The 51,361-nt window shown below is 47.1% G+C and carries 46 protein-coding genes, 2 tRNA genes, 1 riboswitch and 1 other annotated feature (1 of these 50 running past the window's edge); of the genes, 37 read left to right on the top strand and 11 right to left on the bottom strand.

The features are described from left to right. On the bottom strand, positions 1-642 hold the beginning of the coding sequence (locus GH808_RS09385; RefSeq protein WP_186842527.1) for an ABC transporter ATP-binding protein. It extends 1,098 nt beyond the left edge of the window; 642 of the gene's 1,740 nt are visible here — the first part of the coding sequence; its start codon is at positions 640-642; the stop codon falls past the left edge of the window. 354 nt (positions 643-996) lie between these two features. On the opposite strand from GH808_RS09385, the gene GH808_RS09390 reads away from it, so the two are divergent. The 9 genes from GH808_RS09390 (at position 997) to GH808_RS09430 (ending at position 8,466) form a co-directional block, all read left to right on the top strand. Continuing rightward, positions 997-1,072, top strand: a tRNA-Val gene (locus GH808_RS09390). Between the two features lie 156 nt (positions 1,073-1,228). Beyond that, positions 1,229-1,483 (top strand): TfoX/Sxy family protein, encoded by a 255-nt coding sequence (locus GH808_RS09395; protein WP_186842528.1) that lies wholly within the window; start codon positions 1,229-1,231, stop codon positions 1,481-1,483. Between the two features lie 80 nt (positions 1,484-1,563). Beyond that, positions 1,564-2,391, top strand: coding sequence for a deoxyribonuclease IV (locus GH808_RS09400; protein WP_186842529.1), 828 nt, complete (start codon positions 1,564-1,566; stop codon positions 2,389-2,391). 49 nt (positions 2,392-2,440) lie between these two features. Next, positions 2,441-2,570: riboswitch (molybdenum cofactor riboswitch) on the top strand. Positions 2,571-2,694: 124 nt separating this feature from the next. Continuing rightward, a complete protein-coding gene (locus GH808_RS09405) occupies positions 2,695-3,903 on the top strand; it encodes a molybdopterin molybdotransferase MoeA (RefSeq protein WP_186842530.1) in 1,209 nt (402 codons plus the stop codon). A 14-nt stretch (positions 3,904-3,917) separates the two neighbouring features. Further along, positions 3,918-4,361, top strand: a complete 444-nt coding sequence (locus GH808_RS09410; protein WP_243166172.1) for an MOSC domain-containing protein — start codon at positions 3,918-3,920, stop codon at positions 4,359-4,361. Between the two features lie 51 nt (positions 4,362-4,412). Further along, positions 4,413-5,807 carry an L-seryl-tRNA(Sec) selenium transferase gene (gene selA / locus GH808_RS09415; RefSeq protein ID WP_186842531.1) on the top strand — a complete coding sequence of 465 codons (1,395 nt, stop codon included), beginning with the start codon at positions 4,413-4,415 and terminating at the stop codon, positions 5,805-5,807. A 14-nt stretch (positions 5,808-5,821) separates the two neighbouring features. Continuing rightward, entirely contained in the window at positions 5,822-7,711 is a 1,890-nt protein-coding gene (gene selB / locus GH808_RS09420) for a selenocysteine-specific translation elongation factor (protein ID WP_186842532.1), read from the top strand. Between the two features lie 12 nt (positions 7,712-7,723). Continuing rightward, the gene (locus GH808_RS09425) at positions 7,724-8,278 is read left to right on the top strand and encodes a P-loop NTPase family protein (RefSeq protein WP_186842533.1); all 555 of its coding nucleotides are present in this window, start codon (positions 7,724-7,726) and stop codon (positions 8,276-8,278) included. 91 nt (positions 8,279-8,369) lie between these two features. Next, a tRNA-Sec gene (locus GH808_RS09430) sits at positions 8,370-8,466 on the top strand. Positions 8,467-8,502: 36 nt separating this feature from the next. Here GH808_RS09430 and mobA read toward each other — a convergent pair. After that, positions 8,503-9,075, bottom strand: coding sequence for a molybdenum cofactor guanylyltransferase (gene mobA / locus GH808_RS09435; protein ID WP_186842534.1), 573 nt, complete (start codon positions 9,073-9,075; stop codon positions 8,503-8,505). 338 nt (positions 9,076-9,413) lie between these two features. Here mobA and fdhF point away from each other — a divergent pair, with 338 nt between their 5' ends. The 8 genes from fdhF to GH808_RS09475 all read left to right on the top strand — a co-directional run bounded on the left by fdhF (position 9,414) and on the right by GH808_RS09475 (position 18,491). After that, positions 9,414-11,582, top strand: a complete 2,169-nt coding sequence (gene fdhF / locus GH808_RS09440; protein WP_186842535.1) for a formate dehydrogenase subunit alpha — start codon at positions 9,414-9,416, stop codon at positions 11,580-11,582. 3 nt (positions 11,583-11,585) lie between these two features. After that, positions 11,586-12,119 (top strand): 4Fe-4S dicluster domain-containing protein, encoded by a 534-nt coding sequence (locus GH808_RS09445; RefSeq protein WP_186842536.1) that lies wholly within the window; start codon positions 11,586-11,588, stop codon positions 12,117-12,119. Between the two features lie 130 nt (positions 12,120-12,249). Next, on the top strand, positions 12,250-13,032 hold the full coding sequence (fdhD, locus tag GH808_RS09450; RefSeq protein WP_186842537.1) for a formate dehydrogenase accessory sulfurtransferase FdhD: 783 nt from the start codon (positions 12,250-12,252) through the stop codon (positions 13,030-13,032). A gap of 16 nt (positions 13,033-13,048) precedes the next feature. After that, positions 13,049-13,609 carry a 4Fe-4S dicluster domain-containing protein gene (locus GH808_RS09455; RefSeq protein WP_186842538.1) on the top strand — a complete coding sequence of 187 codons (561 nt, stop codon included), beginning with the start codon at positions 13,049-13,051 and terminating at the stop codon, positions 13,607-13,609. Between the two features lie 17 nt (positions 13,610-13,626). After that, positions 13,627-15,003: a [FeFe] hydrogenase, group A gene (locus GH808_RS09460; RefSeq protein WP_186842539.1), complete on the top strand. Its 1,377-nt coding sequence runs from the start codon at positions 13,627-13,629 to the stop codon at positions 15,001-15,003. Between the two features lie 397 nt (positions 15,004-15,400). Further along, positions 15,401-16,552: a double-cubane-cluster-containing anaerobic reductase gene (locus tag GH808_RS09465; protein WP_186842540.1), complete on the top strand. Its 1,152-nt coding sequence runs from the start codon at positions 15,401-15,403 to the stop codon at positions 16,550-16,552. A gap of 8 nt (positions 16,553-16,560) precedes the next feature. Next, the gene (locus GH808_RS09470) at positions 16,561-17,322 is read left to right on the top strand and encodes an acyl-CoA dehydratase activase (RefSeq protein WP_186842541.1); all 762 of its coding nucleotides are present in this window, start codon (positions 16,561-16,563) and stop codon (positions 17,320-17,322) included. Then, entirely contained in the window at positions 17,319-18,491 is a 1,173-nt protein-coding gene (locus GH808_RS09475; protein WP_186842542.1) for an aminotransferase class V-fold PLP-dependent enzyme, read from the top strand. The genes GH808_RS09470 and GH808_RS09475 overlap by 4 nt, the downstream gene beginning before the upstream one ends. A 53-nt stretch (positions 18,492-18,544) precedes the next feature. Here GH808_RS09475 and GH808_RS09480 read toward each other — a convergent pair whose 3' ends face one another. Beyond that, positions 18,545-18,820 carry a putative Se/S carrier protein gene (locus GH808_RS09480; protein ID WP_186842543.1) on the bottom strand — a complete coding sequence of 92 codons (276 nt, stop codon included), beginning with the start codon at positions 18,818-18,820 and terminating at the stop codon, positions 18,545-18,547. Further along, on the bottom strand, positions 18,817-19,428 hold the full coding sequence (yedF, locus tag GH808_RS09485; protein ID WP_186842544.1) for a sulfurtransferase-like selenium metabolism protein YedF: 612 nt from the start codon (positions 19,426-19,428) through the stop codon (positions 18,817-18,819). Before yedF ends, GH808_RS09480 begins: the two co-directional genes overlap by 4 nt. 235 nt (positions 19,429-19,663) lie before the next feature. On the opposite strand from yedF, the gene GH808_RS09490 reads away from it, so the two are divergent. The 7 genes from GH808_RS09490 (at position 19,664) to GH808_RS09520 (ending at position 26,935) form a co-directional block, all read left to right on the top strand. After that, positions 19,664-20,293, top strand: coding sequence for a cobalamin B12-binding domain-containing protein (locus tag GH808_RS09490; RefSeq protein WP_186842545.1), 630 nt, complete (start codon positions 19,664-19,666; stop codon positions 20,291-20,293). A 260-nt stretch (positions 20,294-20,553) separates the two neighbouring features. After that, entirely contained in the window at positions 20,554-21,717 is a 1,164-nt protein-coding gene (locus GH808_RS09495; RefSeq protein WP_207722297.1) for an iron-containing alcohol dehydrogenase, read from the top strand. Between the two features lie 595 nt (positions 21,718-22,312). Next, entirely contained in the window at positions 22,313-22,972 is a 660-nt protein-coding gene (locus GH808_RS09500) for a cobalamin B12-binding domain-containing protein (RefSeq protein ID WP_186842546.1), read from the top strand. Positions 22,973-22,989: 17 nt separating this feature from the next. After that, the gene (locus GH808_RS09505) at positions 22,990-23,694 is read left to right on the top strand and encodes a GntR family transcriptional regulator (RefSeq protein WP_186842547.1); all 705 of its coding nucleotides are present in this window, start codon (positions 22,990-22,992) and stop codon (positions 23,692-23,694) included. A gap of 22 nt (positions 23,695-23,716) precedes the next feature. After that, positions 23,717-24,406, top strand: coding sequence for a DUF1638 domain-containing protein (locus tag GH808_RS09510; RefSeq protein ID WP_186842548.1), 690 nt, complete (start codon positions 23,717-23,719; stop codon positions 24,404-24,406). A gap of 141 nt (positions 24,407-24,547) precedes the next feature. Then, on the top strand, positions 24,548-26,020 hold the full coding sequence (locus tag GH808_RS09515) for a UDP-N-acetylmuramoyl-L-alanyl-D-glutamate--2,6-diaminopimelate ligase (RefSeq protein ID WP_186842549.1): 1,473 nt from the start codon (positions 24,548-24,550) through the stop codon (positions 26,018-26,020). Positions 26,021-26,056: 36 nt separating this feature from the next. After that, positions 26,057-26,935, top strand: a complete 879-nt coding sequence (locus tag GH808_RS09520; protein ID WP_186842550.1) for a LysR family transcriptional regulator — start codon at positions 26,057-26,059, stop codon at positions 26,933-26,935. Between the two features lie 210 nt (positions 26,936-27,145). On the opposite strand, the gene GH808_RS09525 is transcribed toward GH808_RS09520, so the two are convergent. Beyond that, a complete protein-coding gene (locus tag GH808_RS09525; RefSeq protein WP_186842551.1) occupies positions 27,146-27,907 on the bottom strand; it encodes an exodeoxyribonuclease III in 762 nt (253 codons plus the stop codon). Positions 27,908-28,095: 188 nt separating this feature from the next. Then, positions 28,096-29,985, bottom strand: a complete 1,890-nt coding sequence (locus tag GH808_RS09530; RefSeq protein ID WP_186842552.1) for an ABC-F family ATP-binding cassette domain-containing protein — start codon at positions 29,983-29,985, stop codon at positions 28,096-28,098. Positions 29,986-30,113: 128 nt separating this feature from the next. On the opposite strand from GH808_RS09530, the gene GH808_RS09535 reads away from it, so the two are divergent. Next, positions 30,114-30,587: a gamma carbonic anhydrase family protein gene (locus GH808_RS09535; protein ID WP_207722298.1), complete on the top strand. Its 474-nt coding sequence runs from the start codon at positions 30,114-30,116 to the stop codon at positions 30,585-30,587. A gap of 110 nt (positions 30,588-30,697) precedes the next feature. Here GH808_RS09535 and GH808_RS09540 read toward each other — a convergent pair whose 3' ends face one another. After that, positions 30,698-31,195: an ECF transporter S component gene (locus tag GH808_RS09540; RefSeq protein WP_186842554.1), complete on the bottom strand. Its 498-nt coding sequence runs from the start codon at positions 31,193-31,195 to the stop codon at positions 30,698-30,700. A 103-nt stretch (positions 31,196-31,298) separates the two neighbouring features. Further along, on the bottom strand, positions 31,299-31,910 hold the full coding sequence (locus tag GH808_RS09545; RefSeq protein WP_186842555.1) for a hypothetical protein: 612 nt from the start codon (positions 31,908-31,910) through the stop codon (positions 31,299-31,301). Between the two features lie 150 nt (positions 31,911-32,060). Beyond that, positions 32,061-32,267, top strand: a binding site (T-box leader). 54 nt (positions 32,268-32,321) lie between these two features. Here GH808_RS09545 and ileS point away from each other — a divergent pair. Beyond that, positions 32,322-35,420 carry an isoleucine--tRNA ligase gene (gene ileS / locus GH808_RS09550; RefSeq protein ID WP_186842556.1) on the top strand — a complete coding sequence of 1,033 codons (3,099 nt, stop codon included), beginning with the start codon at positions 32,322-32,324 and terminating at the stop codon, positions 35,418-35,420. A 233-nt stretch (positions 35,421-35,653) separates the two neighbouring features. Here ileS and pheA read toward each other — a convergent pair whose 3' ends face one another. Together pheA and GH808_RS09560 are read right to left on the bottom strand one after the other, a co-directional pair. Beyond that, positions 35,654-36,562, bottom strand: a complete 909-nt coding sequence (gene pheA / locus GH808_RS09555; protein WP_186842557.1) for a prephenate dehydratase — start codon at positions 36,560-36,562, stop codon at positions 35,654-35,656. After that, positions 36,563-37,198 (bottom strand): lactate utilization protein, encoded by a 636-nt coding sequence (locus GH808_RS09560; RefSeq protein WP_186842558.1) that lies wholly within the window; start codon positions 37,196-37,198, stop codon positions 36,563-36,565. It lies immediately after the preceding gene. Between the two features lie 123 nt (positions 37,199-37,321). Between GH808_RS09560 and GH808_RS09565 the strand changes: the two genes are divergently transcribed. From GH808_RS09565 to GH808_RS09585, 5 genes are all read left to right on the top strand, one after another. Next, positions 37,322-38,017, top strand: coding sequence for an HAD family hydrolase (locus GH808_RS09565; RefSeq protein ID WP_186842559.1), 696 nt, complete (start codon positions 37,322-37,324; stop codon positions 38,015-38,017). A gap of 241 nt (positions 38,018-38,258) precedes the next feature. Then, the gene (locus GH808_RS09570) at positions 38,259-38,531 is read left to right on the top strand and encodes a Veg family protein (protein ID WP_186842560.1); all 273 of its coding nucleotides are present in this window, start codon (positions 38,259-38,261) and stop codon (positions 38,529-38,531) included. A 130-nt stretch (positions 38,532-38,661) separates the two neighbouring features. Continuing rightward, complete coding sequence (locus GH808_RS09575) at positions 38,662-39,894, top strand: arginine deiminase (RefSeq protein ID WP_186842561.1); 1,233 nt, start codon at positions 38,662-38,664, stop codon at positions 39,892-39,894. A 147-nt stretch (positions 39,895-40,041) separates the two neighbouring features. Further along, the gene (gene argF, locus GH808_RS09580; protein ID WP_186842562.1) at positions 40,042-41,025 is read left to right on the top strand and encodes an ornithine carbamoyltransferase; all 984 of its coding nucleotides are present in this window, start codon (positions 40,042-40,044) and stop codon (positions 41,023-41,025) included. Positions 41,026-41,328: 303 nt separating this feature from the next. Next, the gene (locus GH808_RS09585) at positions 41,329-42,819 is read left to right on the top strand and encodes a phosphohexomutase domain-containing protein (RefSeq protein WP_186842563.1); all 1,491 of its coding nucleotides are present in this window, start codon (positions 41,329-41,331) and stop codon (positions 42,817-42,819) included. A gap of 153 nt (positions 42,820-42,972) precedes the next feature. Here GH808_RS09585 and GH808_RS09590 read toward each other — a convergent pair whose 3' ends face one another. Continuing rightward, positions 42,973-43,680 carry a FadR/GntR family transcriptional regulator gene (locus GH808_RS09590; RefSeq protein ID WP_186842564.1) on the bottom strand — a complete coding sequence of 236 codons (708 nt, stop codon included), beginning with the start codon at positions 43,678-43,680 and terminating at the stop codon, positions 42,973-42,975. Positions 43,681-44,141: 461 nt separating this feature from the next. Here GH808_RS09590 and lctB point away from each other — a divergent pair, with 461 nt between their 5' ends. From lctB to GH808_RS09620, 6 genes are all read left to right on the top strand, one after another. Then, a complete protein-coding gene (lctB, locus tag GH808_RS09595) occupies positions 44,142-44,936 on the top strand; it encodes a lactate dehydrogenase subunit LctB (protein WP_186842565.1) in 795 nt (264 codons plus the stop codon). A gap of 13 nt (positions 44,937-44,949) precedes the next feature. Next, the gene (lctC, locus tag GH808_RS09600) at positions 44,950-46,152 is read left to right on the top strand and encodes a lactate dehydrogenase subunit LctC (protein ID WP_186842566.1); all 1,203 of its coding nucleotides are present in this window, start codon (positions 44,950-44,952) and stop codon (positions 46,150-46,152) included. 1 nt (position 46,153) lies between these two features. Further along, entirely contained in the window at positions 46,154-47,554 is a 1,401-nt protein-coding gene (gene lctD, locus GH808_RS09605) for a lactate dehydrogenase subunit LctD (protein WP_186842567.1), read from the top strand. Between the two features lie 8 nt (positions 47,555-47,562). Next, on the top strand, positions 47,563-49,104 hold the full coding sequence (locus GH808_RS09610; protein ID WP_186842568.1) for an L-lactate permease: 1,542 nt from the start codon (positions 47,563-47,565) through the stop codon (positions 49,102-49,104). 85 nt (positions 49,105-49,189) lie between these two features. Beyond that, a complete protein-coding gene (gene larA, locus GH808_RS09615; protein ID WP_186842569.1) occupies positions 49,190-50,464 on the top strand; it encodes a nickel-dependent lactate racemase in 1,275 nt (424 codons plus the stop codon). Positions 50,465-50,805: 341 nt separating this feature from the next. Next, positions 50,806-51,361 (top strand): transposase (locus GH808_RS09620; RefSeq protein WP_186842570.1); only part of this gene is annotated, 556 nt, incomplete at its 3' end.

Consider the following 51,361-nt stretch of genomic DNA (forward strand, 5'->3'; position numbering starts at 1 on the left):
TTCATATTCCGAATTGTCAAAGGCCCGAATCACCCGGACACCGGTAATGGATTCACCCATAATGCGATTGATGGTGTCCAGCCGTTTTTGAATGGTTTGGGATATCGGACTCGCTTTTCTGAAGATAAAATAAAGGGCAATCATAAAAATGGCCATGGCAATAACGGGAATCGCGACGAGTGACGGACTCACGGCAATGGTCATAATAATGGCGGTCACAGCAATAATGGGGGCGGGCAACACCATTTGGGTAAACATAATAACGGTCTGCTGGATCACTGTAATATCGCTGGTTGCCCGGGTAATCATCGAAGCGGTGCTGAAGCGGTTAAAATCACGAATCGACAATATCTGGGTTTTATCAAAAATCCGATCCCTCAGGTATTTTCCTGAGAGTGCGGCCAAGTCGGCACACAGATAGCTGGCCCATAAGGAGATAAGGGCTGAAACGCCCACCGCGGCCAACATCTGCAAACCCAATGCCACTATCGCCAGCAGATCTTTTTTGATGATGCCATCGTCAATGATTTTTGCCGCAAAGTAGGGTACGGCCAACATACTGAACGACTGGATCACCGTTGCCAGGATAATTAAAAACAACATTCCTTTCTTTTCTTTTAAAAATTGGATCAGGTACTTCATTTATGATTCCTCCGGACTTGCTGTGAATTTGCGAATTGTTATATTTATCATAAACGATACACTACCTGTTTCGTCAAGTGTTTTATGACAGGTTGGCGGAGAAAAGCAAAAAACGGAAAATGAATCTTGAGTCTTTCTTAAGATTCATGAAAATTCAGACTAATTCAAGGATTTATACGTATCATTCTAGATAAGGAAAGTCCTGGACAGCTTTTCTCACTTTACTATTTCTTGGCAGCGGCTCCGAGCGGGTCGCTGCTTTGCATTTGACCTGAGACCGTATCGCGGCGGGAACAGTTTTCAAAATCCTTTACTTTTTGAAGGAAATGATATAAAATTAAAAGCAATAAAAGTGATCTCGTAGCTCAGCTGGGAGAGCATTACCTTCACACGGTAGGGGTCGATGGTTCAAGTCCATTCGGGATCACCATTTTTTATATTTAATATTATCCGGCGATAGGTGCCGGCTTTTTTATGCCCAAAAACATCAGCTGAAAAAGCGCAAGTTGTCATTTTTACATATTGCAAATGCGAACCGATCAGTTTAAGATTAACAGTAAATACTAAAGAATATGCAGGTGTGAAAATGGGAGAATTATCAAAGCTGCCAAATATCGGCAAAGAAATCGAGCGACAGCTCAATCAGGTGGGAATCGAAACAGCGGAGCAGCTGAGAGAAACCGGAAGCCGGGCGGCGTGGCTGAAAATCCACGCGATTGATCTTTCGGCTTGCATTAACCGCCTCTACGGTCTGGAAGGCGCCATCCGGGGTATTAAAAAGAGCGAACTGCCGGCGGCAGTAAAGGCGGAGTTGAAGGAATTCTATAATTCAAATAAGTAGGAAATAAATAATCGTTAAATGTGCCGGTAAGAGCATTACCCCCGTTTGAGATTATGAAAATCTGGTCAGGAGAAATAATCATGTTGACAATTGGACCACACCTTTCGATCGCAGGTGGATATAAAAAAGCCGGTAAGGAGGCCGTCAGTCTCGGCGCCAATACCTTTCAGTTTTTTACGCGCAACCCGCGAGGCGGAAAGGCCAAAGCCCTTGATCCGGCTGATGTGGAGGGGCTCACCGCAATCATGCAGGCCAACGGTTTTGGCGAATTGCTGGCGCATGCGCCCTACACGCTGAATATGTGCTCGGCCACACCGGCCACCCGGGATTTCGCCAGGATGGCGTTCAAGGAAGACCTGCTGCGTCTGGAGCAGCTGCCTTGCCGGCTCTATAATTTTCATCCGGGCAGCCACACCGGTCAGGGCGTTGCTGCCGGTATTCGATGGATCGTGGATATGCTCAACGATGAGTTGTGGCCCCAGCAGAAAACGACGGTGCTGCTGGAAACCATGTCGGGAAAGGGAACCGAGATCGGCCGTAACTTTGAGGAACTCAGAGCCATCATCGATGGGGTCGAATTGCAGGATAAAATTGCGGTCTGTCTGGATACCTGCCACGTTTATTCTGCCGGTTATGATCTCGTTGGAAACCTTGAAGCGGTTCTGACGGAATTCGACCGGATCATTGGGCTTTCCCGCCTCAGATGTGTGCACCTGAATGACAGCATGATGCCATTCGGCAGCAACAAGGACCGGCATGAAAAAATCGGCTTCGGAACGCTGGGAATCGATACCTTCGAAAGAATTGTCACCCATCCGCAGCTCAGGGAGCTGCCCTTTTTTCTGGAAACGCCCCAGGAAAATACGCTTGACTATAAAAAGGAAATCGATCTGCTGCGGTTATTTTAGTGAGAATATCCCGTTGACACCGCATCAGCGTATTGTTATAATTTAGACAATTAAAAATAAACTCCGAGCAAAAGTGTCTAAGAATTATTTTATGATACTGCGCCAAAGCGTGTGAGCTTTCGGGTTATGCTGGAAACGGGATGGCCTTCTGTCTGAAAAGGAGCAAGATTTCACAAGCGTGTGACTTGTGTTGATAAGCGTGCTTCTTTGCTGCGCCTTGCCTTCTTTTCTGCGAAATCCAGGCAGGTTTTTTTTTATAATTTTACAGCAAAAAAGTCAAGGAAAGAAAAGAGGAGTATGCTTATGTTAAAAGGCATTGAATTAACGGAAGCGGTGAAAATCATCACTGAAAACGTTCCCCAAATAGAGGAAAAGGAAACGATCGGCATTCTGGATTCACTGTCCGGAGTGGCGGCTGAGGATGTGTTTGCCCCCATCGACAACCCGCCGTTTGACCGGTCACCGCTGGATGGGTACGCCCTGATAGCGGAGGACACCACCGGGGCGAGCCGGGAAAACCCGGTCAAGCTGACGGTCGTCGGAAAGCTCTACGCGGGGGATGCCAGTGCTTTTGAGTTAAAACCGAACCAGGCCGTTCGGATTATGACCGGAGCCATGATTCCCCAAGGTGCCAACTGCGTGATCCGCCAGGAGGCAACCGATTACGGTACGGAGACCGTTGCCATTTACCAGTCGTTGAAAGCCTATGAAAACTACTGTTACAGCGGTGAGGATTTCAAAAAAGGCACTAAACTGATCTCAAAGGGTGAAAAACTCAATTTTGTTCATATCGGTCTACTGGCCAGCATGGGTTTCACGACGGTGAGCGTCTACCGCAAGCCCCGGATTGCATTGCTTGTTACGGGGGAAGAACTGTTTGTGCCGGGGCTGTTGCTGGAGCAGGGAAAAATCTACAACAGCAATCTGTTTCTGCTGGCAGCCCGACTCAAAGAGCTTTCAATCACTCCGGTTTATCTCCAGCAGACCGGTGACGATGTCGATGTGGTTGCCGAGAAGGTCAGACAGGCATTGGCTGTCTCCGATGCGGTCATCACAACCGGCGGGGTTTCCGTCGGAGAAAAGGATATTTTTCACGAGGTGCTGCCAAAGCTTGGCGTCGACCGGAAATTCTGGAAGGTTAATTTGAAACCCGGAACCCCGGCGATGTTTTCAACCCTGGAAAACAAACCGATCCTGAATCTGTCGGGCAATCCGTTTGCGGCGCTGGCGACCTTTGAACTGCTGGCCAGACCGATGCTCGGCAAAATATCGCGGGACACTTCGATGTTCACAAGCGAAACAACCGGCATCATGGACAGCGATTTTCCGAAAAAGAGCAAGGGAAAACGCTTCATCCGGGCGATTTATGACGAGGGCAGAGTGAAACTGCCGGCGGGCGGGCATGCCTCGGGAATGGTCGCATCGCTGAAGGGCTGCAACTGCATGGTCGAAATTGAAGCGGGAAACCCGGGAATGAAAAAAGGGGATCAGGCAAAGGTTATTTTATTATAAAAGATGGAGGAAAAATGATGGAAGTCAGAGGAAAAATAACGGGAATCTGCACGAGTGTTGATACGGGAACACCGAAGCGCAATATTCATCAGGCGAATCTGATCAGAAATTTCGGCGTTGAAGGCGATGGCCATGGCGGCCCTCACACGGACAGACAGGTCAGTCTGTTGTCCTATGAAACGATTCAGGCATTCATCGGAAAGGACGCCGAAGTACAGGAAGGCGCCTTCGGGGAGAATCTGGTGGTGCAGGGAATTGATTTTTCGAATTATCCGGTCGGCACCCAGTTCCGATCCGGGGATGTGATTCTGAGGATCACCCATAAAGGGAAGGAATGCGAAGTCTGCGAAATGGACAAAACCGCGGGCGACTGCCTGATGCAGAAGGCAGGCATTTTCTGCCGAGTGGTGATGGGCGGCATTCTGACCGAAGGGGATTATCTTCATCTGGAAGACTGACAAGCGGCGATTTGCCTTTGGGATTGAGAATGCGGGAGAGCGTGGAAGAAGATGACAGTGGACAGAGATATTTTAAGATCCATACCGAAGATTGATGAACTGCTGAAAGAACCCCAGTTGGTGAAAGTGGCCGGTCGGTATGGCACGGCAGTGGTGGTGGCGTGCGCCAGGATGGTCGTCGAGGAAAAAAGGCAGCAGATCGTGGCGGGAAATCACAGCGATCTGGTTGACAAAAGTCAATTAGTCCGGGAAATTGAAGCCCGCCTCCAGCGGGAAACCCGCATGCATTTGCGCCCGGTGATCAATGGCACCGGGATCGTTCTGCATACGAATTTGGGCCGGGCGGTGCTTTGCGAAGCGGCTGCCCAGGCGGCTTATCAAGCAGCCAGAAATTACAGCACCCTGGAATACGATGTCAGAACCGGCGAGCGGGGCAGCCGCTACAGCCACGTCGACTTTCTGCTTGAAAAAATCTGCGGCTGCGAAAGTGCGATTGTCGTCAATAACAACGCGGCCGCGGTGCTGCTGATTTTGAGCACCCTGGCAAAGGGCAAAGAGGTCATCGTTTCACGGGGCGAGCTGGTGGAGATCGGCGGGTCTTTCCGGGTGCCGGAAGTGATGCAGCAGAGCGGTGCCACTCTGGTTGAGGTCGGCAGTACCAATAAAACCAAGCCGGCGGACTACGAAAAGGCCATCTGTTGTGAAAACACGGGGGCGCTTTTGAAGGTGCACACCAGCAACTTCAAAATTATGGGATTTACGCAGGAGGTGTCGCTTCAGGAACTGACGGAAATCGGCCACAAGCACGATCTGCCGGTGTTGTACGATATGGGCAGCGGCGGCTTTTTTAAAGCGGAAGACTACCAGTTGGGGGATGAACCCAACGTTTTGGAAAGTATGAAATCCGGCGCGGACATCATCTGCTTCAGCGGGGACAAGCTGCTGGGCGGACCTCAGGCCGGCATCATTCTGGGCCGGAAAAAGTACATCGATGAGATGAAAAAAAATCCGCTGACCCGGGCTCTGCGCGTGGACAAAATGACACTGGCAGCGCTGGAAGCGACTCTCAGGCTTTATCTGGACAAAGATAAAGCGCAAAAGGAAATTCCGGTTCTGGCCTTACTTTCGGCCACGCAGGAGTCTCTGCTGGAAAAAGCAGAATGTTTTACCGCTCTGCTGGGAAAAAATCCGCTGATTGCATCCGCGGTCGTTGAGGATTTTGGACAGGTCGGCGGGGGCTCGATGCCCAACCAGATGATCCCCAGCGTCTGCGTGGCGGTGGAAGTCGGAGGGGTTTCCGCAAATGCGCTGGACCGGAAACTGAACGAGGCGGATATACCCATCATTGGCAGAATACATAAGGATCGTTATCTGCTGGATATGCGGACCATTGAAAGCCGCGATTTTGAAACCATTGCGATGACGCTGAAAAATATGACAGAATAACGCAGGAGGCTTGAATGAATCTCATTTTAGGAACAGCAGGACATATCGATCATGGAAAAACAAGCCTGGTCAAGGCGTTGACGGGCATCGACACCGACCGGCTGAAGGAAGAAAAAAAACGCGGCATCACCATCGAACTGGGCTTTGCCTTTCTTGATCTTCCCTGCGGCAACCGGATCGGTATTGTAGATGTCCCCGGACATGAAAAATTTATCAACAACATGCTGGCCGGCGCCGGCGGGATCGACCTGGCGATGCTGGTCATTGCGGCTGATGACGGCATCATGCCCCAGACCATCGAGCATTTCGAAATTCTGTCGCTGCTGGAAATCAAACACGGGCTGATTGTGATCACGAAAACGGATCTGGTCGATGACGACTGGATCGAAATGGTTGAAGGCGAAATCCGCGAAAAATTCCAGGGCAGCTTCCTCGAAGACGCGCCGATTATACCGGTATCGGCCCACACCGGAGCCGGGCTGGAGGAGCTGAAGACGGCGCTTTCGGTGATTGTGTCACAGGTTAAGGAGAAAAAACTTTCAACACCTTGCCGGCTGCCGATTGACCGCGTTTTTTCAGTCGACGGTTTCGGGACGGTGGCAACCGGAACGCTGATTGAGGGGCGCATCAAGGTCGGCGAGAACGTCATGCTCTATCCGAGTCTGGAGGCGGCCAAAGTCCGGAGCCTGCAGGTTCATGGCAACCCGGTGGAGAAAGCCGTTGCCGGACAGCGGGTGGCGGTGAATCTGACCGGAATTAAGAAACAGGAAGTCATGCGCGGGGATGCCATCGCGCATGAAAACAGCATCGAAAACACGATGATGGTGGATGTCAAGCTCAACATCCTGAAAAGCACCGCCCGAACCGTTAAAAATGCAAGCCGGGTCCATTTCTACCATGGTACGAAGGAAATTCTGGCCAAAGTGATTCTGCTCGATCGGGATGAGCTGGCAGCCGGAGAATCGGCCTATGTCCAGTTCCGGTTTGAAGAGAAACTGGCGCTGAAAGTGGGCGATCACTTTGTCATCCGCTTCTATTCGCCGCTGGAGACCATCGGCGGCGGTACGGTTCTGGATGCCAACCCCATCAAGCACCGCCGGAATCAGCCGGCTGTCATCAGCGCCATGGAGATCCGGGAGAACGGGACCCGGAAGGAAAAGGTGCTGCTGGAAATCCGCGAACAGAGCAAAAACCTCCGGGACATCGACTACATCAGAGACCATATCGGAAAAGAGCCGATTGCAAAAGAGCTCGAAAAACTGGTGGGAGAAAAGGCTATTGTTCCGATGAACGATCGTCTCTATCTGTCAAAGGAATACCTGGCGTTTCTGAAAAACAGGCTGATCAAACTGCTGCGGGAATTCCATAAAGCTTATCCGCTGAAGGAAGGGATGAACCGCGAGGAAGTCAGAGGCAAACTGATACCGCAGGCGCCGGTTGCGGCGATCGACAGCATCATCGGATACTTCATCGATAAAAAAACGGTCAAATGGGAATCTGAATTCGTCAGTCTGCCGGACTTCAAGGTCGTCTATAAGGAAGCCGACACGGAACTGCTCAACGAGGTCGAGCAGCGCTATCAAAATGCCGGCTTCGCGCCGCCGTCGCTGGACGATCTGGCCAGACACTACGGAAAAAACAAGCAGTATACCGGTGCCATCACGATGCTGAAGAAATCCGGCACCATCATCCCGCTTGATCTGAAATTCTGCATCCACCGTGATTATTATCAGCAGGCGCTGGATTTACTCAACGACTACCTTGAAAAGAATCAGGAGATCGCGCTGGGAACCTACCGGGATATGCTGGGCGTTTCACGAAAATACGCGGTCGCGCTGCTTGAGGAATTCGACAAGAAACGGATTACGAAAAAAGTCGGCGAGGGCAGGCAGCTTCAGAAATAGAGGAGAAGAAAAATGGCAATTGATATTCCGAACATGATATTAATCGGGGCAACGGCGAGAAACAGTGGCAAAACGACGCTGGCCGTTGCCATCATTGAAAAATACAAAGAGAAAATGCCGGTATACGGCATCAAGGTCACGACGATTGACTCAAATCACCGGCAATGCGTTCACGGCGGGGAAGGCTGCGGGGCCTGTTCGAATCTGGCCGGTGATTTTGAAATAACCGAAGAAGTGCTGCGCGATGAAAAAAAAGATACCGTTTTACTCCTGGCCGGCGGCGCCAAAAAAGTATACTGGCTGAAAACCATCAATACCTGCATGGCCAAAGGCATCGAAACCGTGATTTCCAGAATACCCAAAGAGGCCCTGATCATTTGTGAATCGAACACGTTGAGAAAAGTTGTGAATCCGGGTATCTTTGTCATGGTCAGAAACACCAGAGACAGTCAGATGAAAAACACCGCGGCAGCCGTCATCGATCAGGCGGATATCGTATTTGAAAATCGCTTTGACGGGAAAATTGAAACAGTTCTGGATGAAATTGCTCAGAAGATGAACTTGTGAAAAAAAACAGCCGGTCAGTTTTATCGAAATGGGCGCAAAGAGCTTGCGGACAAAAAAAATATATGATACCATATTGACTGTATTAAAGTTTGGGGGTAGATGGGCGCTGGTGTGTCCTCTGGTCTTCAAAACCAGTATGAGTAGTGAAGAACTGCTTGGGTGGGTTCGATTCCCACATATTCCCGCCAATTTTGAATCGTTAAGCCCTGAGATGCGAATGCATCTCAGGGCTTTTTCATTATTTGCTGATAATCCTCCGGCGTATTGATGTTGGCCATCGTTTTGCTTTCATCATTGACGGAGAAGATTTTATAGTCGTACTGATCGATCAGCCGGAACACCTTTGCGGAATGGTCCCGGATAATCGGCAGTATTTTTTTATAGCTGCTGGTGGGAAAAACGCCGATCAGCGGTTCAACTTTTCCGTTTTGAGACAGCAGGGTGATCTCGTTTTTTTCTTTCATATGAAAGTCGATCAGTGAAAAAATGGTGTCTTCGACAAGCTGCGGCACATCCACGCAGACAATGAAACAGTATTTGTTTTTGGCCTTTTTAAAGCAGGAATACATCCCGCCCAAAGGACCCCGACCGGCCAGTTCATCGGCTACCGGTGTAATGCCTGAAATTTCATGGGGATAGCCGGAGATGATAATGTCGGTGAAGCCCATTTTCCGTGCTTTTTCAATCAGGGTTTCAAGAAACGTGTGACCGTGATAATCAAGATCAGCCTTGTCCGTTCCCATGCGGCGGCTTTTTCCACCGGCCAGAATAAGAAATGAAAGATCGCTGTAATTCATTTGAGCCTCCTCTTAAAGGTTGAGTGCGTTTGATATGATGATACGCAATACTTAATTATAAGGAATTCAAAGAGATAAAGTCAAGCGCGGGAAAATACGGCTAAACAAAAGGCTGATAATTATCGCAATCCTTTAATTGTGTCGCGCGTTTTGAGCGATTGATAAAAAATAGCAAAAAAAGTTGAACTTTTACGGGATTTGAATGTGTGAGGGCAATGATTTTATTACTCAAATAAAGGTGAGGTAAATATTTGTCATTGTCTGATATTTGTTTGACAATCGACCGGAGGATATGACATAATTAAAGCAAACGATATCACTGAGAAGGAGGATGTATTATGGGAAAACAAGTATTAACGACTTGCCCCTATTGCGGAGCAGGTTGTCAATTATACCTCAACGTCGAAGATGGTCAGATTGTTAGCGCGACACCGGCGGATGGTAGAACCAACCAGGGAAACTTATGTCTCAAAGGCCATTACGGCTGGGATTATTTAAATGATCCCCAGATTCTGACGAAACGGCTCACCAAGCCAATGATCAGAAAGAATGGGGTACTGGAAGAGGTTGAATGGGATGAAGCCATCAGCTACACTGCAGAACGTCTGTCAGAGATCAAGGCGAAATACGGTCCGGATTCAATTATGGGAACAGGTTCTGCCCGTGGCCCGGGAAATGAAGCAAACTTTGTCATGCAGAAATTTATGCGTGCCGCCATCGGTACGAATAATGTGGATCACTGCGCCAGGGTTTGACATGCTCCATCTGTAGCGGGTCTACAGTACTCATTAGGAAGCGGCGCTATGTCAATGGGCGTCCCAGAAATCGAAGACGCAAAATTATTATTCATTTTTGGATATAATGGTGCGGATTCACATCCAATCGTGGCCAGAAGAATTGTAAAAGCAAAGCAAAAAGGTGCGAAGCTGATCGTTGTTGATCCACGGATCACCGAATCGGCGCGAATCGCCGACATGCATCTCCAATTAAAAGGCGGTTCCAACATGGCGCTGGTACAGGCCATGGCAAATGTTATCATAGCAGAAGGCCTGGCTGATCAGAAGTTTATCGAAGATCACACCAACGGCTATGAAGAATACAAGGAATTTGTTAAAAAATATACCCCGGAATATGCCGAACCAATTTGTCATGTACCGGCGGAACAAATCCGCGAAGCAGCCAGAGCTTATGCCAAAGCGGAATCATCGATGATTCTTTATGGAATGGGTGTCTGTCAGTTTGCCCAGGCCGTTGATGTTGTCAAAGGACTGGCCAGTCTGGCACTCTTAACCGGAAACTTCGGCGGACCAAACATGGGTATCGGTCCGGTCCGTGGTCAGAACAATGTTCAGGGAGCCTGTGATATGGGCGCGCTGCCAAACTGCTACTCCGGATATCAGAGCGTGACCGATGATGCGGTACGTGAAAAATTCGAAAAAGCCTGGGGCGTCAAACTTTCAAACAAGGTTGGTATTCCACTGACCCATGTTCCCCATCGCGTCCTCGAAGAAAAAGATGAGAAAAAGAAAATCCATGCCTACTATATTTTCGGAGAGGATCCAGCTCAATCCGATCCGGATCTTAACGAAATCAGAGAGACACTGGAAAAACTCGATTTTGTCGTCATGCAGGATATTTTCATGAATAAAACCGGCCTTCAGGCAGATGTTATTTTACCATCGACCGCCTGGGGTGAACATGACGGCATTTATTCCGCCTGTGACCGTGGCTTCGCCAGAATCAGAAAAGCGATTGAACCGAAAGGCGATGTCAAGACCGACTGGGAGATTATCAGCCTGATCTCAACCGCCATGGGTTATCCGATGCACTACAACAATACCAAGGAAATCTGGGATGAAATGAGAAGTCTGACCCCAAGTTTCTTCGGTGCGACATATGAAAAACTGGAAGCGCTTGGCAGCATTCAATGGCCATGCCGTGACGAGTCCATGGAAGATAAGGGAACGCCATACCTGTTCACGGGTGGAAAATTCTCCCATCCGGATGGAAGAGGCAAGTTCTTTGCAACCGAATGGCGACCACCCTGTGAAGTTGAAAGTCCGGAATATCCCTATTCACTCTCAACCGTCCGTGAAGTCGGCCACTATTCCGTTCGAACCATGACCGGTAACTGCCGTGCTCTGGCCAACCTGGAAGACGAACCGGGCTGGATTCAGATGAGTCCGGAAGACTGTGAAAAACTTAATGTCAAAGAAGGCGATCTGATCAAAGTATACTCCAAACGGGGCAGCCTGATCACTAGGGTTCTGCCGACAGAGCGGGTCAGACCAGGAGCCACCTACATGACTTATCAGTGGTGGATCGGTGCCTGCAACGAATTGACGACGCCGTATCTTGATCCCGTCAGCAATACACCGGAATCCAAGTACTGTGCCATCAATCTGGAAAAGATCGACGACCAGGCCTGGGCGGAACAGTATGTTAAAGATTCGTATGAAAGTATCCGAAAAAATATGGGCATCGATACTGCCAAAAAAGAGGTGTAGAATATGAATTATTTTGTAAAAGGTAATCCAGACTTATGCATCGGCTGTCGAACCTGTATGATCGGTTGCGTGGTTGCGCACGAAGGAACAAAAATCTTTCAGATGAAGCCAGGCGAATACGTGTTCAATCCGAAGCTTGATGTAGTAAAAACAGCGACCATCACGATACCGGTGCAATGCAAGCACTGTGAAAATCCGGCCTGCATGAATGCCTGCCCAGTGAAAGCCATCGAAGTAGTCGACAATACCGTGATTATTGCCCAGGACAAATGCATCGGCTGCAAGACCTGCATGATCGCCTGTCCCTATGGCGCCATCGATATGGTCAAAGCCAGCGATGGAGGCAAACAGCAAGACGGCAGCGATCGAATCATTGCCAACAAATGCGATCTCTGTAACGGAATTGAAGGGGGACCTGCCTGTGTTCGCGTTTGCCCAACGGCATCGTTGAAACTCATCACCGAAGAAGCAGTGGAAACCTCAGCATCAAACAAACGGACAGCAGCGGCAATTTCGCTGTCTCAGGTAAAAGAATAACTAAAGCTTAAAAGACGACGATGACTGTATCGTAGTAAAGCGGAGTCTGATGATAAACTAAACTCGTGCAAACTTCGATACAGTCTATTTTTAAACTTAAAACGATTGATATAAGGAGGGGTGGCAAACTTTGGATACTTTTTTAAAGCGGGCAGTGGTTAAGGTCAACGGCCAACAGTCCGATCTTGTGGATGAGACTATTATCACCGAATATCCTTTTAAATTATATGTAAACGACAAAGAATTTTGTACGTTTTATTGTACACCCGAAAATCTGGAAGAGCTGATCGTTGGCCATTTGACCAGCCGCGGCATGCTGAGCTCCAGGCAGGATATCAGAAGCATCGAAATCGATGTGAAGAAGAATATTGCAAAAGTGCAGCTGGCAGAAAACGCACCGGGCCTGAAACAAATGCCGCTGGTGGAACCAATCGTTGTAAAAATCCAAACGATCTATGAAATCATGGAAAAAAACATTGCGCCGACATCGCTGTTTAAAGAAACGGGCGGATTTCACCGGGTTGCAATCTATGATCAGGAAACAGAAATTGTCACGCTCATGGACGTAGCCCGACATAACGCAGTGGACAAGGTGATTGGGCATTGCATACTGAATGGCATTGACTGCAGAGACAAGATTCTTGTCGTCAGTGGGAGAATTTCTTCGGATATGATCGAAAAAGCGGATAAAGGAAGTATCCCGATTGTTCTGTCAAAATCGGCTTCAACAACCTTGAGCATTGAGAAGGCGGAACAGGCGGGTATCACCCTGGTTGGATTTGTCCGCGGCGAGCGGATGAATGTTTATACCCATCCCAACCGGATTGATTTGGGTGATGAACTGTTTGGAAAAATTGCAAAAAAAAAAAGAATCGATTGCTTGAAAAGTTCATTGGAATATTTAATATCTTAAAAAAATGGAGGGTAAAATGAATAATAATTTAAGTTCATTTGTTGTCGCTTGCAATGATCAGTGTACAGGATGCAGAGCCTGTGAAGTGGCCTGTTTTACGGTACACAATCAGAAGGATAACAAAGTCGCGCACACGGTTGGTACCGTAGAAATACCGGTTACACCAAGACTGTATTTAACCAGACTTGACGAATCCTGTCTGCCGGTTCAATGCAAACAGTGTGAAGATGCACCTTGTCTGAATTCCTGTTCGGCCAAAGCAATTGCCAGAGTGGACGGCGTTGTCTATGTTAATGAAGATCTCTGCATCGGCTGTAAAAACTGCATGATGGCCTGTCCGTTTGGTGCGATGGAAATGCTTCCGATTGCCAAAAAAGGCCAAGCCGTCAAACAGATCGGCAGTGACGAAATCAGAAAATCAGCTTACAAGTGCGATCTCTGTATCGGTCTTGAAGGCGGACCGGCCTGTGTCAGTACCTGTCCACATGATGTTTTAAAACTTGTCAATCTTGAAGAAGATGGAAAAGAAAAGAAAATCAAAGCAGCGGTTGCATTAACATTAACCGGAAATCTATAAGAAGGGGGGACAAACAAGTGATTATTAATATTGATAAAGATATATGTACGGGTTGTAGAGAATGTGCAGAAGTATGTCCAGCGTCTGCAATCGAAGGAGAAAAGGGCAAACCGCAGGAAATCAATTACGATAAATGCGTTATGTGCGGTCAATGCATCCAGAAATGCAAATCCTATGTTTCATTGATTGATCATGGCGTCGGCGTTTATGAGGCAAAACGGGCAGAACGTAATCTTCCTGCCAGCGTCAAAGAACCGCTTTTTGCAGCGTACAGCAACTGCAATCTGGACAAAGTCAAAGCAGCGTTGGCTGATAAAGACACGATCACGGTCGTTCAATGTGCTCCGGCTGTTCGTGTCGGCATCGCTGAAGATTTCGGCGGCGAACTGGGAACCGTTGCCGCCAGAAAAATGGCAGCGGCCCTGCGAAAAATCGGTTTTGACCGGGTTTACGACACCAATTTCGAGGCGGATCTGACCATCATGGAAGAGGGAACAGAACTGATCAAGCGCGTCACCGAAGGCGGAACATTGCCGATGTTCACCTCCTGCTGCCCAGCCTGGGTTTCCTATCTTGAAAGAAATTATCCGGAACTGAAAGAACATTTATCAACCTGTAAATCACCACAGCAGATGGGCTCAATCTTCAAAACCTACGGTGCTGAAATTGATCAATTCGATCCGGCAAAAATGTTTGTCGTTTCCGTGATGCCCTGCACCTGTAAAGAATTTGAGTGCAACCGTGAAGAAATGAACAGCAGCGGCTATCAGGATGTCGATGTTGCCATCACCACCAGAGAACTGGCTTATCTGATCAAGGACATGGATATCGACTTCAACGCCTTGCCGGATGAAGACTTCGATCAGCCGCTGGGATTGTACTCAGGTGCCGGCACCATCTTCGGGGTTACCGGTGGTGTTATGGAAGCTGCCATCCGAACAGGCTATGAACTGATCACCGGAAAACCAATTCCGGCTGTGGATGTCAGCGCGGTACGAGGCAGTGATATCTTCCGTACGGCAACTCTGCAGGTTGGCGATATTGAATTGAAAGTCGGGATTGTAACGGGCCTCAAAAATGTAGCACCAGTTCTTGAAGCACTTAAAGCCGGCAAACTGGATCTTCATTTTATCGAAGTGATGACCTGTCCGGTTGGCTGCGTCAGCGGCGGCGGACAACCGAAGCTGCTGCTTGACAGCGAAAGAGATGCGGCCTATCAAGCGCGAACCAAGGGAACTTACGCCCATGATGCTGAGCTGCCGATTCGAAAATCCCACGAGAATCCGGCCATCAAAAAAATCTACGATGAATATCTGCTCGAACCAAACGGCGAAAAATCGCATCATCTGTTGCATACCAAGTATTGTACGGGTGAAAACAACTTTAAAAAATAACCAATCGATTGAGTCGTCATCAGGATGACCCGCAGGTTGTCGACAAACCCGTACCGACCAATTGTTAATCAGTTGTTTGCTTGCAATTCGTACAGGCTATCGCCTGTTCGCCTTGATGCAAACAACACGATGTAACAATTGTCGGTACTGCTTTGGTACTTTGTCTACAGTCTCTGGTGTCATCATCAGGATGACCCGTTTGTAATCTCGGCAAACGTTTCAGGGAACGCGATGTTTCCTGAAGCGTTTGTTTTTTTGTGGGGTTTTGCATCCCAATATAACAAAAGTTATAATGACAAGCAAAGTATTCCAGTTGCTTATAACACTCAAATATCGTTAAACGTTTCATTGCTTATATGGTAACATTTGAATAGTTATAATGAAAGAGAGTGTGACAATGAAATTACAAACTGAATTACCAGCTATTTTTGAAGAATTTGCAGAAGCCAGAAGAAACGGATTCCTGGCGGTCAAGAAGATCAAGGATCAGGAAAAGCCAGTCATTGGCGTGTTCTGCACCTATTTTCCCCAGGAGATGGCCCTGGCAATGGGTGCCGCCACGGTTTCTCTGTGCGCATCTTCGGACGAAACGATTTCCGAAGCGGAGAAAGACCTGCCGCGTAATCTTTGTCCCCTGATCAAATCCAGTTACGGATTTGGCAAAACGGATAAATGTCCGTACTTTTATTTTTCGGATCTGGTCGTTGGCGAAACAACCTGTGATGGAAAGAAAAAAATGTATGAATACCTCAGAGAATTCAAACCGGTTCACGTGATGGAGCTGCCAAATTCGCAAAGTGAAGCGGGCTATCAACTCTGGAAAAATGAAATCATCCGTTTACAGGAGACGCTGGAAGAACAGTTCGGTGTCACCATTACGGAAGCAGATATCAAAGCCGCCATCGTGATAAAAAACAAAGAACGTAAAGCGTTGAAGGAATTTTATGAATTGTCCAAGCTTGATCCGGTTCCGATGCTGGGACAGGATGTGTTCAAGGTGATCTCCGGCACCACCTTTGAATTTGACCGGGAGAGTATTCCACAAAAACTGGAAGCGGTTAAGGAAAAAGTCCTGGCAGCATACAGTGAAGAAAAGAAATATCCGAAAAAGCCGCGGATTCTGATCACCGGATGTCCGATCGGCGGTGCAACCGAAAAAGTCATTAAAGCCATTGAAGACAACGGGGCGGTTGTGGTCGCTTTTGAAAACTGCAGTGGGGCGAAATCGGTTGAAGAACTGGTCGACGAAAGCAATCCCGATGTTTATGCAGCCCTGGCTGAAAAATACCTGAATATTGGCTGTTCCTGCATGACGCCGAATCCCAACCGCATCAAAATGCTGGACCGCATGATCGACGAGTATCAGGTCGATGGCGTTGTCGATATGATCCTGACCGCCTGTCATACCTACAATGTGGAAACGCTGAGCATTAAACGTTTTGTAAATGACAAGAAAGAAAAAGCCTACATGACCGTGGAAACTGATTTTTCGCAGTCGGATGTGGGCCAACTGAACACCAGAATGGCGGCTTTTGTTGAAATGTTGTAGGAGCAGAAATGGTTACACTGGGAATTGATTCAGGTTCAAAAACTACCAAAGCAGTCCTGTTTGATAAAACCGGTATTGTGAAAACCATGCTGGTGCCGACTTCGGCTAATCCTAAAAAAAGCCTGAACAGGCTCTATCATGAGCTTTACAGTCCGCAGGTGAACTATACGGTGGTGACGGGTTACGGCCGGGAACTGTTGGCAGCAGCGGATCAACAGGTGACCGAGATCACCTGCCACGCCAAAGGCAGTCTTTTTCTGAACCCGGACATTCAGGGCATTGTGGACATCGGCGGGCAGGACAGCAAGGTCATTGTATTAAATCAGCAGGGTCGGGTTAAAGATTTTCTGATGAACGATAAGTGTGCCGCGGGAACCGGGCGCTTTATTGAAAACACCATGGGCATTCTGGAAATTGAAATGGATGATTTGGACAGAACCATTGCGTCCTGCAAGCCGGTTCATATTTCAAGTATGTGTACGGTGTTTGCCGAAAGCGAAGTCATCAGTCTGCTGGCAAAGGATATTGTTCCTGGTGATATTGCGTTGGGGGTGATTCATTCCATTGCTGAGCGGACGGCGCAGTTTGCAAAAAGGCTGGCCCTTGGAGAAAATATTTTTTTCAGCGGGGGCTTGTCCAATTCAAAAATCATGACCGAGATACTGGCCAGCTATCTGGAAATACCGACAAAAACCCATCCATACGGCCAGTATGCAGGCGCCATTGGGGCAGCCGTCATCGGTTGGGAGAAATGCGGGGAGAGATTATGAAAACAGCAGCAAAAGAGATTTATTTTGACAGCGCCAGTACGTCTTTCCCGAAGGCGCCGGGAATCGGACAGGCCATGGCGGCGTACCTGGATACCAGAGGCTGCAATGTCGGCAGAGGTAACTACCGCTGGGGGTATGAGGTGGCGGAAGCGGTTTATCAGACCCGCAGGAAACTGTGCCAGCTGTTTCAGTTCAATCCGGGTTCAGATCCGACTAAAAATGTCATTTTCACTGCGAACGTCACGGAAGCGCTGAATCTGGTGATCAAAGGCCTGCTGAAGCCGGGCGATCATGTCCTGGTCAGCGGCATGGAGCATAATGCGGTCATGCGGCCGCTCTGTTTTCTAAAAAGCCAAGGGGTCAGTTGGAGTGCCATGCCCTGTGATGATCAGGGAAATCTGCAGCTGGATCGAATCGAGCCGCTGATTCAAAAAAACACCAGAGCGGTCATCATGACCCATGGTTCCAATGTCTGTGGAACCGTTCTGCCGATCACGCCGGTTGCTGAAATCTGCCGGAGCCATCATCTGAAATTTGTGGTGGACTGCGCTCAGACGGCCGGGATCTTTCCGATTGCGATGGATGAAACGGCAATCGATGCGCTTTGCTTCACCGGACACAAGGGACTGCTGGGCCCTCAGGGAATCGGCGGTGTGATCATGAAGGATGATCTGGCACAACAGCTAACCAGTCTGGTACAGGGGGGGACAGGAAGTCGGTCGGAAAGCTTTGAAATGCCCGATTTTTTGCCGGATAAATTCGAAGCCGGAACGCTCAACATTCCGGGGATTTACGGCCTTTCAAAAGCCCTGGATTATCTGCAGGAAACGGGACTGGAGACGATTCATAAAAAGGAAATGGACTTGACCGAACGACTGCTTTTCGGCATCCAGGAGATCGGAAAGTTGCAGCTGATCGGTATTCCGGGCCTCAAAAACCGCACCGCGACGGTATCCATCCTCAGCCGCGAGAAAGACAATGCCGTGGTGGCTTTTGAACTGGACCAGACTTATGGGATCATGACGCGGGTCGGCCTGCACTGCGCCCCGCTGGCCCACCAGACCCTGGGCACCTACCCGCATGGCACCATCCGTCTGTCGCTGGGCCACTTCAACACGCTGGAAGAAGTGGATTATTGCCTGAACGCTCTGGCGGAAATCACCGGATAATGGCGCTGCTTAACAAGGTTTGTCGCTAAACCCGTACCGACCAATTGTCGGTACTACGTTAGTGCTTTGTCACTTAACTGAGACGGGAAAATTTTCCCGTCTTTTTCAGTTATTTCATAAAGCTGATACATTTCAGCGGCCAGATTCCAGGTTTTTAGACCGGCCAGCACATGATCCAGTTCTTCCGGTGCAAACCGGATTGAGATGCCGCAGCCGGCGGAAATCTCCCGCAGCGTGGGCATGATTGTAATTTTCGCACAGGTTTCCAGATGGGACTGGGTTGAAATCGCAGAATGGGTGTTTGCAAAAGTGATGACGTAATAAATCATAAGGTGACAACCTTCGCAGCGCCGTTGATTTTTTCGGTAATGTCATACATGTTGCTGATGGTTCCGATTTGAAGTTGTTCAGTCAGTTTGTAGAAATCCAGACAGGTCCCGCAGACAAGAATATCGCAGCCTCTTTCAGCCAGAACTTTAAGATGCGCCACGACCTGGTCGTTTACAGAAGGAAGTTTGACGCCGTCGTTCATGAAGAGAATCGCCTCCGGCAGACAGTCCCCCTGGGAAAGCGTATAGAAGTACATTTTGATCAGGTTGCCTCCGAGAACCGGATCACCGGCACCGATGACATCTTTTCCCATAAACAAAACCCAGTTTCCGGTGTGAACAGCGGCAGCGGCAGTGCCGACAATTTCAGAATCTCCGGTACTGCTGCCGTGGACTGAATTTTCATCGCCAATAAAACTCACGGAAAAATCCGCACCGATTTCTTTGGTTTCCACCTTGTAGCCTTTGCTCTGAGCCAGCCGATTCAAATTTTCCACCGCAATGGCGTTATCCACCAGTACGGTAAAAGTTAACGTGTCTTTTTCAATTTCCTTGTTCGCCATAATAACAGGAATTGGGCAATTCTGCCCCCGGGCATCAATCTTCATAACAAGCCTCCTCGTAAGATAAGTGTTGGTGCCTTAATTATAACAATAGACTACCGCTTAAACAAGAGTTGAATTGAATTGCAAAATCGGCGGATAATAATTTGCGGAAAAAAAGTAAAAATTGGAAGCGTTTACTTGACAAAATGGATGTAAAGGTGTATCATTCCATCATAAACATGTACACACATGTTACACAGGTATTTTTCTTAAAATTAGTAAAGGGACGGGTATTAAAATGTTGGATTTGAAAGTATTAACTCAGGCGCTTGGAGATTTAGAAGAAGACGATGTAATGGACCTGTTAAATGAATATGTCGCAACAAACCCATCGGAAGAAGATGCGTTGCAGGCAGTCGGTGCATGTCAGGCGGGCATGGGCATCGTTGGCGATCTTTTTGAAAAAGGTGAATATTTTGTTGGGGACTTAATTTTCGCCGGAGAATTGTTAACGGAAGCGATCAACGTCTTAAAACCGGCTTTAGGCGGTGGCGGATCGACGGTTGCAGGAACCATTGTTTTAGGTACGGTGCATGGCGATTTGCATGATATCGGAAAAAATATTTTCAAGAGCATGTCGGAAGCGGCCGGATTTGAAGTCGTTGATCTGGGGATTGATGTTGCTCCGGAAATTTTTGTGGAAAAAGCCAAAGAAATCAAACCAATGATCGTTGGTATGAGTGGCGTGCTGACACTGGCAATTGACTCCATGAAGGAAACGGTTGATGCACTTAAAGCAGCCGGCATCGATTCAAAAATCATCATTGGCGGAAATCCTGTTACCAAGGAAGCCTGCGAATTCGTCGGAGCAGATGCGTACACAACCAATGCTGCCGAAGGCGTTAAAATGTGTCAGGCCTGGCTATAGACAGCAATAAAAAATTGCAATAAATATTGAAAATCGAGCTATGCTACCCTTACAGGGTAGCTTTTTATTTTTTGATATTCCGATCAGTATTTAGTGATTATAAGTTTGCTCATGTTTTAAGAGGGTATATAGCAACAAGTAAACGGTTACATGAATTGTTCATTTAGAAAAAGGAAGGGATGCTGGTTAAAAATGTCGTTTTTGGCGAAAGAAAGGTTTCTGGTTACAAATAAACGAATAAATTCAGGAGGTACTTAATGATGGCTATTGCAGATCAAGTATTTGGGTTTTTTATGCCCGTAGTGAATTTGATGGGACCGGGTTCTGTAAAAGAAGTGGGAGTGCAAGCAAAGACTCTCGGGTGTAAAAAGGCTTTGATAGTAACCGACACGGGAATGGAAAAAATGGGAATCGCAGACCAGATTAAAGAAATCATTGAAGCTGCGGGTCTGAAAGTGTTCATTTTTGCCGGCGCGCAGCCAAACCCTACCGACATTAATGTTCATGATGGACTGAAAATATTTCAGGAAAACAAATGCGACTTAATTGTATCCTTGGGCGGCGGATCTTCTCATGACTGCGCCAAAGGGATTGGTCTTGTGGCAGGGAATGGCGGACATATCAGAGATTTTGAAGGCGTCAACAAGAGTAAAAAAGCAATGAAACATCTGATTGCAATTAACACAACGGCGGGTACAGCCAGCGAAATGACGCGTTTTTGCATCATCACAAACTCAGAGACCCATGTTAAAATGGCAATTGTTGATTGGCGATGTACACCAACCGTGTCCATCAATGATCCCGTTTTAATGATGGGGATGCCGCCAGGTTTGACGGCGGCGACCGGGATGGATGCTTTAACACATGCAGTGGAAGCCTATATGTCAACGATCGCAACCCCGGTTACGGATTGTGCAGCCCTGATGGCAATCAGACTGATTGGAGAAAATTTGCGTCAGGCGGTAGCCAACGGTGATAATTTTGAGGCAAGAAATAACATGGCTTACGCACAGTTTTTGGGTGGCATGGCATTCAATAATGCAAGCTTGGGTTATGTCCATGGAATGGCTCACCAGTTAGGTGGCTTCTATGATCTTCCGCATGGGATATGCAATGCTATTCTGCTGCCACATGTACAGAGATTTAACTTAAACAGTAATCCGAAGCGGCTGGCAAACATTGCTTTTGCTTTAGGCGAAAACATTAACGGCCTGTCTACCAGAGATGCGGCAGAAAAAGGACTGGATGCGATTATTCAGCTTTCCAGCGATGTTGGAATTCCGGCCGGTTTAACCGAACTGGGTGTAAAAGAAAAAGATTTTCAGGTGATGGCAGAAAATGCGATGAAAGATGCCTGCAGTGCGACCAACCCAAGAAAGGCAAAGCTGGAAGACGTTATTCAGATATTCAAGAATGCAATGTAATAATTGCAAATAAGATCGCGCTCACCAGGCAATTGTTTGGTGGGCTTATTCTGGATGGCTGTAAAAATACCGAATTTGGATGAAAAATTACTCCCAATTTCACTGTAAAAAAACAAGATTTGTAGATATTTGTATATACAGGTCGATATAAGTATGGTATAATTTCGACAAACGATTGCAAGGTATACCAAGGCTTTGCATGAATCGGGATTGTAAAATCTTTTTCTGTTTTAAGAGAAAAAAACGAAAAAGAGTAAATATTGGTAAAAATTTGACCGGTGCCACGCAGACGGTCAGGCGCGATGCTGGCGCATGCTTTGCTGGTGTAATCATGGTGCGACATCGTCGTGACAGAATAGTTTGGCGACTTTTGCTCTTTTTTTAATGGAGTGCGAAAGTCGCTGAATTTGAATGGAAACAACAAATTTGTTGTGAAAAAAAAACAAATTGGGTTATAATAAAGAAGAATAAATTAACAAATAATTATAGAAAGAGATAAGGATTCCAGGTGTAATCGGGCACAGAAAACCATTGCCGCTTGATAAAAAAGGCATCAGGTCGTCATTTTGCATCTTTAAGGAGTTGGAGCTTAAATATGAAACAGAGCATTGTGAGATCCATTGAAGGATTATACGAAGATCGAACATTGGAGCTTGTAAGAATTGCCATCCGCAAAGGCTTTAAACCGATTGATATTTTCAATTGGCTGCAAATCGGAATGGAACGTGTGGGAGAATTATATGAAACCAGCGACTATTTCATTGCAGATTTGATTTTTGCGGGGATTATCTTTCAGGAAGTAATGGAATTAGAGGAATTAAAGGAAGTTACAAAAGTTACCCCTAAAAATAAGATTGGTAAAATGTTGCTCTTTTCAGTTTCCGGTGATTGCCATGACATCGGCAAGAATATTTTTGGATCATTTGCGAGATCGGCCGGATTTGATGTCGTCGATATTGGAACGGATGTATCACTTTTTCATGCGATGGATGCAATCGAAACCGTGAAGCCTGACATTATTGGACTCAGTGGCATGCAGCAGGAGACCATTTATGAAATGAGAGCGGTTAACTGCGAATTGATCAAAAGAGGAATCCGCGATAATTTTCGTATCATCATCGGCGGCGCTGTTATTGATGAAAAAGCAGGTCAGATTGTCGGAGCGGATTTTGCGACGAAAGATGTCACATTAGGCGTTGAAAAATGCAAATTATGGATGCTTGAGAAATCTGCTGAGAAAAATATTAGAAAATAGACCAAGGTGGTGAGAAAATGGGATCCCCCGAGTATATAAAAATTGTTGAAGCGATCAAGAGTAAAATAACAAGTGAAGAAATTAAACCGGGCGATGCTATTCAGTCAGAAAATCTTCTTTGTGATGAATTTAACGTCAGTCGAATGACGGTTAGAAAAGGCCTGGCGGTTCTTGTTAATGAAGGCTATATTTATTCCATTCCGGGAAAAGGCAATTATGTCTGTGAACCGAATCTGGACTCCTATACATTGCATTTTGATGAAATGATGGCTTCGGACAAGAAGGGCGAAGAAATTCGGCTGATCGAGGTTAATGTCGTCAAACCCAGTTATGAGGTTGGTTTTAATCTGGAAATTCCGGAAAATAAACATGTGATTGTGGTCAAACGTGTTTTTCTGAGTGATGGACAAGTTAAGGCATATGATGTAAAATATATTCCATACTACCGTGGCATTCCGATTGTTGAAAAGGAAATCCGCTATGCGACTTTTCCGGAAATGGTTGCGAAAAAAAATTCGATCTTTGCGATGACCAAGAAGCTGAAGATTAAAGCGATATCGGCAAAAGATGAAATCAGTCAAATTCTTGATGTGATGGAAGGTGACGCTGTTCTGGTTGTGGAGCAAAAACTGCTTGATGAAAAAGACCACCCGATCGGATGGGGTTCAATGTACTTTGCTGGAGACGATTCTGGACTGGAGGCTGTTGCTTCCTTCGATTAGTTAAGAATAGCTGAGGTATGGAATGAAAAAAAATATCTTATTGATCGCGTGCAGCATGATTCAGGATGAAATGACCCTGGCTATGAAAAATACCGGCATCACTTACGATACCATTTGGATGAGTTCGGATCTTCATATTAATCCCGATTATCTGAGAGCTGCATTGCAGGAAGAAATTGACAAACATCAGGATTACGATATGATTTTACTGGCATATGGAAACTGCGGCAAGGGTTTGATTGGATTGGTCAGCGAAAAGACAGAGTTGGCATTCCTTCGGTCGGAGGACTGCATTCACATGCTGCTGCATAAGAAAAAGGGCTTGAAGTCACTTCGTGGAGAAACCTATTTTATCACCAAAGGCTGGATGCAGGGAAAAAAATCAATCAAAGAAGAATACCACTATGCCATCAACAAGTACGGGCCCAAAAGGGCCGAAATGATTATGGAAATCATGTTCAAGAATTATGAGGCGCTGATGCTGATTGATGACGGCTCCTATGATCTCGAAAACTGGATTCACTGTGCCAGACATTTAAGTCAGGTTCTTAAACTGGATTTTGTCATAACCAGCGGGGATGTGGAGCTGCTGGAAATGTTTCTATCTCTCGACTGGGATCATCAGGTGGTGGTCATTCATTCCGGCCATCCGATTACCGCGGATGACTTCGGTCTGCAATGCGTGGTTACGGGTTCGTCAAATATTTTTTAATGATCAGGTGAAATAACGAGGTGCATGAATTGGCATCTCTTTTTTGTTGCCCGAAAAAGACCATGATGGACAGTGGATTCGCAAAGAAGTATAATAGGTTAGAGGTTAATACTATTTAGGATAAACAGGGAAGGAAGCAAGATGAAACTAGAAGAACTGATACAGGATCTGGATGTTCTGGAAATTAAAAATGATAAACCTGAATATGAAATAAACAGGGTTGTATATAACTCAAAGGAAGCTGATAAAGGGAGCCTTTTCGTGGCGATCGTCGGATATGTCACCGACGGTCATAAGTACATTAAAAGTGCTGTCGATCAGGGCGCCGCCGCGGTCGTTCATCAGCAGGATCTGGAAGTCTACGATCAGAACGTGACCTATATAAAAGTTGCGGATTCACGTTTTGCGCTGGGACTACTGGCGAGTCGCTTTTATGGCAAGCCATCCGAATCGATGATGGTTACCGGCATTACCGGAACGAATGGCAAAACATCGCTGACATATATGCTTAAACACATATTTGAAACGAATGGCGAAAAAAGCGGCCTGATTGGCACGATCCAGAATCTGGTTGGGGATGAAGTCATCGACAACCGCGGCCGGACGACGCCTGAATCGCTGGAAGTTCAGGAAATCATCAAAGAAATGAAGGATGCGGATTGTTCACACCTGTTTATGGAAGTGTCTTCTCACGGGCTGGCTTTGGATCGGGTCAATGGAGTGGATTTTGATTACGGCATTTTCACAAATCTCACCCAGGATCACCTGGATTATCACAAGTCTTTCCAGAATTATTTCGATGCGAAAGCCAAGCTTTTCTATCACGTGAAGAAGGCTAATATCATCAACGGAGACGATCAATGGGGTCAGATCCTATGCGAAATACTGGAGCAAAAAACGGATACGCCCATCATCACTTACGGAAAAAAACAGACCAACGATTATGTCGCCTGTGATTTGGCTCTGGATGTGACCGGGACGACGTTTACCCTGATCACGCCGGATGGGGAAGAAGAGATCTTTTTAAGCATCCCGGGTGAGGTGATGGTTTACAATGCCATGGCGGCGATCATCAATGCCATCGAAGCAGGCGTTCCCATGGCGGTCATAAAAAAAGCGATGGCATCGATGCCCGGTGTTGAGGGGCGGATGGAGCATCTGGATGTGGACGCCCTGTTTGATGTGGTGATCGATTATGCCCATTCCCCGGATTCGCTGGAGAAGCTGCTGAAATCGGTTCGGGAGATATTCAACGGGCGGATTGTGCTGGTCTTCGGATGCAACGGTGACCGCGATCGTGAAAAACGGCCGATCATGGGACGAATCGCCGGAGAATTTGCGGATGTCGTGGTGGTCACTTCCGACAACCCCGCCAGTGAAAACCCGATGGATATCATTGCGGCCGTGGCGGCTGGTGTGAAAGAGAAAACGGATCATTACCATACTGTTGAAAAGCGCGAAGAGGGTGTCTATTTCGGGGCATCCCTCTGTCAGCCCGGAGACGTGCTGGTGTTGGCGGGAAAAGGCCATGAAAAGCAGGAGATCATGAAAGACGAAACGCTCTACTACAATGAATGGGATACCGTCAGAGAAGCAATTTCAAGACTGAAATAGCGGACTGTTGCGGCAAATCTTCCCGGAGGTGATTCAGTGCGACTCTCAAACTTAAATACGTTTGTAAAAGTAATGAAATTTAAAAGCATCTCCAGAGCGGCACAAGAGCTGCATCTGACCCAGCCTGCCGTCACCAAGCAGATCAAGGCTCTGGAAGAGTATTATGGGGTGGTGCTGACACAAAGACAGGACAACCAGGTTATTCCCACCCGCGAAGGAAAAAAACTCTATGGTTATGCCGTCAGCATTTTAACGGAGAACTGCGAACTGCTGAATGCGTTCAAAAGCGAACTGGATGATTCATCTGGGCATATCGAACTGATGGCCAGCAATTACCCGTCCCAGTACATCGTGCCGGCATTGATTACTGAAATGTCCGGCATCAACGAGAAGATGACTTACAGCATCAGGACTTCCCATAGTCAGGATGTTTACTATCATGTCAAGAACGGCATCTACACCGCTGGTTTTGTGGGAAGCAAAAAAAACTACCCCAATATTGAGATCCTGGAAATCGACACTTCGGATATGGTGCTGGTTGGGGTTGCAGAGAAATACGGCTGGCTGAAGGAAAGTCCGGAAAAAATAAAAGATCAGATTTTTGTATTGCGAACAAAGGGATCAGCGACACTGCAGGAGGTCAAGAAGCACCTTGATTTATCAAAAATGGATCGGATCCGGGCGTTTATCGAGTGCGACAGCAACGAACTGGTCGAAAGACTGATCCGCTCAGGCGCCGGTATCGGCTATTATTTTGAAGGCGCGATCAGAAAGTACATCGATGACGGCAGTTTAACAGTGCTCGATGACAAGCGAATATCGAGAAAATTCTATTACATTTATAATACCCAGCGCTATAAATCCATCGCTGAAAATGCATTTCACAATCACGTGATCAAAAAATACTCGAAATAAACCACCCCGCGGGAGATTGTTGATAAAGTACTAACGCAGTACCGACAATTGTTACATCGTGTTGTCTGCCTCAAGGCGAACAGTTGCGAATCTAAAGTTGAGATTTAATCAAAACTGATTACACAACTGTACGAATTGCGCGCAGACAACTGATTAACAATTGGTCGGTACGGTATTTATCGACAACCTATTTACCCCGCGGGGTGTTTTTTATTTCAGGGTCAGAACGATGGGGCAGTGGTCGGAGCCCATCACATCATTTAAAATGTCGGTGGATTCAACCTGTTCCATGAAATCTTCGGAGACGTAGAAGGAATCAATCCGCCAGCCGGCGTTGTTTTTTCGGGCGCTGAAGCGATAGGACCACCAGCTGTACTTGATTTCGTCCGGGTGCTGCGCACGCCAGCTGTCGACCATGCCGAGGGCAAGAAATTCGTCAATCCAGGCCCGCTCGATGGGCAGAAAGCCGGAGCGCTTGGCGTTCTCTTTGGGGTTCTTCAGATCGATTTCGCGGTGAGCGGTATTGATGTCGCCGCCGACGATCACGTTTTTTCCGGCCTCCAGCAGGGCCTTCACGTCCTGCTGGAGGCAATGGTTGAAAGCCATTTTAAACTGCAGCCGTTCTTCATCTTTCTGGCCATTGGGGAAATAGACATTGTAGAGAATGAAATCAGGATATTCCATGATGATGGTCCGGCCTTCGCTGTTGAAAAGCGGGTTGGAAAGGCCGGTCCTGATGGCGAGCGGCTCTTTCTTATAGTAAACGGCCGTGCCGCTGTAGCCTTTTCGGTCGCCCGAGTGAAAATAGGAAGTGTAGCCGGGCACTTTCAGCAGCGTTTCTTCCAGCTGATGGTCGTGGGCTTTCGTCTCCTGAAGGCATAAAATATCCGGCTGTTCGGCTTCAATAAAGGGCAAGAAGCCCTTTTTCTCAACGGCGCGGATGCCGTTGACATTCCAGGAAATTATTTTCATATGTCACCTTTCAATCTTTATCATAATTTAGGCGTTAGCGAAACGACGGTGCGCATGGCTGTCGGTTTGCGCAAATCAATTTGTACACTGTACGGCGGACAGTCTTAGGACTGTTCGCCTACACGTTACCAAATTGATTGCAAAACCGGCAGCCATGCAATTGAGGGTTGCGTTTTAAAGTGTGGCCATTAGTTGTCGTTTTCCAGCGCCTCCAGTTCTTCCAGGCGTTCCATGATTCCCAGAATTTCGTCTTCCAGGGAAGCCATCTCCTCTGACAGTTCCTGAAGCGTGGTGTAGTCGCTGGTGGCTGCGGCCATCTGAAGGTTGATGTCATCCAGCCGTTGTTCCTTTGTTTCCAGAGCAGCTTGCAGGGATTCCTGCTCCTTCTTTTCCCGGTAGGTCAGGCCGGGTTTGCGGACCTTCGGCTTGTCCGCTTTCGGTTTGGCAATTTTATTGACCGGCCGTTCCTTTTCGCCCAAATTAAGCGGATGCTTCTGGATATAGTCGGAATAATTACCGGTCTGGGTGGTGATGATGCCGTTGCCGTCAAAGGAGTAGATCTGTTCGCAGGTACGGTCCAGAAAATAACGGTCATGGGAGACGATCAGGACCGAGCCCTGAAAATCATCAAGGTAGGATTCCAGAATGGTCAGGGTCTCAATATCCAGATCATTGGTGGGCTCGTCAAAGAGCAGCACATTCGGGGCCATGATCAGAATGCCCAGCAGGTAGAGCCGCCGCCGTTCGCCGCCGGACAACTCGGAGATGTAGACCCACTGGCTGTTGCGATCGAACAGAAACAATTCCATCATCTGAGCAGCGGTGACGGTTTCACCGCGTGAATTTTCCATGAATTCCGCCTTCTCCCGGATATAGTCGATGCAGCGAAGGCTGAGATCCATGTCTTCGGATTCCTGGGAAAAATAACCCAGTTTGACGGTTTCGCCGATGGCGATCGTGCCGGAATCGGGCTTTATTTTTCCCGCAATCAGATTGAGAAGGGTTGATTTTCCGCGGCCGTTCTTACCGATGATGCCGATGCGTTCATTCTGACCGAGAATGACAGAAAAATCATCGATGATCGTATGAGCGCCAAAGGATTTTTTAAGGTGATCAATCTCGATGACTTTTTTGCCAAGCCGGGTGAAACCGACTGATATTTCCAGCTCGGTTTCCGACAGGTCGGTGGCCCGATCCTTGATCTCTTCAAAACGCTGAATCCGCGCTTTCTGTTTGGTTGTCCGCGCCCGGGCGCCCCGGCGGATCCAGGCAAGTTCCCGGCGGAAAAGATTCTGACGTTTTTCCTCGATGGCGGTCTGCGCTTCTTTCCGGTTTGATTTCTGTTCCAGAAAAGCTGAGTAATTGCCGGTGTATTCATAAAGATTTCCCTTGTCCAGTTCGATGGTTCGATTGACGACCCGATCCAGGAAATATCGGTCATGAGTGACCATGAGCAATGCGCCCCGGCGGTTTTGGAGGTAGTTTTCCAGCCAGGCAATGGTGTCATTGTCGAGGTGATTGGTCGGTTCGTCAAGGATCAGCAGGTCGCAGGGAGTGAGCAGAGCGGCCGCCAGCGCCACCCGTTTTCGCTGACCGCCGGAAAGATGACCGATGCGTTTGCCGTAGTCCGGGATGCCCAGCTGGGATAAGATGGTTTCAACCTGGGATTTGAGATTCCAGAGATTTTTGTCATCGATCATTTGTGACAATGAAAGCGATCGCTGTTGCAGTGATGCATCTTCCGGGGACTGTTCCAGTGCCATCAGGGTGGCTTCATAATCCCGGACCAGATTCATCTCCGGGGAATTGGCGCAAAACACCTGATCGAGAACCGTCATTTCAGGATCCAGGTCCGGGTCCTGGGGAAGGATTTCCACCCGTTTGGATCCGAAGAATTTCACTTCCCCCGCATCGGGCGTATCCAGGCTGCCGATGATCTTCAACAAAGAAGTTTTCCCTGAACCGTTGACACCGATGACGCCGATTTTATCGGTATCGGAGATGTTAAAGGAAACATTATTAAAAAGTGCTTTTACACCGTAGGATTTTTTCAGGTTTTCAATGCTTGCTATATTCATGGATTTGTCCTTTGTGTTTTTATTGTCCATTTTACCATAAGTCGTGATTGAAGACGGGAAAAATATTTACAAAACACCTAAAAAATAGTATGATGAGGGCATATTATGAAGTGAGGGTGATGAGGAAGATGATGCTGGGAAAAACTGCGTTTATTGCTAAAAGTGCGGATATTGTTGGAAAAGTGAAGCTGGGAAATTATATCAGTATCTGGTTTCAGACGGTGATCCGTGGCGATGTCGATAGCATTACGATCGGGGATCGCACAAATATTCAGGATGGAACAGTGGTTCACGTGGCACCGGGGCATCCCACCGTCATCGGCGATGGCGTCAGCATTGGTCACAATGCCATCATTCACGGATGCGAAATCGGCGACAATGTACTCGTCGGCATGGGTGCAATTATTCTCAACGGAGCAAAAATCGGGGCCAACTCAATTGTCGGCGCCGGAGCGCTGGTGACACAGGGCAAGGTTTTTCCACCGAATTCCCTGATTTTCGGGAGTCCGGCAAAAAGAATCCGCGACCTGAGCGAAGCAGAAGTGCAGTCCATCCGGGATAATGCCGAAGAGTATCTGGATACCATGAAACGCTATATCTAAAGAACCAGGTATTATGCAGTGCCCAGGCAGGGTTCTTCGCCAGGGGACACAAAATTATGAGTATAAAAAAGCTGTTGCAAACTCGGATTCGAGTCGTGCAACAGCTTTTTCTATTCTGACTTTATTTCAGTCAGCTTAAAGCGTTCGAGCGGTTTGTAGAGAATAACCATGATGACGATACCGACAGTACCCTGTAATATACTAAACGGTACATTGACGAGCGGTGAGACGAGGCTGCCATACATAATGACTTCCGCAACAAAGTAGATCAGAGCCATGTCAATAATCGCCGGAAAGGCGAAGAACAGGATATTCTTGGCGGGATAGCGTTTAATGAAGTAACCAAAGATAAATGCCATCGAACCTTTGGCGATGAATGTCGGAACCATGTAAGCGGCATAACCGCCGAAATAATCAGCACCGGCTGAGCCGAGACCGGCGGCCAGAAGCCCGGCCCATGGGCCCAAAATGTAAGCGGCCAGAAGGACTGCGGCATCACCCAGATGGATATAACCGGTGGGCAGCGGAATTCTCACGATAAACGTCATGACGAAGACCAGTGCCATCATCAAAGCGGAATAAGTAATTATTTTTGTTTGACTGTTCATAAAATGCCCTCAATTTCTATAGTTTTACTTGGATATAAATTATCTCATATCTTGAGATAAATGCAAGACCTTGAAACAAAAAAACGATTCAATGAGGGGGTCTTTAATTCTGCTCGATAAAGATGGTCACGGCGCTGTTGCCTTCCAGGTCTGTTTTTTGCTGGTTGTTGGGAGATACGGTGATGCTGATGGTATAGCCACTGGCGGTTGCATCAAGGTAAGTCGATTGAGCGGCTGTTTCTTCGGAAAAATCGGACTGTTTTTCCAGCAGCGGACGGTAAAAAGCAATAATTTCATTGGTAGAAAGATTGGAAACATAGGAAGTCGTCCAACCGGGATCGCCGGCGCCATTGGTGATCTGGTAGGAATCGCCAACCGTCAGAACCCCATAAAGCGGGATCATCTGGGAAGGATAATCCGTTGCCAGCTGATTGGAGGTGTCGACAAATACTTCCGTTTTATTTTCTTCAATAACGGTCTTCATTTCCTGAGGAACCGTGACCGTCGTGGTAGCTGTGGCAGAAGGCTGGTTGGTGGATGTTTGGGCCGAATTTTGCGTCGGGGTGGTACCGGTTGAATTGGTTGTATTGGTGGTGCTGGTGCCGGATGTATTATTGCTGGTGGTGTTGCCGGTAAGCTTAGGGAAAATAAAGATCGCTCCGACAATGAGGACGGCAATGATCAGGACCGATATCAGAATATAACGTAATTTCATTTTTAACTCCTTTTTTATGATGGTATAGTTCAATCATTATACCCGAAATTCTTAAAAAATTGAATAAAGATTTCAAAAAACTTGATTTTGTGATGAATTTTGTATAGAATATGAAACAGACGTTTAGATTAGCAGCGCGAAAAAATAAATACAAATGTAAGGATAAGGACGCTTTGAGGAAAGCTTTAACAGAGAGATAATCAATTTGGTGAAAGATTATAAAAGAGACCTTGAAGAGATCACCTTTGAACAGGATTTCTGAATTGGAAGCAGTAGGAAGTCCCGGGGAATCGTTAAATTCATAAGAGTGGGCAGATTTTGTCAACTTGGGTGGTACCGCGATTTTTCGTCCCTTGATTTTTCAAGGGACGTTTTTGTTTTTATATAGATATAGTTTGTGGAGGTAGAGATTTGGCAGAGTTTAAAACATTAACAGAAGGAAATGTTGGCGAACGAGAAGATAATATTTCGATGCAATGGGAAAAAGTGAATATCCTGAAGAAAACCATTGATAATCGGGCGGGAAAAGAAAATTATGTGTTTTACGAAGGACCGCCGACGGCAAACGGACGTCCGGGGATACATCACGTCCTGGCGAGAACCCTGAAAGACACCGTTTGTAAATACAAAACGATGGACGGCTATCGGGTCGTCCGAAAAGCGGGCTGGGATACCCACGGCCTGCCGGTTGAAATCGAAGTTGAGAAACAACTGGGATTGTCCAGCAAACCGGAAATCGAGGCTTACGGCATTGACAAATTCAATAAAAAATGCCGGGAATCTGTTTTCAATTATGAAAGCCAATGGAAAGAGATGAGCCGGAAAATGGGTTATTTCATCAACATGGAAGATCCCTATATTACATTGGACAACAATTATATCGAATCGGTCTGGTGGATTCTCGACAAATTCAACAAGGAAGGCTTTCTTTACGAAGGCCATAAAATCATGCCTTTCTGTCCGCGCTGCGGAACCGGGCTGGCCTCTCACGAGGTTGCCCAGGGCTATCAGGAAATAAAAAGCAACACCGTGGTCGTGGCGTTCAAACGCAAAGATGCCGACGAGTATTTCCTGGTCTGGACCACAACACCCTGGACGCTGGCTGCAAACGTAGCCCTGGCCGTTCATCCCGAAGCGGATTACATCAAGGCTCGCAGCAACGGTGAGGTTTATATCTGTGCGAAGGTGCTGGCGGCAAAACTGCTTGGGGAAGGCTACGAAATTCTGGAAGAATTAAAAGGCTGCGACCTGGAATACGTCGAATACGAACAGCTCATGGAATTCGTTAAACCGGATAAAAAAGCATTCTACGTCACCTGTGCCGATTATGTCACGACCGAAGACGGTACCGGTATCGTTCATATCGCCCCGGCTTTTGGGGAGGATGACTACAAGGTCGGTCGTCAGTATCAGTTGCCGGTTCTTCAGCCGGTTGCAGAAAACGGAAAATACACCGATACGCCATGGCAGGGTCAATTCGTCATGGATGCCGATCTGGACATCATCAAATGGCTGAAGGCGGAAGGCAAGCTGTTCAAGAAAGAAAAGGTTGTTCATAATTATCCGCACTGCTGGCGCTGCAAAACCCCGCTGCTTTATTATGCAAAGCCAAGCTGGTATATCGAAATGACGAAAATCAAGGACCGGTTGATTGAGAATAATAACGGAGTTGAATGGTATCCGGACTATGTCGGCGAAAAACGTTTCGGCAACTGGCTGGAAAACCTCAATGACTGGGCGATCTCGCGAACCCGTTACTGGGGAACCCCGCTCAATGTATGGCGATGTGAAGAATGCGGTAAAATTGAAACCGTCGGCTCACGAAAAGAACTGGTTGAACGCGCCGTTGAAGACATCGATGAAACCATTGAGCTACACCGCCCGTATGTTGATGACGTTCATTTCACATGCCCGGATTGCGGCAAGACCATGACCCGGGTCAAGGATGTCATTGACTGCTGGTTTGATTCCGGCTCAATGCCTTTTGCGCAGTATCACTACCCGTTTGAAAACAAAGCGCTGTGGGAAGAGCAATATCCGGCCGATTTTATCTGTGAAGGGATAGACCAGACCAGAGGCTGGTTTTACTCACTGCTGGCGATTTCCTCATTTGTCACGGGAAAAGCACCTTACAAACGCGTGCTGGTCAACGACCTGATCCTTGATGCAGAAGGACAGAAGATGTCCAAGTCCAGGGGAAACACCGTTGATCCATTTAAAATGTTTGCAGAATACGGGGCAGATGCCCTGCGCTGGTATCTGCTTTACGTGTCGCCGTCCTGGACCCCGACGCGGTTCGATATCAAGGGGCTGAAAGAGGTGCAGAGCAAGTTTTTTAATACCTTGCGAAACACCTATCATTTCTTTGCCTTGTATGCCAATACCGACAACATCGATCCCCGGGAATTCTTTGTGCCCTATGCAGAACGCCCGGTCATCGATACCTGGATTCTCTCGAAATACAACCGGCTGGTCAAAGAAGTCCGGGAGGAAATGGATATTTTTGATCTGACACGAGCCGTCAGAAAAATTCAGAACTTTGTCAATGAAGATCTTTCCAACTGGTATATCCGCCGCAACCGCCGCCGTTTCTGGGGAACCGAACTGACTGCGGACAAAAAAGCGGTTTACAACACCACCTGGGAAGTGCTGGAAGGCATTGTCCGTCTCTGCGCGCCATTTGCGCCATATGTAACGGAAGAAATTTATCAGAAGCTGACCGACGGCGAATCGGTACACCTGGCCGATTATCCCAAAGCTAATGAAGCGCTGATCAGAGACGAAATTGAAGAACCGATGGATCTGGTCAGAGAACTGGTCAGCCTGGGAAGAGGCGCCAGAGAAGATGCGAAAATCAAGGTGCGTCAGCCGTTATCCAAAATCATTGTGGATGGAAAATACCGTGAGACCATCGGCGATTTATGTGCCCTGCTGGAAGAGGAACTCAACATCAAGGAAGTGGATTTTGAAGACAACCTGGGAGACTTCATGAACTACACGCTGAAACCGGATTTCAAAGTGGCCGGCCCGATTCTCGGGAAAAATGTGAAGCTGCTGGGAAAAGCGCTGGCAACAGTGAATCCCGGCGATGTAGTAGCCAAACTGGAAGCGGGAGAAAGCGTTGCGATTGATCTGGAAGGCGAGACCATCGCGCTCCAGAAAGACTTCATCGACATCCGTATTTCCGCCAAAGAGGGCTTCAATGTCCAGATGTTCAACAACAAATTTATCATCCTGGATACGACCCTCAATCAGGAACTGCTGGCGGAAGGCTGCGCCAGAGAATTCGTCTCACGGATTCAACAGCTGCGAAAATCCAATGGCTATGAAGTGATGGATCGCATCGACATCGCCTATGCCAGTGATGAGCAGATGGATCGGGCCATTGCAGCGTATTCGGACTTCATCAAGACCGAAACCCTGGCCGATCAGATCACGATTCAATCCGGCGTCGGTGAAACCTTCAACTTGAACGGACACGACACAACGATTTTACTACAAAAGAAATAAGCTCAAATAAAAAAAGCCGATGGCATGCGCCATCGGCTCAGTTTGTCGAGATGACCCGTACCGACCAATTGTTAATCAGTTGTTTGCTTGCAATTCGTACAGGCTGATCGCCTGTTCGCCTTGATGCAAACAACACGATATAACAATTGTCGGTACTGCGTTAGTGCTTTGGCAACTATATCAGCCGATGGAACATTCCATCGGCTTTTTCGATGCCCGAACAGAGCTCGGATTCAGTCAGCTGCATCCGTGGTTTCAACAAACTGCGGATAATAGCCCAGAAACTGAAAATAATCCGTTTTTTCCGCAATAATCGGAAGCAGGGTGGTCAGGGTATTCTGAGAGATATTTCCGGTGAAATCGACAAAAAACATGTACTCCCAATTATGGTTGGTCAGCGGCCGCGATTCGATCTTGCACAGATTCAATGAGAAAACGGAAAAGATACCGATGACCTCAAAAAGTGAGCCGGGACGATGCGGCAGGTGGAAGGCGATGCTGACACAGGTCGGATGATCAAACAGCTTCAGTTCGCGGGAGATGATCACAAATCGGGTCACATTGGTCTGTGAAAAATTGATGTTTTCGGCCAGAATTTCAAGACCGTAGATTTCGCCGGCTCTTTTGCTGGCGATGGCGGCCATATGGGGGTCGCTTTTTTCAGCCACATGGGCAGCGCCGATGGCGGTATTGTAATAGGGAATGCATTTCCAGTCCGGATAGGTGTTTAAAAACTCCTGGGACTGCGAAAACCCCTGAGGATGGGAATAAACTTCCTCGATGGTTTCAAGGGTGGCGCCTTTCGGAGCCAGAAGGCAGTGGCTGACATGGATTTCCTCTTCGCCGACGATATAATAACGATACCGTGATAGCAGATCATAAACGACGGCAATGGAACCGGTAGAAGAGTTTTCAATGGGAACGACGCCATAGTCGGCGGCTCCCTGATTCAGCGCTTCAAAAACGTCCTCAAACGTTTTGCAGGAAAAAAATGTGCCGGTATTATTGAAAAAAGAGAGACTGGCTTCTTCGGTGTAGGAACCACGCGTGCCGGCATAGGCGACACGGGATTCTTTTTCGATGGTTTGAGGGTATTGTGAAAAGGCCTGGTTTAAATCATCGAGCATAGTTGGTGCGTTCATTTAATAACCTAAATTTTCGCCGACTAAAATAATCTTGATTCGGCCGGGAGTATCGCTGTGACGGGTAATCACGATATCGGAACAGAGACAGTCTTCACTATGGCAGTTTCCGCAATGACCGGTATCATAACATGGCGTTTTTCGATTCAGCCGGATGGCATTAACCGGGGCAGCAACGTTTTGCGTTCGGTGAATGCCAGCTTCGGTGTTGGCCACAATTTTATTGATGCCGGCAATGATGATGACCTGTTCGGGACCGAAACATAATAATGCGACGCGGTTGCCGATGCCGTCGATATTGACGAGTTCGCCGGCCATGGTAATGGCATTCGTTCCCATGATCAACGTATTGGTCAGTACCGCTTTGGAAAGGAATTCCCGCCGTTCCTGTGGCGTTTTGACCAGAGCGCGATCAAGGTAATCATAGTCACCGTTCTTTACGGCGTCCAGCAAACCGATTTCTTTGATCGATTCGGAACCGCCGTGGGTGATGCTCGCACCTTTGGGAATCAATGATAAAGCAAGTTCCAGCGCTTCAGCAGCGGTTTCACAGTAATAGCCTTTGAAATTTCGCTTTTCGAAATTCTTAATTAAAGATTTGCTCAGATTTGAATAATTTTCTTCCTTATAGCCCATTATAATACCTCCAGGGAAAATGATAATTTTATTATAATCCAAAGGAATAAAAAATACAAAATTAATTAACACTTTGATGTATAATAAAATAAAAAAATCAGCAACAGATAAATGGAGGAAAAAATGCACAAATATAAAGCCATCGTTTTTGACCTGGATGGCACATTGATCAATTCACTTGAAGATCTTATCGATGCCTGCAATACAGTTATGGAAAATCATGGATTTCCGACCTATTCCTATGAAAACGGAAAAAGACTGATCGGCAGAGGATTAAGAAATTTAACCCGGGATGCAATGCCTGAAAAATACCGCAGCGATGATGCGTTTGTCGATGCGTTGACAGAGATGCTTCGGGCTGAATACGGCAAAAATTATACAAATAAAACAAAACCGTATCAGGGGATTACGGAAGTCCTTAACTATCTGGAAACGAATCATATTCCCTATGGCGTTTGTACGAACAAACCGGATCAAGCGGCGAAATCTCTTGTTCAGATTCTGTTCGGCGAATACCATTTTGTCGAGGTGGTGGGCTTTATCAGCGATGAGCTGAGAAAACCCAATCCGGCAGCGACCCTGGCATTGGCCGAAAAAATGGGCGCAAAGCCGGAAGAATGCTTGTATGTGGGAGATTCGCTGGTCGATTACGAAACCGGCACCAATGCGGGAATGCTGCCGGTACTGTGTACGTGGGGGTTTGAGTCGCCGGAGGTCATGAAAAAGCTTGCGGACGAAATTTGGATAAACAATCCCAGCCAGATCATCGCTGCATTGCGCGACGGCAAAGAAATGATCCCAGCCAAAAAGCAGAGATAATTTAAATTGAGACACCTGATTTGCGATTGTCTTAAGGATGGATTTACAGTCCGGAAGCAACCGCAAATCATATTTTTTGTGATTGTCGATAATATGCAGATGTAAACGTTACACATTCTGAAAATGAAAATACTATTTACATGTTGACAAAAAATCTAGGTATTGTTATAATAAAAAATTTTACTTTTCGTGGGAAATGTGTTATACTGATCAAGAGAAAACCACAAGAGAGGTGAAGTTCATGCCAAAAGCAACAATTATGGACATTAGACGCGAGGTGGAAAATTATCTGGGCAGACGAGTCAAACTTGAAGCACATAAAAGCAAGAAAAAACTCTACCAAAAAGAAGGGATTATCGAAGAAACGTATCCCAGCATTTTTACTGTCAGAGTTAAAGAGGACAAAAGAAAAGAACAGAAGTTATCTTTTAGTTACTCGGATCTTTTAACTCAAAGTGTAAAAATAGTATTACTTGATGATGGTGAAACCGAACAACAGGCATTGGTTTCATAACGACAATATAAAAAGTTTCAAACAAAAGAGGAAGGACTGATGTTCTTCTTTTTTTGTTGCTTTAAATTGATAGGATTTTTATTATGACGGTGGTATAATGACGAAGTATCAGGGAGAATGGAGACGAATAATGGGAAAAAAAAATCTAAATATTGAATCAGAAATAGGAAAACTTAAGAAAGTATTGATCCATCGCCCGGGAAAAGAGCTGGAACGGATTGTTCCGGATTCCCTCAAGGAATTGCTGTTTGAGGATATTCCCTGGCTGAAACGGATGCAGGAAGAACACGATGCGTTCGCTGAGATATTGAAAAAGCGGGGCGCCGAAGTATACTACGTTGAAGATTTGCTTAAAGACATTCTTAAAAATACATCAGCGCGAGAAAACCTGATCAATGAAGTGCTTGATCAGAATCCATCCTCCGGAAATTATATCGACGGATTCTTAAGTGAGTATCTAATGTCACTTAACAGTGATGCCCTGGGAGAGGCGCTGATTGCTGGTGTGCTGCAGAAGGAACTCGATCACCTGGATCGCCACCGGGTGCTCACCGACTACCTGAAAGGGCCGGAGCCCTATGCTTTTTATTTGAATCCGTTGCCAAACCTCTATTTCATGCGGGATCCGGCCGTCGCCATCCATGATGGCATGTGTATTTCTTCAATGGCTACCCGGACGAGAAAAAGGGAAAGTCACTATATGGAGGCAATCTATGAACATCATCCGATGTTTGCTGCCTGTGAGAATAAAACATTCTACAAGGACAGCAACTTCTTTTCGGTTGAAGGCGGGGATGTGCTTATTTTAAGCCCTAAAGTCGTGGCGGTGGGTTGCAGTGAACGAACGGCGGTACACGGAATTGAGGTATTGGCCAATAATCTCTTTAATGCCGATCTGGGCATTGAAAAAGTGCTGGCAGTAAAAATTCCAAATAATCGTGCTTTTATGCATCTGGACACGGTGTTCACCATGGTGGATTACGATAAATTCATTGTTTACCCGGGTATTCTGGAACAGGTGGAAGCCGTGGTCATGACCACGGGCGGAAAAGATTACCTCAATTATGAATGGACAGATAGCCTTAAAGGGGCACTCAAATCGGTATTGGGACTGCCGGCCATTAATCTGATCGAAAGTGGCGGCGGCAATCCAGTTACCGCCGCCCGTGAGCAATGGAATGACAGCACCAATACACTGGCAATTGCACCTGGCGTTATTGTCGCTTATGAACGGAATGAACGCTCCAATGAAGTGCTGTGCGATAATGGCATCGAGGTCATCGGAATTGAAGCATCCGAGCTGGTGCGTGGACGAGGCGGCCCCCGCTGTATGACCATGCCTTTGTATCGGGAAGCATTCTAGGCTGTCACTTTATGAGAAATCGGAATATTTTTCTTGTGGAACCGATGGCATATCAGTTAAAATAGAGTTAAAAGAAGAGTTGGATGATTGCAAAGCTCAAGGTCGTTTTGCAAATGCCCCAAAAGAAGAGATGATGGAGGAAGCACTATGAATTTAAAAGGACGTCACCTGTTGACGCTTAAAGATTTTACCCAAGAGGAAATACAGTATCTAATTGATTATGCAGCAGAACTAAAGGCCAAGAAAAAATCAGGTGAGGTTGGAACCCTTTTAAAAGGAAAAAACATCGTGCTTCTATTTGAGAAAACATCGACGCGAACCCGTTGTGCTTTTGAAGTGGCCGCCTTTGATGAAGGAGCAAACGTCACCTTTCTGACGAATAGCCAGATGGGTAAAAAAGAATCCATCGAGGATACCGCCAGAGTGCTGGGACGGTTCTATGATGGCATCGAATTCCGTGGTTTCGCGCAGGAAACCGTTCAGATGCTGGCCGATTATTCAGGCGTGCCGGTATGGAACGGACTGACAGACATCGACCATCCCACCCAGGTATTGGCAGACATGCTGACCATCCAGGAAAACTTCGGTAATCTGAAAGGCCGTCGCCTTGTTTTTGTTGGAGACGCCAGAAACAACATGGGCAATGCACTGATGATTGGCTGTGCCAAAATGGGCATGCATTTTGTGGCAGTGGCGCCGGAATCGCTGTTCCCGGAAGAAGCGTTAGTGGAAGAAATGAACGCTTTATGCCAGACCACCGGCGGAACCATCACCCTGACGGCCGACATTGAAGCCGGAGTCAAGGATGCTGATGTCATCTATACGGATGTCTGGGTTTCCATGGGGGAAGAGGATCAGATGGCAAATCGGATCAAGCTGTTATTGCCGTATCAGGTGAATATGGACATGATCCGCGCGACCGGAAATGACAACGTGATTTTCCTCCATTGTCTGCCGGCTTTCCATGATCTGGAAACAAAGGTTTCCCAGGATGTCAAAGAGAAATTCGGTCTGGACGAAATGGAAGTGACCGATGAGGTCTTCAGAAGCAAACATTCCGTTGTCTTTGATGAGGCGGAGAATCGCATGCATACGATCAAGGCGATCATGTGCGCTTCTCTGGTTGGCTAATATCTCCGATTGTGTCGTTGCTGATTTTCTTTCAAACCCTTGCGTATTGTTGATACGCGGCGGCCTTGAAAGAAAACCAGCGCCTAACACTCCAAGATATTCGCTCAACCAGAGCACAACATAGTTGGCTAACATGCCCAATTACGTCGTTGGATTAATTTTTTCAAACCCTTGCGTATTGTTGATACGCGGCGGCCTTGAAAGAAAAACAGTGCCTAACACTCCAAGATATTTGCTCAACCAGAGCATAGTTGGCTAAAAGTCCAATGCGCAACCAGGTTTATAACCAGGAGAATAGAAATTATGGAAATAAAAAATATCAGAAAACTGCAAAACGGCTCAGATGTCAGGGGGGTTGTTCTCGATGGTGTACCCGGTGAAGTTGTTAATTTCACCCAGGACATGACCATGAAAATTGCCTTTTCGTTTGCCATCTGGCTGGAGAAGAAACTGGGCAAAAAAGCACCGCTGAGTGTGGCCGTCGGCCGGGACAGCCGGATCTCCGGACCGCACCTGGCCCAGGCGGTGGCATTGGGACTGGTGAGCAAGGGCAATAAAGTCTATCAGTGCGGGATCGCCACCACACCGGCTATGTTTATGACCACCGTCGATCCGGAGTTGGATGCGGATGCGGCCGTCATGGTCACCGCCAGCCATTTGCCCTATAATCGGAATGGCCTCAAGTTTTTCACCAAAGCTGGCGGACTGGACAAGGAAGATATTGCCGAAATCCTGGAGTTGGCAGAAACGGTCGAAACGTCGTTTACGCCCGGTGGTCAGGCCGTGGACTGTGATTTCATCCCGACCTATTCGAGAAATATTGTCAAACTGATCCGTGAAAAAACGAAGCAGGATCAGCCATTGGCCACAACCCGCATTGTCGTCGATGCCGGCAATGGAGCAGGCGGATTTTTTGCCGAACAGGTCCTGAAACCGCTGGGGGCAGATACAACCGGAAGTCTTTATCTGGAACCGGATGGTAATTTTCCCAATCATGTGCCGAATCCGGAGGATAAAACGGCGATTGCGCACATCACGAAGGCGGTTCTTGACAATCAGGCCGATCTGGGGATTATTTTCGATACCGATGTGGATCGGGCAGCGATCATCGATGAAAAGGGCAATGCCATCAACCGTAACGGCTTCGTCGCCTTTATTGCGAGCATCCTGCTGGCTGAATATCCCGGCTCGACCATTGTGACGGATTCCATTACTTCCACCGGGCTAACGGACTATATTGAAAGTCTGGGTGGAAAGCACCACCGCTTTAAGCGCGGCTATAAAAATGTCATCAACGAAGCGATCCGCTTAAACGAAGCGGGTGTTGAAACCCATCTGGCCATGGAGACCAGCGGCCACGGTGCGATCAGGGAAAACTATTTTCTCGATGACGGAGCCTATCTTGTGACCATGGCGCTGATCAAATTTTCCGAACTGCACAATGCCGAAAAACCGGTCAGCTCCTTTCTGGAAGGACTGAAGCAGCCGGCAGAGGAAAAAGAGATCCGGCTAAAAATTCAGACCGCGGATTTCAAAGCATATGGCCAGAAGGTGCTGACAGCCTTCAAGACCTTTGCCGCGGACCAGCCGGGCTGGAACCTGGTGGAACCAAACTATGAAGGGGTTCGGGTAAGCTGTGACGAAATGGCCGGAAACGGCTGGTGCCTGCTCAGAATGTCCCTGCATGATCCCATCATGCCGCTGAATATTGAATCGGACAGTACTGGCGGGTGCGAGATCATCGAAACCGCCTTGATGCAGTTCCTAAATCAGTTTGAAAATTTGGGAAAATAAAAAAAGGCTTTTTTTACAAAAAAACCTTGAGAATATCGAAAAACAGCAACGTGATATCGCCAATTGTTTCAACAAATTAACAATTTGTCGGTAAAACGTCTGTGGTCAACCTGAAGGGCTTTTCAAAAAAGCCCTTTTTTATTTTGCGTTTTTTTAATCTTCATCCTGCAGTTCAGAAACAAAGGCATCAATCAGATCCATATGTTGGGACATGGCCATCGCGGCTTTCAGCGGATCATTGTTTTTAAGCGCCAGGAGAACGTTTTGATGCTGTTGATCGATGAGCGGGCCCCTGAGGGGATCGTCGAGGATGGCGATACGGATATCCTTGATCAGGGCTTCAATAAGCGAAGCGGATGATAAAAGGACGTTTTTGATCATGATATTTTCGGAAGCCATGGCAATTTCATAATGAAATTGCTTGTCCAGTTCAGCCCGAATGGATTCATCGGTTTCGGTTTCGATCGATTGACAGATTTTTTCAATCCGCTCATATCGTTCAGGCGTCATATGCTTGGCGGCCAGCTTGGCAGACTCCGTTTCCAATGCGCGGCGGAGCTCCTGAATCTGACTGATTTTCGCTTTGCTTAACCAGAACATAATGGTCAAGGGCTGGGTGAGGGTGTCTTCATAATCGGCGGCAATAAAGTTGCCTTCTCCCTGCTGGCATTTAACCAGGCCAATCATCTCCAGGGCGCGGATGGCTTCCCGGATCGTTGCTCTTGAAACCCCTAATTGTTCGGCCCATTGCCGTTCCGAAGGAAGACGGTCGCCGCTTTTCAGATTTCCATCGATAATGTTTTCTTTGATCTGCTCGAGGATCTGCAAATATATTTTTTTCTGTTCGATTTCTTTAAACATTTAAACACATCACATCATTTCTTTTTATTTACTTTTTTGATGACGACGGCAGCTTACAGTATCAGCATTGCTGCGATCACTAACAGCAGAAGACTCGTTTAGGCTTGCCAGTCTTGATCTATTGTAGCACAGTGTTTTTTAAAATTCAAAAACATAAAAATATAAAAAAACCTGAAAACGTTAATTTAGTGCTTGACAAGAATTTACGAAAAGAATATAATGGCCACAGGTTAGTGGTCTGACCACTAACCTGTGGCAAAATTTTATCAAATCGTTAGTCCGGTCAATGAATGGGTTTAAGAGGGTTTATAAGGTACAAATGACTGAAAGTACTGATCATTTAATTGCGGAATTTGCAGATGATACAACATGTTTTGCTGTCTGTTCAAAATGAACGGACAGCAAAAAATTTCGCAACGGTTTTAATAATGAATTTAATCAAGTAATTTATGGAGGGAAGAATGAAAATACTGGTTTGTATCAAGCAGGTTCCTGGAACATCCAATGTGGAAGTAGATCCAGAGACTGGTGTTCTGATTCGTGACGGGGTTGAGTCCAAGATGAACCCTTATGATTTATATGCTTTGGAAACGGCATTCCGTTTAAAAGAACAATTAGGAGGAACAATTACCACCTTGTCGATGGGACCAATGCAGGGGAAAGAAGTATTGTTTGAGTCGTTTTACATGGGGGCAGATGAAGGCTGTTTGCTATCTGACCGAAAATTTGGTGGCGCAGACGTGGTTGCCACGAGCTATACCCTGGCTCAAGGCGCAAAGAAACTTGGCGATTTTGATCTGATTGTCTGTGGCAAGCAGACGACAGATGGAGATACCGCCCAGGTCGGACCTGAAATGGCCGAGTTTTTAGGGATTCCGCATGTTACGAACGTGATCAAGATCCTGGAAGCGGATCAAGAAGGTCTGACGCTGCAGATGAATATGGAAGAAACTCTTGAAATACAGCGGGTTCCGTTCCCCTGTCTGATCACCGTCGACAAGGATATTTATACACCACGCTTGCCCTCTTATAAACGCAAACTGGAAATATCAGAAAATCCGGAAATAAAAATACTGACTTTAAAAGATATGTACGATACCGATGAAAAAAACTACGGATTAAGCGGATCAGCCACTCAGGTTGAACGGATTTTTCCGCCGGAAAGCAACGTTGAAAAAACAAGCTTTGTGGGCGATGGCAAAACACTGGCGAAAACCCTATTCGGGATTTTGTCGGAGAAAAAATATTTAGGTTAGGAAGGAAGAAATCATGGCAGGAATTAAAATAATCAATGAAAATGCAGATCGTGAGATCTTTGAAGCACTGGCAGAGCTTTGTCCTTTCGGAGCCTTCACTTTTGAAAACGAAAAGCTGGAAGTGACCGCGGCCTGCAAAATGTGCAAAATGTGCATAAAAAAAGGTCCGGAAGGCGTTCTCGTGCTTGAAGAAGATGAGAAAGTCGAAATTGACAAGAATTTATACCGCGGAATAACGGTTTATGTCGATCATATCGAAGGCAAAATTCATCCGGTAACACTGGAACTGATCGGTAAGGCCAGAGAACTGGCAAAGGTGATTAGTCATCCGGTTTATGCTTTATTCATCGGCAGCGGCATTCAGGAATCGGCGGATGAGCTTTTGAAATACGGAGTGGACAAGGTGTTTGTCTATGATGAACCGGAACTGAAGGATTTCGTCATTGAACCCTATACCAATGCGTTTGAAGACTTCATCGAAAAAATCAAGCCATCATCCATCCTGGTTGGCGCGACTAATGTCGGGCGTTCGCTGGCACCACGGGTGGCCGCACGATACCGCACCGGTCTGACGGCGGACTGTACGATTTTGGAGATGAAAGAAAACACCGATCTGGTTCAGATCCGTCCGGCTTTCGGCGGCAACATCATGGCTCAGATAGTGACAGAAAACAACCGGCCCCAGTTTGCCACCGTTCGATATAAGGTATTCAACGCACCGGAACTGGTAAAAAATCCGACCGGAACCGTTGAGAAAATGGAAATTCAGCCAGCAAAGCTGGCTTCATCCATCAAAGTGCTGGAAATTATCAAAAAAGAAAAAGGCCTGGATATTTCCGAGGCTGAAACCATTGTGGCAGTAGGCCGTGGCGTGAAAAGCGAAAAAGATCTGGAAATCGTCAGTGCTTTTGCTGAAAAAATCGGGGCAACAGTCGCCTGCACCCGACCGGGCATTGAAGCAGGATGGTTTGATCCGCGACTGCAGATCGGCCTGAGCGGAAGAACCGTCAAACCTAAACTGATCATCGCACTCGGCATTTCCGGCGCTGTTCAGTTTACGGCTGGAATGCAGAATTCGGAATATATCATCGCAGTGAATAACGATCCGGAGGCTCCTATCTTTAATGTGGCCCACTGCGGCATCGTTGGCGATCTGTATGAAGTACTACCGGAACTGCTGGAATTGATTGAAGCTCAAGAAGGGATGGCAATCTAAGATGAAATATAAAAAAGTTGAAGCGAATGATATCGCGTTTTTGAAAAATTTAATTACGCCGGAACGTATTTTTGTCGGAGACGAAATTGGCGAAGATTTCAGCCACGATGAGCTGGCAACCATTCATTCCTACCCGGAAGTTCTGATTAAAGTAAAATCAACCGAAGAGATTTCAAAAATCATGAAATATGCCTACGAATATAATATTCCAGTAGTCGTGCGTGGTTCAGGTACCGGCCTCGTTGGCGCATGTGTTCCATTATTCGGCGGAATCATGCTGGAAACAACCCTGATGAATAATATCGTGGAACTGGATACGGAAAATCTCACGGTAACCGTGGAACCCGGTGTGCTGCTGATGGAATTGTCGAAATTCGTGGAAGAAAACGATCTTTTCTATCCCCCGGATCCCGGCGAAAAATCAGCGACGATTGCCGGAAACATCAGCACGAATGCCGGCGGCATGCGGGCCGTGAAATACGGCGTGACCCGGGACTATGTCCGGGGTTTGACGGTGGTGCTTCCCAACGGGGAAATCATGGAGCTGGGTGGAAAAATTGTCAAGAACAGTTCCGGCTACAGCCTCAAAGATCTGGTAATCGGTTCAGAAGGGACGCTTTGTGTAATCACAAAAGCGATCTTGAAACTGCTGCCGCTGCCGAAAAAAACGATCAGTTTGCTGGTGCCCTTTGACAACATCGGCGCCGCTGCCGGAATCGTGCCAAAGATCATCAAATCCAAAGCGATTCCCACCGCCATTGAATTCATGGAACGCCAGACCATCCTTTTTGCAGAAGAATTTCTGGGCAAAAAATTTCCGGATTCAAGCAGCAATGCCTATATCCTGTTGACCTTTGACGGCAATACGAAAGAGCAGGTCGAGGCAGAGTATGAAGTCGTGGCAAATCTTTGTCTGGCCGAAGGCGCCAAGGATGTTTACATTGTCGACACGGATGAACGAAAAGAATCGGTCTGGTCTGCCCGTGGTGCTTTCCTCGAAGCCATCAAGGCTTCTACGACTGAAATGGATGAATGTGATGTGGTTGTACCGCGAAATCGAATTGCCGAATTCATTGAATTCACCCATGAGCTGGCAAAAGAAATGGATGTCCGCATTCCCAGCTTTGGTCATGCCGGCGACGGGAATCTTCACATCTACGTGTGCCGGGACAAACTTGGCCAGGAAGAATGGAATGCGAAACTCGCAGAAGCGATGGACCGCATGTACGCCAAAGCCCTTGATTTTCAGGGACTGGTTTCAGGCGAACACGGCATCGGTTATGCCAAACGAAAATATCTGTTAAATGATTTTGGCACGGAGCATCTTGCACTTATGGCCGGAATTAAGCAGACGTTTGACCCCAAAAATCTGCTCAATCCCAAAAAAGTCTGCCAGATGTAGGTGCCGGTATGAATGATGTTGGACTTTTCTTTATCGCTCTGATTCCGGTACTGTGGCTAATTGTTTCGCTGGGGATCTTAAAGATCCCCGGGCACAAGGCCTGTCCCATTGCATTGGCAATGACGGTTATTTTAAGTATGATGGTATGGAAGATGCCGGTAGTGGACAGTCTTACCGCTGCTCTGGAAGGGGCGGCGATGGCCATCTGGCCGATCATGCTGATCATTGTGGCGGCGGTATTTACCTATAATCTCGTGACCTATACCGGCGGCATGGAAACAATCAAAAAAATGATGACCACTGTTTCGACGGACCAACGCATCCTGGTATTAATTCTTGCCTGGGGATTTGGCGGCTTTCTGGAAGCCATCGCCGGCTTTGGAACAGCGGTTGCCATTCCCGCCAGTATCTTGGCGGCGCTGGGGTTTAATCCGGTTTTTGCAGCAATCATCTGTTTAATTGCCAATACAACGCCAACGGCCTTTGGTGCCATCGGGTTGCCGGTGAGTACGTTGGCCCAGGTGACCGGACTAAATGTAAACGATTTGTCATTCACCGTTGCGCTGCAGCTGTTTGTCATGATTGTGGTGGTGCCCTTTATTCTGGTCATGTTCACCGGAAAAGGTATCAAGGGACTGAAGGGCGTCTTCTGGATCACGCTTTTTGCGGGAATCTCCTTTGCTTTACCCCAGATATTTGTAGCAAAATACCTGGGAGCGGAACTTCCGGCAATTGTCGGATCGGTGGTCTGTATGGCAGTCACCATCTTCATTGCCAAGGTTTTCTACAAGGATACCGCCGCGAAGGATACACAAAAGATTGACCGGAAAACGGCCATCATGGCCTGGCTTCCTTTCATTCTGGTCTTTGTGATCATCATACTCTGTTCATCACTGTTTCCGATGATCAATGGAGCTTTGGCACAGGTTAAAACGACGATCCAGATCTATACCGGCCCCCACGGAAAGCCATTTACATTTCTCTGGCTGGCAACCCCGGGCACGCTTATTATTATCGCCACCTATCTGGGCGGCCTCATTCAGGGCGTCAAATTTGGTGAGATCACCAAACTGCTGTTAAATACCGTCAAACAGATGTTTAAATCCGCCATCACCATCATGTCCATCGTGGCACTGGCCAAGGTGATGGGTTACAGCGGGATGATCGGCGTTATTGCAACAGTTCTGGTAATGGTCACCGGCAGTTACTATCCGTTGATAGCCCCGTTCATCGGCGCGCTGGGAACCTTCGTCACCGGTAGCGACACATCAGCCAATGTTCTTTTCGGCGGGCTGCAAGTGGAGGCGGCCAAAGCCGTCGGTATCAGCCCTTATTGGCTGGCGGCAGCCAATACCGCTGGCGCCACCGCCGGCAAGATGATATCCCCGCAAAGCATCGCGGTAGCAACCGCAGCGACCGGAATCATTGGCAGTGAAGGGAAAATCCTGCAAGCCACCCTTAAAGTCTGCATTGTCTATGTCGTTGTGATTGGCGTAGTCGTCTATTTTGGCGCCCCGCTGGTGTCAGGACTTCTGGCGACGCTGGGATAAAACTAAAATAGTTGGCTTAAATGAGATAAAGGACATCAGGGAGACTGTTTTCTCTGATGTCCTTCTTTTAAAATGAAAGGAAAAAATGATGAAAATAAGTTTGCCTTACGGGCAGGAAAAGCAATCCGTGGATTTGGACGAATCCATTCTCAACGGAATTCTGGTATCCCAAATTGAAGCATACGATCCCGGAAAATCACAGACAGAGCTGGTAAAAGAAGCCCTGATCAATCCGATTGATTCCCAAAGACTGAAAGATCTTGCCCAGGGCAAGAACAAAGTCGTGATCATTGCCAGCGATCATACGAGACCGGTACCCAGCAAGATCATCATGCCATTGATGCTAAAGGAAATCCGCGAAGGAAATCCCGATGCGGACATCACGATTCTGATTGCCACCGGCTTTCATCGCTTGACCACCAGAGCAGAAATGGTTTCAAAATTTGGTGAAGCAATTGTCGATCAGGAAAAAATTGTGGTTCATGATTCAGGCGCCGAGGAAAGTCTTGTGAAAATCGGAACGCTGCCTTCAGGGGGCGATCTGATTATCAATCGCCTGGCCCAGGAGGCCGATCTGCTGGTTTCGGAAGGATTCATCGAGCCGCATTTTTTTGCCGGGTTTTCCGGCGGAAGAAAAAGCGTGCTGCCGGGCATCGCCAGCCGGGTCACGGTGCTGGCCAACCACTGCGGCGAATTCATTGCCCATCCCAAAGCAAGAACGGGATCGATTGCGGGAAACCCGCTCCATATCGATATGCTCTACGCAGCAAAAGCGGGAAAACTGGCTTTTGTGGTGAATGTGGTCATCAATTCCGAGAAGGAAGTGATTCATGCGGTGGCCGGGGATTGCGCCAATGCCCATGCTAAGGGCTGTGAGTTTTTGAAAAGTCTCTGCCGAGTCAAGGCGCAACCCAGCGATATTGTCATCACTTCCAACGGCGGCTATCCCCTCGATCAGAATATCTATCAGGCCGTAAAAGGCATGACGGCGGCGGAAGCAGCGGTCAAACCCGGCGGTGTCATCATCATGGTGGCAAAGTCAAATGACGGCCACGGCGGTGAATCCTTCTTCAATACCTTTAAAGAGGAGAAAAATCTGAAAAACATGTCCAAGCGATTTGAAAAAACGCCGAAAAACGAGACGATTCCCGATCAGTGGGAAGCCCAGATTCTGGCGCGGATTCTTTTGAAGGCCAGGGTCATCTATATATCCGAAGCCCCGGATGCAATGATTCGCGAGTTCCAAATGACGCCAGCAGAGAATCTGACAGACGCAGTGTCATTAGCCCGGGAGTATCTTAATAATGACCAGGCGCGAATTACGGCGATCCCTGATGGGGTGGCGGTGATTGTGGAGTAAAAATGAATGCTAAGTAGTAATTAGAACATTACAAAAGGGATCTAAAAGAGATTAAAGAATATAATAGAAAATAATATAGTCGAGGAGCTTTTGCCCAATAGAGAAATGCTATTGGGTAAAAGCTTTTCTTTGATTATATAATAGGATAAGCAATTAAAGATCCTAAAATGGCAAATAAATATTAATAGCTCAACTTTCCCAGCTTGAAAATTCAGCTGAGACTTTACAACAACACCATCTGCAGCTTCTGAAAAACAGAAGTTGACAGAAAAATGCACCCAATGTCTGATATAATGAAAATGCAAAGTAACAAAAATCAGACAGGAAAGGTGCATACCACTATGATAAACCAAAACAACCCATCTGAACAGACAAATATTGCATTTTTAAAAGCTTTTAAAGCATTGAAACTGACAGGATTACTCAGAGATTCCGGCATCCGCAAAGCACAGGGCATAAAAGTTACCCGAGTTTTCGAATTGCTTTTACTCCTCGCGTTTCAGGGAAAAAATCTATATCGTTACCTGGATTCAAAATATCAGGAAACAGCGGCATCCAAAAATACATACTATCGTTTTTTGAATACCTCAACTTACAACTGGCGGCGGTTTTTGTCATCGCTGTCTGCTAAAGTCATTTCGTCATTCAGTCGGTTGACTCGTCCGGATCGCGTTAAGGTTTTTATTCTTGATGACTCGGTTGTCAGCCGGAACCGGAGCAAGCATGTCGAATTGCTGGCAAATCTCTATGACCACGCCGACCATCGCTTCATCAAAGGCTTTACCATGCTGGCGCTTGGCTGGACCGATGGTTACAGTTTTGTTCCAACCGATTTTGCGATGATGTCATCCGCCAGCAAAAAAAATCGGATACAGGAAGTTTCAGAAGCAATTGACA

It is taken from the genome of Acetobacterium fimetarium (assembly GCF_014284475.1).
Lineage (GTDB): Bacteria > Bacillota > Clostridia > Eubacteriales > Eubacteriaceae > Acetobacterium > Acetobacterium fimetarium.

What these genes read in the sequence shown, in the direction of transcription:
- GH808_RS09540 (WP_186842554.1), bottom strand. Translation starts at nt 31,195, where the DNA reads ATGAACAGTCAAACAAAAATAATTACTTATTCCGCTTTGATGATGGCA.
- GH808_RS09480 (WP_186842543.1), bottom strand. Translation starts at nt 18,820, where the DNA reads ATGATTTATTACGTCATCACTTTTGCAAACACCCATTCTGCGATTTCA.
- GH808_RS09445 (WP_186842536.1), top strand. Translation starts at nt 11,586, where the DNA reads ATGAATTATTTTGTAAAAGGTAATCCAGACTTATGCATCGGCTGTCGA.
- GH808_RS09610 (WP_186842568.1), top strand. Translation starts at nt 47,563, where the DNA reads ATGAATGATGTTGGACTTTTCTTTATCGCTCTGATTCCGGTACTGTGG.
- GH808_RS09575 (WP_186842561.1), top strand. Translation starts at nt 38,662, where the DNA reads ATGGGAAAAAAAAATCTAAATATTGAATCAGAAATAGGAAAACTTAAG.
- GH808_RS09560 (WP_186842558.1), bottom strand. Translation starts at nt 37,198, where the DNA reads ATGGGCTATAAGGAAGAAAATTATTCAAATCTGAGCAAATCTTTAATT.
- yedF (WP_186842544.1), bottom strand. Translation starts at nt 19,428, where the DNA reads ATGAAGATTGATGCCCGGGGGCAGAATTGCCCAATTCCTGTTATTATG.
- GH808_RS09425 (WP_186842533.1), top strand. Translation starts at nt 7,724, where the DNA reads ATGGCAATTGATATTCCGAACATGATATTAATCGGGGCAACGGCGAGA.
- GH808_RS09455 (WP_186842538.1), top strand. Translation starts at nt 13,049, where the DNA reads ATGAATAATAATTTAAGTTCATTTGTTGTCGCTTGCAATGATCAGTGT.
- GH808_RS09565 (WP_186842559.1), top strand. Translation starts at nt 37,322, where the DNA reads ATGCACAAATATAAAGCCATCGTTTTTGACCTGGATGGCACATTGATC.
- lctC (WP_186842566.1), top strand. Translation starts at nt 44,950, where the DNA reads ATGGCAGGAATTAAAATAATCAATGAAAATGCAGATCGTGAGATCTTT.
- GH808_RS09395 (WP_186842528.1), top strand. Translation starts at nt 1,229, where the DNA reads ATGGGAGAATTATCAAAGCTGCCAAATATCGGCAAAGAAATCGAGCGA.
- selB (WP_186842532.1), top strand. Translation starts at nt 5,822, where the DNA reads ATGAATCTCATTTTAGGAACAGCAGGACATATCGATCATGGAAAAACA.
- GH808_RS09590 (WP_186842564.1), bottom strand. Translation starts at nt 43,680, where the DNA reads ATGTTTAAAGAAATCGAACAGAAAAAAATATATTTGCAGATCCTCGAG.
- GH808_RS09530 (WP_186842552.1), bottom strand. Translation starts at nt 29,985, where the DNA reads ATGAATATAGCAAGCATTGAAAACCTGAAAAAATCCTACGGTGTAAAA.
- GH808_RS09510 (WP_186842548.1), top strand. Translation starts at nt 23,717, where the DNA reads ATGAAAAAAAATATCTTATTGATCGCGTGCAGCATGATTCAGGATGAA.
- GH808_RS09570 (WP_186842560.1), top strand. Translation starts at nt 38,259, where the DNA reads ATGCCAAAAGCAACAATTATGGACATTAGACGCGAGGTGGAAAATTAT.
- GH808_RS09405 (WP_186842530.1), top strand. Translation starts at nt 2,695, where the DNA reads ATGTTAAAAGGCATTGAATTAACGGAAGCGGTGAAAATCATCACTGAA.
- GH808_RS09585 (WP_186842563.1), top strand. Translation starts at nt 41,329, where the DNA reads ATGGAAATAAAAAATATCAGAAAACTGCAAAACGGCTCAGATGTCAGG.
- pheA (WP_186842557.1), bottom strand. Translation starts at nt 36,562, where the DNA reads ATGAACGCACCAACTATGCTCGATGATTTAAACCAGGCCTTTTCACAA.
- GH808_RS09490 (WP_186842545.1), top strand. Translation starts at nt 19,664, where the DNA reads ATGTTGGATTTGAAAGTATTAACTCAGGCGCTTGGAGATTTAGAAGAA.
- GH808_RS09475 (WP_186842542.1), top strand. Translation starts at nt 17,319, where the DNA reads ATGAAAACAGCAGCAAAAGAGATTTATTTTGACAGCGCCAGTACGTCT.
- GH808_RS09500 (WP_186842546.1), top strand. Translation starts at nt 22,313, where the DNA reads ATGAAACAGAGCATTGTGAGATCCATTGAAGGATTATACGAAGATCGA.
- selA (WP_186842531.1), top strand. Translation starts at nt 4,413, where the DNA reads ATGACAGTGGACAGAGATATTTTAAGATCCATACCGAAGATTGATGAA.
- GH808_RS09515 (WP_186842549.1), top strand. Translation starts at nt 24,548, where the DNA reads ATGAAACTAGAAGAACTGATACAGGATCTGGATGTTCTGGAAATTAAA.
- lctD (WP_186842567.1), top strand. Translation starts at nt 46,154, where the DNA reads ATGAAATATAAAAAAGTTGAAGCGAATGATATCGCGTTTTTGAAAAAT.
- GH808_RS09465 (WP_186842540.1), top strand. Translation starts at nt 15,401, where the DNA reads ATGAAATTACAAACTGAATTACCAGCTATTTTTGAAGAATTTGCAGAA.
- GH808_RS09410 (WP_243166172.1), top strand. Translation starts at nt 3,918, where the DNA reads ATGATGGAAGTCAGAGGAAAAATAACGGGAATCTGCACGAGTGTTGAT.
- larA (WP_186842569.1), top strand. Translation starts at nt 49,190, where the DNA reads ATGATGAAAATAAGTTTGCCTTACGGGCAGGAAAAGCAATCCGTGGAT.
- argF (WP_186842562.1), top strand. Translation starts at nt 40,042, where the DNA reads ATGAATTTAAAAGGACGTCACCTGTTGACGCTTAAAGATTTTACCCAA.
- GH808_RS09470 (WP_186842541.1), top strand. Translation starts at nt 16,561, where the DNA reads ATGGTTACACTGGGAATTGATTCAGGTTCAAAAACTACCAAAGCAGTC.
- GH808_RS09545 (WP_186842555.1), bottom strand. Translation starts at nt 31,910, where the DNA reads ATGAAATTACGTTATATTCTGATATCGGTCCTGATCATTGCCGTCCTC.
- GH808_RS09400 (WP_186842529.1), top strand. Translation starts at nt 1,564, where the DNA reads ATGTTGACAATTGGACCACACCTTTCGATCGCAGGTGGATATAAAAAA.
- mobA (WP_186842534.1), bottom strand. Translation starts at nt 9,075, where the DNA reads ATGAATTACAGCGATCTTTCATTTCTTATTCTGGCCGGTGGAAAAAGC.
- lctB (WP_186842565.1), top strand. Translation starts at nt 44,142, where the DNA reads ATGAAAATACTGGTTTGTATCAAGCAGGTTCCTGGAACATCCAATGTG.
- GH808_RS09505 (WP_186842547.1), top strand. Translation starts at nt 22,990, where the DNA reads ATGGGATCCCCCGAGTATATAAAAATTGTTGAAGCGATCAAGAGTAAA.
- GH808_RS09525 (WP_186842551.1), bottom strand. Translation starts at nt 27,907, where the DNA reads ATGAAAATAATTTCCTGGAATGTCAACGGCATCCGCGCCGTTGAGAAA.
- GH808_RS09495 (WP_207722297.1), top strand. Translation starts at nt 20,554, where the DNA reads ATGGCTATTGCAGATCAAGTATTTGGGTTTTTTATGCCCGTAGTGAAT.
- GH808_RS09535 (WP_207722298.1), top strand. Translation starts at nt 30,114, where the DNA reads ATGATGCTGGGAAAAACTGCGTTTATTGCTAAAAGTGCGGATATTGTT.